The sequence below is a fragment of the Pantoea sp. BS_8 genome (assembly GCF_041954965.1).
GTDB classification, from domain to species: domain Bacteria; phylum Pseudomonadota; class Gammaproteobacteria; order Enterobacterales; family Enterobacteriaceae; genus Pantoea; species Pantoea stewartii.
In genome coordinates, this window is record NZ_JAVAXU010000019.1 from 1 (window position 1) to 46,477 (window position 46,477).

Consider the following 46,477-nt stretch of genomic DNA (forward strand, 5'->3'; position numbering starts at 1 on the left):
GAATAATGCGCAGGCTGACACAACGCAGCGTGTGCTGAAGAGTCGCCAGGATATTACTCAGCCGGCTGTGGTATGGTCGGATAAGCCATGGGTCAATCTCAGACCGATACAGCCTGTGATATCGGCACCTGACGGCGTAAAACTGCCGCCCTGTCCGGTATTTCTGAATAACCCTGAAGGGCTGACGCTGCCGCAGATAGCGAGCCGCATTAATGCCATCTGTGGATTCCGGGTTTACATCTCGCCGGAGGTGTCCGCTGCACTGCTGCAGACGCCGGGTGGCGGCTTCGTCACTTCCCAGATGAATGGCCGCCTTCCTGCGCCGGACGACAATGGTCGCGTTCCGCTGGCACAGATGGGAATGTCAGCGCAGCCAGTGGCCATGTCGTCGTCTGAACCTCTTCTCTTCCAGGGAACACGCTTTCAGGGCGATGCGCAGGAGGCGCTTAACATCGCGGCGAGCACGCTGGGTCTGTCCGTAAGGCGCTCAGCAGGCCGCGTAGATTTTTATATTCAGGACACGCGCACCTTCCAGCTCGCCATCCTCAATACCAAAGTCAACAGCACCGCATCGATAACGTCCGGTGCAGGTACACAACTAGGTTCAGAAGGCGGCACCGGCGGCACTAAAGGCGAGGTGAGTTCGAATCAGAAAACGGACTACGGCATGAACAGTGACCTGTACAACGATATCCGCAAAACTGTTGAGCAGATCCTGACGCCGAAAAGCGGTCGCTACTGGCTGTCCGACGCCACGGGCACGCTCAGCGTGACTGACACTCCGGAGGTGCTGGACCGGGTCGGTCGCTACATCGATTACCAGAATAAAGTTCTGAGCCGGCAGGTCCAGCTTAACGTGCAGATTGTCCGGGTTACCCAAACCAGTAATGTCGACAGAGGCCTGGACTGGGGCCTTATTGTGAAAAGCGTTACCGGCTTTGGCGCAACACTTGGCAGCACATTTGCCGGCGCACCAACCAATGCCGGCAGCGCCGGTATTTCCATCCTGGATACAGCAAGCGGCGGTGCAGCGAAGTTTTCCGGTTCGCAGTTGATGCTGAAGGCACTGGCTCAGCAGGGCACCGTCACCATGGCGCTTAACCAGACCGACCCGACCGCCAACCTGACACCGGTGGCCTACCAGCTTTCAAAAAGCACCGGACTGCTGAACAGTTCTACCTCGACGGCCGTTGCCAACGTGGGCGTCACGTCAACCCAGACCGTCTCAAGTATCACAACCGGCCTCTTTATGACCATGCTTCCGTTCGTTCAGGAGAACGGGGATATTCAGCTGCAGTTCGCCTTCAGCTATACCACCCCGCCTGACGTAACACAATTCATCAGTAAGGACGGCAATACCCGTAACGACGTGGCCAACACGGCAACCGAAGGACTTGCCCGTAAGGTCAACCTGCGAGCCGGCCAGACGCTGGTGCTGACCGGTTCTGAACAGCAGAACGCCTCTTCTAATAAACAGGGAACGTTCACGCCTGACAACTTTATTCTGGGCGGCGGTCAGAGCGGTGCGAAAAGCCGCTCCACGCTCGTCATTATGGTTACGCCGGTTTTGCTGGGGCAATAACGATGAAAATCAAAATGAAAGCATCACTTCATCTCAACAACGGCGTAACTGTCAGGGACAGAAAGAACCGCAGGGAATGGGTTGCCGGTGTGCAATGGGAAAAGGCTTCTTCAGGCATTCAGTGGCTCCGCCACGGCGTCAGGGCAGCGGATACGCATTACCGGATTCAGGGGAGTCGCCCGCATACCCTGGTGGGTAACGTTTCGCCGGGCCGGACCCGCAGTGGCGTGTATTCACTGGCCGTGGCGTTTCAGCTCTGCGAAGGCGGCAATGCCTGGGGTATATACAGGCTGAGCCGTGAGCAGGAATGCTGGGTGTTTTTTGCTGTCAGCAACGGTCACCTGTCCGTTATGGGCGACGTGACCGGCACCCTGGCTGAAGTGGAGGCAGCGGCTGAAAACTTTCTGCTTTTCAATGATTCAGGTGAAATCCGCTGCGCCGCCAGGGCTGAAGACGGCACCGATGCGCTTTCCTTCACGTCGCGCCTGACCAGAACGCAGATCAGACGCTGCCGCCTACACCGCCGCGTGGCCCCGGCCGCGCTCGCGCTTCCTTCTTTACTGCTCATTACACTGTTGGGCGCCGGCTGGTATGCCCGCGACACCCTCAGCGAACGGGCGAGACAGGCCGCCGATGAAGCCGCTTTCCGCGCACGGCTTGCCATGACGCCGGCAAAACCGGCCGCGCCAGCAACTGCGCCGCATCCCTGGGCGCATCAGCTGCCGGTGCCTGTGATGCTCAGCTTCTGCTGGCTGACGCGTGAACCGCTGTACGCCTCTGTTGCCGGCTGGCGCGTTTCAGATGCGGAATGTATTCCGAAGGGCATCCGCCTGCGCTACACAGCCACGCCGGGTGCCACGGTGAGCGATTTTGCCAGACGCGTCAAGGAGTTGTTTGGTCTTGATGCGGTCTTCAACCTTCAGGAAGGCGGCAAAAACGGAGATGTATTTATCCCTGCCAGGGTTACCCCTGAGCTGTTTGAAGACGAAAAGCTGCCTGGTGCTGAGGCGCTTCTGATGCGCTTCATCTCTCACCTGCAGCGGCGAAACATTGATGTGAAGTTTGATGAAGTTAAGCCGCCTGTTCTCGCTCCCGGGCAGGAAATGAAAACAGCACCGCAGGGCTGGCGGGAATTCACCTTCATCATCAACTCCCGCCTGCAACCCGAGCTGCTGTTTCAGGGGCTGGATGCGACGGGGATTCGTCTGACGAGCGTGGCCATCTCTATGAACGAGCAGGCGAAGTTCAATTACACCATTAAGGGGAGCGTTTATGCGCAGAAATAGCCCTGCAGTTATCTGTCTGCTGCTGTCATGGACGCTGATGCATCACGTTCAGGCAGCAGACAGCGGCTCTCTTCCACCCAACGTCACCCTGGGCGAGCTGGAATCTGCTCAGGCACAAAACCTGTTGCTTGAGCAGAGGGTACAGACGGCGCGACTGCAGCAACAGCTGCGTGAGAGCCTGGCGCCTGTTACGTCTGCGCCAGCGCTGTCAGCCGTCGTTCCGCCACTCTCCTCTTACCCACAGGCGAGGCAGATGCCGTCATCATCCTCACAGGTAAAAGAGAGCAGCTTAGCAAGTCCTAAGTCTGCCGGCATCCGGCTGGTCGAGATTTACGGTAAGCCCGGCCAGCTCCGTGCCCGCCTGTTGTTGCCGAGCGGTGGTATCGCTGAAGTGGTCAAAGGCGACCCTGTCCCCGGTACGTCTAAGCGTGTGACGGCCGTAACCGAAACCGTGGTGCGTCTCAGTGACGACACCGAGCTTTCATTCTGAGGTGAAGATGATACCGGCTAAGGAAATCGCAGACTTTGTGTTCGCCGAGCACCACCCTGTTCAGGGAGTGACGCTACTAATCGATAAAAACCGCCGTCAGGACCCGGCCATTCAGCGCTGGGCGATGGACTCGGCGAAACAGTTTCCGGGTGCCAGAACCGAATTTGTTTCGCTCAGTGAGCTGAATCAGCGTCGTGAAAGCGCCGCCGCACTGGGCCTGGGCGTGACAGAGGATGACCTGAGCACAAAGGACGTCAGCCGCTCACAGGATAAAGTGCTTAGCTATTTTCGCCTGGCAAACGAACTGAATGCGTCAGATATTCATATGGAAATCAGCGCCGACCGCAAACTCACCGTCATTCAGCTGCGCATCCACGGCGAGCTTGAGGTGATTGACGAGCTGACCGACGAGGAAGGCACAACGCTGGCATCAACTGTGTATATTTCCATGTGTGATGTGCGCGAACAGTCATTTGTCGCGGGGCGCGAGCAGTCGGGGCGTGTCAGTTCAAAATTTGCACGTCAGGCCGGCCTTTTCGGAGCCCGGTACGAACACCGCCCCACGCCGGACGGCCTCTACCTGGTCAAGCGCATGATCCCCGATGACAGCAAAAACATTCCCACACTGCCGCAGCTGGGTTTTCTGGCTGAGCAGATCAAAATCATCACACAGATACTTCGCCTGCCGTCGGGCATGGTGCTGGTGACCGGTCCGACCGGTGCCGGTAAAAGCGCCACCCTTCGCGTGTTAAGCGATATCTGGCTGAAGATTACCGGCGGTAAAAAACGCCTGCTGACGCTGGAAAACCCGCCGGAAGGCCTTATCCCCGGTGCAATCCAGACGCCGGTCATGCCCGATGACAGTACGCCGGAAGCCATCAGCCGGGCCTGGAACAACGCCAATGCCTCCGCGCTGCGACTCGATCCCGACGCCATCCTGAACGGTGAGATGCGTGATTTCTACTCGATTATGGCGGGCATTTACGGCACCGAAACGGGGCATATTTTCATGTCTACCCAGCATACACTCAGCGCTATCGGCGCCCTGAGTCGCATGGAGCATTTTGGCATCAACCGACAGCTACTGGCCGATTCGTCCCTTATTACAGGCCTGATTGGTCAGCGCCTGGTGCCGGTGCTGTGTGACAGCTGCAAAATCCCCTGGGCTGAGAAAGCGCCTGAACTGGACAGTGATACCCGTGAACGTCTGGAAAAATACTGCACAGTTGAAGGTGTCTGCCACCCCGGGCAGCTTTTTTTCCGCAATCCGGAAGGCTGTGAATGCTGTCGTAAAGTCATTCCGATCACAAATCGCGTGGTCAGCAAAGGCATCACCGGCCGTACTGCCGTGGTGGAAGTCGTCCGTACTGACGCGATGATGATGCAGCTATGGATCAATCATGGGCCGGCCGTAGCCCGCCAGTACTGGGTCGATAAAGGCGGCATCACCCGCGTGATGCACCTGCTGCGCTACCTGGCTGAGGGCCGCGTTGACCCGCTTGAAGGTGACCTGGTTTGCCCACTGGACGAGGATGAGCTGATGCGCTGCGAGGTGCCCAATGTCACGTAATCTCCGCTTTCGCACTGAGCGGGACATGTCCCATTTTGAAAAATGTCGCTATCAGGCCGTAAGGCTGACCTTCACCGGCGCTTACCGCCAGGTGTTTTATGAAAACATGCGTTTTCTGCTGGAAAACCGCAAGCCGCTGGACATTTCCCTGAAAATGATTGGCGATGTGCACACCAGTTTCGGCGAGAAATGGCATCCCTACCTCGAACTCACCGAGGACTGTCTGGAGGGACTCCGTGATAACTCGCCGGGCCGGACTCTGGCGGATGTGCTGGCAGTATGGGTGCCCTACGAAGAGGCTGCGCTTATCAGTGCCGGTATGAAGACGGGCAATATTCCTGTTGCGCTGATGCAGGCAGATAAACTCATCAATGCCCGTGAGCAGATCTTCGCTCAGGTAGCGTTTGCGTCAGTTTACCCGCTGGTCCTGGCTGTTCTGGGCGGTGGCCTGCTTGCCGTCAACAATCAGTCCCTCGTTCCGGTGCTCAGCAATATGTCTGATCCTGCCAGCTGGACCGGGGCACTCGGGTTTATGAAGGGGGTTTCTGACTGGACAGAACGGTGGGGCCTGACATCTGCGGTAACCGGCTCAGTGCTGGTTGCGCTCAGCCTGTGGTCGCTCCCCCGCTGGCGCGGAGGACTGCGGCGTATAGCTGACAGCATTATGCCCTGGTCTCTCTATAAAGACCTGCAGGGTGCAGTCTTTCTGATGAACACCGGCGCCCTTCTGGGGGCCGGCGTCCCTGAGCTTGAAGCCATGCAACTGCTGCACAGCTTCGCGCCGTCCTGGCTGCAGGAACGCCTTGAGGCGGCAATGGATGAGATGAGTGAGGGCAACTCACTCGGCATGGCCCTGCGCAAAAGCGGCTATGACTTCCCCAGCCGTGAAGCCGTGAACTACCTGTCACTGCTTGACGACGGAGACGGTTCCGCCGAACTCATCAGCAATTACGCAGACCGCTGGCTGGCACAGACCCTTAAGCGTGTGGCCCGCAGGGCCACTGTGACCCGCCTTTTATCAATACTCATGATTCTGGGTTTCTTCGCACTCATCATTCTGATGGTCATGCAGATCCAGGACAGCAGTTCACTTAACCTTCACTGAGGACGCACCATGTCTTTTTTTAACAATACCGCAGAAAAACAACCGGACCGGGGCTGGGCATTTTTGGAGCAGGGCGCCGTTGCCCTTGCTTATATGGTTGTCGCCGCACTTATTGTTGCGGGGATCTGGAAACTGTTCGGAGCCAAAGACGCCGCGACGGAGGTGACCAGCCTTCAGACCATGATGAGCAACGGCGTTGCGCTTAAAACCGGGAACGGATACGACTTCAGCAGCGGTGCTTCAATGACCGGCTTCCTGATCCAGAAAGGCGGCGCACCGTCAGGATTTACCGTGCACGGCACGGCTTCATCCGGCACCGCGACGCTGACCAACAGCTATGGTGGGCAGGTGGTCATGGCGCCGGTGGCAAACAGCAATGGTTATAACAATGGATTCTCAGTGACGACCCAGAGCGTGACGCAGGCCGGCTGCATTGACATTGCCACCCGCATGGCTTCTGCAGGCTCCTCCAGCTCAATGGCCATCAACAGTACCGATTTCAGCAGCGGTCAGGTGAGCTCTGAGGCGATCGGTCAGGCCTGTACCGCAGACAGCGGCCGGACCGGCAATAACACACTGGTCTTTACGCACAACGGCTGATGTCATGCCTCGTACTGTGCTGATCGTGTTGATGCTAATGGTTCTGTTCTGCGCCCGCGCGCACGCGTTTTGTTTTGACGCAGCGGGCGCAAAATACCACATCGATCCGCTTCTGATTCAGGCGATAGCAACCGGTGAGAGCAGCCTGCACGCGGGTATTACGCACATTAATCGTGATGCGCGCACCGGGCAGGCACTCAGCACGGATTACGGACTGATGCAGGTGAACTCAACCCATATTCCGTCGCTTATCGCAAAGGGCTTTATCAGCAGCCCGCAGGATCTGCTGACAAAACCCTGCCTCAACGTGCAGATAGGCACCTGGATTCTGGCCACCCATTTTCAGGTCTGTGGCATCAGCTGGAACTGCCTGGGTTCGTACAACGCAGGTTTTCGAAAAGACCGGCACGAAACCCGCGAGTCCTATGCTAACCGCGTGTATGCCATTTATAAAAAACTGCTGTTAAAAGAGCGGGGAATAAAACTGTGACACTGCTGACCCTGAGTATGCCCTGGCAGTTCGCTGTGGGTCTTTTTCCATTGTTTCTTCTGTTACTGTGCCTGATGGCCGCCCGCGTTCGCGCCGGTCTGGAGCTGTCTTTATATCCTTACGTCACCGCGAATCGGGAAGCCACCGAAGCGGCCGTGTGCTGGCTGTTTGCCACGGCCGCGACCCTGGCCATGCTCTCCCCCCTGTCAGCGCGACTGCCGGCTTTCTTCTTTATCCTGTTTCTGTTCAGGCTGACGCTGACCGATGCGCTCACCGGACTGCTGCCGCGTTCCGTGACCGTCAACTGCCTGACGGCCGGCCTGATGGCTTCGCTCTGGCAGCCGCTGACAGATGCCTCTGTATCCGCTCTGTCAGCGCTGCTTTCACATATTGTGGCGGCGTTCGCCATGCTGGTCGTTACCGGCGGTCTGCGCCACCTCAGCCTGCTCAAGGGCGGCAGAGAAAATCCGGCAATGGGTGATGTGTGGATGAGTGGTGCCGTCTGCGCCTGGCTGGGGTTCAGCGGTTTTCATGCCGTCGGCATCGGCGTCATGCTTTTTGCGGTGTGGCAGTTACAGTCTCGCCGCGCTTCTGAGGGCGGACCATTAGGCCCCTGGCTGGCAGCCGGCGCTGTAATGGTAACGCTCTTTCAGCTCTATCAGCCCCTTGTTACCTGGTGAACATCATGCCAACACTAAAAAGTCCTGATCGTGGCTGGGCACTACTCAGTATGGGCGCTGCGCTTATCGTTCTGGTTTATATTACCACCTGGGGGAGTTCACTGATTCAGGACTGGAACGCAAGACAGAACTGGCTCAGGAGCGCCACGCAGGCCTCGCGTTTTACCCAGGCGGTCAAAAGCTATACGGGCCGCTATTACGATACCCTGCTCTCGACCGCGCCGGTCACCGTGACGCCGTCCATGCTGAAAAATACGGGATTTCTGGAGCAGGGATTCACTGAAACCAACGACTATGGGCAGCAGTATCTGGCCACGGTGGTGCGTAATCCGTCCCAGAATAATCAGCTGCAGGCGCTGGTTTACACGCAGAACGGGAATCCACTGCCATTTATGGCCATGGATCAGATTGCTGTCAGCATCAACTCAGGAATGGGCGGCTACATCAATACAGCGGGCACCGTCACCGGTGCCCGTGGAGGCTGGTCAGCCCCCCTCCAGACCTTTAACGCAAACACCACGCCAGGCCATATCGCGGCACTTCTGACAACGGATGACCTCGGCGCCTCACGGGCAGAGAGTGACCGGTTATACCGGTTTGCGGTAAACGGCAAACCGGATCTCAACACCATGCATACCAGCATCGATATGGGCGGAAATGACCTGAATAACACGGGTAATGTGAACGCGGCAAACGGCAATTTCAGCAGCAACGTCACGGCGAACGGCACCGTAACGGGTCAGGATGTGAATGCACGCGGCAACATGAACGCCGGGAATGCTGTTTCAGCAAACGGCACAGTCACCGGGCAGGATGTTAATGCACGCGGCAACATGTCTGCCGGAAATAATATTACAGCGAACGGCGATATCCGCAGCAACAGTGGCTGGCTCATCACCCGCGATGGCAAAGGCTGGCTGGATGAAGCGCACGGCGGCGGTTTTTACATGTCGGATAACGACTGGGTTCGCGCCGTAAACGATAAGAACATCTATACCGGCGGTCAGTTACAGGGCGGAACGGTCAGGTCTAATGGCAGATTGTCTACGGGAGACGTTCTTCAGTTAGACGCAGTTCACGGCGAAGGCGAAGGATGTAGCCCAAATGGGTTCATCACACGAGATGGAGCTGGAAATCCCTTATCTTGTATAAACGGTGTTTTAAAGGGGCCGGGCAAATTGAAAGACTTTCAGGTAGTCAACGGGCCGGATGCTTGCGGTAAATATTCATTTTCACGAGCATATTGTCCTAGTGGGAAAACACTTCTTTCCGGGGGATATGTCTTGTCACGCTGGGGTGGAGATGGTTGGAATTCTCCAGATGCAAACCAGCCGACGGGTGACGGCGGCTGGCAGATTTTTACGGGAGGTGGAGTCGCAGGTGGTTCATGCATACAGGCCGTCGCCTGGTGTGCAACAAATTAGGATAGATTAAATCTTCCGTTTAAACACTGCGGGTGCACCTGCGTATAGACAGTCTGCAGGTACATCCGAGGTGACAACGCTGTTTGCAGCAATGACACTATTGTCACCAATAGTGATGCCTGGAAGCACAACCACTCCAGCTCCTAACCACACGTTGCTGCCAATAAAGATAGCACGAGCTTCAACCTCTGTGTTTCGGGTTATGGGATCAGTGGGATGCCCCGGGGTACTTAACGTGACGTTGGGCCCGATAAGCGAGTTTTCACCTATTGAAATGTTGGCATTATCCAGAAAGGTACAACCCGAATTTATATAGACATTGTTTTTAAGGGTGATTTTTCCAAACTCGAAAAAAAATGGAGGCATGATAATGCTTGCACCCTCAAAGATTATGCCAGCTTTTTTCAGCACCACATTTCTCTTTTTAGTGGGCAGATAAGTGCCGTTGATGATGGCACATGCCCGGGCGCACTTTATGCTTTTTTTAAGTTTAGAAAACAGATAGCTCAACATCGATTTTTCTTTTTATCTGATTATGTTGATTAAATTTTAAAACATTTTGTGATCTATTAGCCAGTAACGAACTGGACAATCTTGTCAGTTTCCAGTCGTTGCAGACTTATACTTTGCTTCTTAAACAAGTTTTTTTTCGATAAATCTTTGAAAGCGGCTGATGAGTTAATCATCGCCAGTGCTGCGTTAATTTTGCACCTTATGGCCGTTCTGCTGTGCAGCCATAAGGAATTCACCGATGTCACTTTCCCATGCCTCACCTGATGAACTGGTTGCGCCCGTTTCGGGGGCCAGCATCACAACAGATGAGCCCGTTGTTTCTTCGCCAGCCCCTGAAAAACGGCCGCCCGATATACGGCGACTGTTGCGTCAGGGTGGTGCGGCCTTTGTGGTTATCGCTCTCCTCTGCACCCTGACGGCTTCTGCGGTCCTGCTTGTACGCGTGTCGAACCTGACTATCCGGGTTAACACCCTGGATGCCGCTTTCCGCAGCGGCGAGATTGGTCAGCTGTCTTCGAACGTTACCATCATGCAGGAAAAGCTGAAAACGCTGGAAAAACAGCTGTCAGCGCTTGCGCCGGTGCAGGACAAAGTCACCTCGCTGTCGACTGAACAGCTTAAACTCAGCACCCGTCTGAATCAGCTCAGCGATGCCAGCCTCTCCGATCAGCAGTCTGTTGAACAACTGCAGCAACAGTTGGGGCAGTTACGTCAGGAGGTTCAGACGTCAGCCTCAGCTGTTGAGGCGCTCAAACAGCAGGCGGTGGCCACGCCAAAAGCCCCTGAGCCGGAAAAGGCTAAGCCGCAGCCGTCTCAGAAGGCGGTTTCCTCGCCAAAAAAGGCTAAACGGTCAGTCCGGCATGCGGTGATGCCGGCTGCACCGTTTGAGCTGACCGGCATCGAGCGTCGCGGCGGCCAGACCTTCGCCGTTGTCATTCCCCGTGGTGTCACCGTGATTTCCTCAATGCGCCTGCTCTCACCGGGGGACGGCTTTATGGGCTGGACCCTGCGTGCGCTTGAGGGCAACGCGGCGCTGTTCAGCGTTAACGGCAGTGCCGTTCGTCTTCAGGTTCAGTAAAAGGACAAATCATGAGAAAAACACTGACTGTAACACTCATATTACTGCCTTTATGGGCGCTGGCCGCTTTGCCGCCGAATTATGAAATGCACAGCACTGTTGCGCCGATTCAGGAAAACAGTTCATCACAGCAGAATACACAGCAGCAGGCCCAGCAGTGGGGCCTTTCTGCCAGTGACTGGAGTCGTTATCAGGCCCTGATGAAAGGCGAGCGCGGGATCATGTCACCGGGGCTGGACCCGCTCACGGCGCTCGGTGTGGAAACCGATAACAGCGCGGAACGTCGCCGGCTGGCTGAGTTGTGGGTTAAACACGAATATCAGCGAACCGAGAAGGAACTGGCTTTTCAGCGTGACGTCAACGCGGCCTGGCTTCGCCTCTATCCGGAAACGTTGGCGGTAAACATGGGCGCCAACGCGGCCGGCATTGCGCACGACACGCAGGGTCGCCTGGCGCTGTTCCTGAAGGAGAACTGCTCACGCTGTGATGCGCGCCTTGCCGCCGTTCTGGCTGATAACCGCCCCGTTGACCTGTATCTGGTCGGCATCGACAGCGATGAAGGCCTGCGTGCGTGGGCTGTTAAGCACAACATCCCGGTGGAAAAAGTCCGTAGCCGTCAGATAACCCTTAATCACGACAATGGCCTGTGGTTCAGGTACGGCATGGGGCAGATGCCGGTCATTCTGCAGCAGGGGGAGACCGGATGGCAGGTCGCGGCGTACTGAAAAAGGCGGCCGTAGTGGTCTGCCTTGTCAGCTGCGCCTGCAGTGCGGCTGACAGCCGCCTGGTCATTCCGGATGCATACCGGCAGATAGCGGCAGCAGAACGCGTGCCGGCGGAGTCGCTGTATTCGCTGGCCATGGCGGAGAGCACCCGCAAAACCGCATGGGGTGCAAAACCCTGGCCGTGGACCATCAACGTAGCCGGCCGGGGTTATCACTATGAAACGCGTGAAGCGGCCTTCACCGCGCTGCTGGGGTTCATGCAGCGCTGGCCACTGAAGAACATCGATGTCGGCGTGGCTCAGGTCAACCTGGGCTGGAACGGGCATTTTTTTCCGACCTACCGCGACGCCTTTGACCCGTATCTCAACCTCCGTGCCGCCGCCCGCATACTTCGCGCCTGTTACGAAGCACGCCCCGGCAGCTGGTTAAACGCGGCAGGCTGTTATCACCATCCTGCCGGCGGTAAAGAGGCGCAGACCTACATTGCCATCGTTCGCCGCAAGCTTGGCCAGATTGCCCCGGTGTCATCCGGTGCACAGTCTGTCACGCCGGTCGAGCTCGCCAGTAACACCCTTACCTGGATCGAACCGAAATGAAGAAACGCAACTGCTTTATCCGGAATGCTCTGTTCAGTGCGTGCCTGCTCTCCGTCGTCACGGGAGCCAGCGCGGCGCTGGTTGTTGTCGGTGACCTGGGTGGTGAGCCCACAGCGCCGTACTTTGATGCCATAAACGCTGATAAAGATGCTGTTGCCGTTGCCCCCTCTGTGCCGGCTGCGCCGCCTGAATCGCTGTCCATATCCGACATGCTGCCCGTCAGCACGCCGGAAATGAGCCCGGGGCCAGTAACCCCTCAGCCGCTTGAGCTTTCAGGCATGCCGCCGGTGTTTGTTGTGGGCGACGACAGCCTTTCAAAACAGTGGCTTTCACAGCATGCGGCAGCGCTCAGTCAGATGCATGCCACGGGCATGGTCGTGAGCGTGAAAGACGCGGCTGCTCTGAGCGCGCTTCGTGCGCTGTCGCCGTCCACTGAAATGATGCCGGTCAGCGGTGGTGACCTTGCCCGCCGCCTGCATCTGGCTCATTACCCCGTGCTCATTACTGAAAAAGGACTGTCGCAGTGATGCCCGTTACTGTTATTGTGGAGCTGCTCTTTGCTCATCCTTATCAGACAGCCACTGTTGTTACTTTTGCCCTGGTTTTTGTCTGCCTTTTCTTCCCTTTATGTTTCAGAAACGCGAGCCAGCGTCGTCACTGGCATTATCAGAAGCGTGCAGCGTCTGCATTGGCGCGCCTGCCGCAGCTGCGCGATGACGCTGCCAGGATGGTGTGGCTGCGCAAAATGAATCCTTATGTGTTTGAAGAGATGTTGCTGACGGCATTATCCCGCCAGGGGTTTCGTATCAAACGCAATGCCAGCTACAGCGGAGACGGCGGCATGGACGGGCAGGTCTGGATAGCCGGCCAGCGCTGGCTGATTCAGGCGAAGCGCTACGGCGCCACCATCAACGCACAACACGTTGTTGCATTCGGAGAGCTGGCCCGTAAGGAAGCGTGCGGTGGGCTCTTCATCCATACCGGGCGCACGGGTGAAGTCAGTCGTGAAGCCTTCAGATGCTGGCCAAATGTCACGCTCATCAGCGGCCAGCATCTGCTTCAGCTGCTTGCCGGCGACCGGCGCTGGCTGGATTTCCCCGACAACGTTCATCATCTGAAGCTGCAGTCTGGTTTCAGCGCCCCTTCATCCCGCCATTGAGGTAGTCTGTTATGCGTATTTTCTTCAGAACCGTCCCGGTCGCTGCCATTAACGTGCTGCAGTCACTGAACGCAGGCCGTGCATTCAAATCCCTGTCCCTCCTTTTACTTAGCCTGCTGAATTATATGTTCCTGCTGTTTATGTACCTGCTGAAGCCCGTGTTCCTCTGGCCATTGATGTTCCTCTCCGCAGTCATGACCCTCCTCACGATGGCGGTTCCGGTTCTTTTGTTTGCCAGTCCGGTGTTTACCCTGGGTAGCGCCTTCAGCGGGCTTCAAAAGATAATCGATCAAATTCCTGAAATGTGGCCGGTGTTAATCCTGCTGAGTCTCCAGTTCGACATGCTGCTGTTTTTGCGTCGCGAATATAACCGCGAATTTACGAGAATGCGCGACCGTTTATTAGGACGGGAAATCGTTCATGCCGGGTCGGGTCGCGGTGGTGATGTTAAAGACAAGCAGAGAGGCTGAGCGATGAGCGAATTTTTGTCGAAAATTGACGCAAATCCGCCGTACTGGGCAGGTGAAAAAATCGGCGTCTGGGACGACAGTCGCCTGCGTCTTCACGGAGGATTTCTTAAACGCCATTACTGGACCGACGCGGGCAGTATTAACGTCTTCTGTATTAAAGGCACGGCACATCCGGATTACCAGGGGCTTAGCTGGCATGAGTTCCTGCACCGGGGCAAACGCATGGACCGTAATATCCCTATGCTTGAGCGAAATCCGGGCTATTACTCTGAGACTTCAGCTAAGAAGCCGTCCATGTTTTACAACAGCTATGACGGTATTGACTGGTATATCGGTGCCGACGGTAATCACCGCAGCGGTCTGGCACGATTCTTGTTCCATGATCAGGAAAAAGCGTATCTCCATAGTGTGCATCTGAATCATTACGAATTTGATGAGCCATTGCTGGCAGTTTACCTCGCGCTGCGTGATGAGCTGGCCCTGCACAGGCCGCTGGGACTGTATGCTGAAACCGGCGTCAGTCATGTCCACCTCAGCAGGGCGGATAATCCCGGCTGGAAAACGGATATCTACTCCTCATCACTTTATTTCCCCTCACTGGACGTGAGCGGGGAGCTGCTCAGTCATCCACTGGTTCACTGGCTTAAAGCCTCAGGGGAGATAAAACAACCTGCTGAAGGCTGGCAACTCCTGCATGAACTCCGTATCTGGCGAAACGCGCCCGCTGTCAAAGGCAGGCGTCAGGGATTTTTCAGCAGGCTGTTCAGATAAACCGACAGGGGTCTTTAGCATGAGCGATCGTTACGTCATGGAGTCGCTGCTCCGTCCCGCCGTCGAGTTGTATTCGGCAACCGTGGCCGGTAGTGCCACTTTCATCTGCCTGACGGCGCCCTGGTCAGTCGCGCTGGCGCCCTCGGTCAGTTGGGTGACCGCTGCCGGTTTCGGCGTGCTGGCGCTGAAGCGCACTTCTCAGGGATTAAAAATACTGCGCTACCGCCGCAATGTACGTCGCCTTTCGCGCTATGCGCTGACCAGTGACCAGATACCGGTCAGCCGCCGGCATCTGTTTCTCGGCAAAGGTTTTCAGTGGTCGCCCCGACACACGCAGCGGCTGATGGAGGCCCGCCGTCCTGAATGCGAAATCTACGTCCAGCCCTCCGTCATGTACCGCTTGGCCCGGGAGCTGGAAAAAAAGATGGAGTACAGCCTCCCGTGGCTGTGCCGGCTGACGTCGGCCGACTCCGCCCTCAATCCGTTCCGGCCGCTGCCCCCGGTCGGCGGCAGTTCCGTTTATCATGGCGTTGAGCCTGATGAGGTCAACGTCATGTCTGACCTTGGCGAGCGCGTGGGTCATATGCTGGTCATGGGCACCACCCGCGTCGGCAAAACCCGCCTGGCAGAGCTGCTGATCACCCAGGATATCCGCAGGCGCAATGCCGCCGGCGAATTTGAGGTGGTTATTGTATTTGACCCCAAAGGTGACGCAGACCTGCTGCGGCGTATGTATGCCGAGTCGCACCGCGCCGGCCGTCAGGATAACTTCTGGGTTTTCCACCTGGGCTGGCCGGACATCAGCGCCCGCTATAACGCCGTGGGTCGCTTCAGCCGTATCTCCGAGGTGGCGTCGCGCGTCGCGGGGCAGCTATCAAATGAAGGTAATGCTGCCGCCTTCCGTGAGTTTGCCTGGCGGTTCGTTAACATTATTACCCGTGCGCTGGTCGCCCTTGGCCAGCGTCCGGATTACAGCCTGATCCTGCGTTACGTCACCAATATCGGCGAGCTGTATGAGACCTATGTCGATAACCTGTTTAGCGGGAAGGCACCGGCGCTGATGGGCAGCCTGGAGGCACTGATGCAGGCCGGTATCAAAGAAAAAGACCTGCCACGCCACCTGCAGGGACGCCCGAACGGCATCAAAATATGGGCGTCTGAGCAGGTGCTCGGCAGTCCTGAGGGTAAAAAGCTCTGGGACCCGGTCCTCGATGGCCTGCGCAGTGCGGTGCAGTATGACCGGACGTACTTTGACAAAATCGTGGCGTCGCTGCTGCCGCTGCTGGAAAAACTCACTACGGGTAAGACGGCCGCGCTTCTGGCACCTGATTACACCGACCTCAGCGACCCACGTCCGATACTCGACTGGCACAACATCATCAAGTCTCGCGGCGTGGTCTATGTTGGCCTTGATGCGCTGTCTGACCCGGTTGTGGCAGCCGCCGTCGGAAACAGCATGTTTGCTGACCTGGTCTCTGAAGGTGGCCATATCTATAAGTTTGGTCTGGGCGATGAGGGTGACAAAAAAGCCGGTAAGGCCGTCATCAACCTGCACTGTGACGAATTTAACGAGCTGATGGGGGACGAATTTATCCCGCTCATCAACAAAGGCGGCGGTGCCGGCTTCCAGGTCACGGCCTATACGCAGACGCTGTCCGACATCGAGGCCCGCATCGGGAATGCGGCCAAAGCCAGCCAGGTCATCGGTAACTTTAACTCACTGGTCATGCTCCGGGTTCGCGAAAAAAACACGGCCATGCTGATGACCGATCAGTTACCTGAAGTGGGGGTCTACCAGAAAACCCTGACGTCAGGTGTAACCGACGTCTCCCGCCCGGGTGAAGGCACGGACTTCAACAGTAACGTTAACGATCAGGTGACGCTGGTTAAGGTGCCGATGATAAGCCCCTCTGACATCATTAATCTGCCGAAAGGTCAGGCCTTTGCCCTGCTGGAAGGCGGAAGACTGTGGAAAATCCGTATGCCGCTGCCGGTCAGCGATGAGAGTGACCGCTTTATGCCGGCGAGTCTGAAACAGCTGGCTGACACGATGGAGAAAAACTATCACAGCGGCGAATCCTGGTGGACAGGTGGTGATGCCGGTATTCCGGGAGGCCTTCATGTCCCAGAATGATGGCGGGAACACACGGCAGAGTACTCCCGCGAAACAAAGACACCCGGGCCCTTTTACGCTGCTGCTGTGGGACATGCCGCTGAGCCTCATCGGCATCCTGATTGGTTCGCTGTTCGTCAGCCTGGGTGTTGAATATGCGTGCATGACGTTCCTCTGGCCGGACGAGGGTGCCATGCACAGCTATCAGGTAATGCTGGCCGAAAGCCACTGGCTGTCTTCGGGGTATACCCGAAGCCTGCTGATGGCCACGCCGGTGGAAACCATCACCCGCTGGGTTCAGGCCGCCTGGCACTGGCTGTTTGTGGACAGCGGATTCAGTCACTGGCTGGACTCTTTCAGGGAAACGAGTCAGAAAGGGAGCGGCCTCATTCCGTCCCTTAACGGCTTCGGCGCATCCCTCATCAGCAGGCTGGGGGAGTACCTGCAGGCAACACTCTGGGTGACGCTGATTTTCTTTATCCGCGTGATGATCCTGTTTCTCAGCATCCCGCTGTTCGGGCTGGTCATCATCACCGGCATCGTTGAGGGACTGGTCAGGCGTGACCTGCGTCGCTACGGGGCAGGCTACGAATCAAGTTTTGTCTATCATCACGCAAAACGCTTCGTTAAGCCAGCGCTCTACGGACCCTGCATGCTGTATCTGGCATGGCCTACCGCAGTCTGGCCAAATCTGTTTTTGCTGCCATCTGCGTTACTGGTTGGTGGCGTACTGGCTGTCGTGACGGCGTCGTTCAAAAAGTATCTGTGAAGTGTGTGCTTGCGGGGGATGTGCCCGGAGGGCCTGCGCTGCTGCAGGCCTTTTTTATGGCTAAAAAGAGGATTCAGAGGTTCATGCCCAGAACGTGCACCGTAACATCCTGAGTTGCAGTGTTATAAAAATTATCTTTGATAAACGTCATACCCTGTCTTTCATAAAATCTGCGCGCACGGGTATTTTCTTTAAGCACCTCAAGCCACAGAAAGTTACTCCCTCTTTCTTTCGCCATCTCAGCCACTTCACCAAATATGAGTTGACCGTAGTTTTTCCCGGTAGAGCCTTCTGAAAGATAAAGTTTTTTAAGAAGAGTGCCGTGTAAAGGCGTCCCAGGAATATTGCATCGCCAGATGACTTTAACAAATCCGATCGGATCCGACGTCTCGACTACATACCAGCCTGCGGAAGGGTCAGCAAGGCTGCTTTCGATGACCTGTGGCGAATACTCCTGATTAAGGAACGCGTCCAGTTCCTCGCTGTGGGTCCAATACTGCTTAAAATGATGGGTGTATGTACTGACACCCAGCTCGCTCAGGAGTGAAACATCACACTGTCTTGCTTCGCGCAGAATTAATGTCATTCATTTATCCCGGACTATAAATGTCATCGCGTTGTTCAGGGGAAAAGCCAGCGTCTGGCCTCAGCAGATTCAATCAGCATTCTGACGGTCAGTGGGACGGGTTCATGATGGTCTGTACGCATGAATTTCGGCAGGATGGCATTAGGCAAAAAGCGTATGCCCTCGTTAGGAAAGTATTTCCTGAACTCAAAATGGGTCATGTCGACGCCAAACTTCTCTGCATACTCTTCGATGAAATCAGCGGCCTCTTCAGGGAGTACCATCTGATCCCCTGTACTCAGTGAGACATCATCTGACATTTCCCAGAAGTATTTTTTAAGCAGGTTTCTGACCTGAACTGAAGTTTCCATGCGCTTAGTCCTTTTCACCCGTTATCAGTCGGTAGCGAAGTATGACGTTATTCGTAATGATGTAGATGTCACGGGCAGTAATAACGGCACCAACCCATGGCACCCAGCGTCCAATGTAGGCGCCCACACTTGTCGTGTAGGCCCATTTGCCCCGCATCATGCTACTGAGCGTCAGTGTTCGGCGGCGTTTAGCGAATCGTTTTTTGATGAGTGTGCGCATTACCATCGAGAGAGGACTGGTGCCGGTCGTGGCCGTTTTCGCATCCAGTTTTCCTGAGACAGGAATAAACGGCAGGCTGGCCAGCATTGAGGCAACGGCCAGAATATCCGTTATGCCGCTGAAGGTTTTAGTGAACTCGTCAAGAATCAGCCACATCAGCAACTCTTCTTTATCCACACTCATGCCGTCAAAGTAATACTTCCCGTCCAGCTGTTCGGTCGTGTCCATGTGACATCAGCTCCGTCTGTAAATGCATTGTGTATTTAATCATCGCCCAGCCGGTGCGGTTTTCGCCAGAAACAATCTGCTTTTATTTTCAGAAATCCATAAAGATTTTACTGCTGTCAGGCGGGCGCGGTTGCGTCACTCTCACCCTCATCTGTTACCCGGGAGAGCCTTACATGCGCCGTTTACCCCCTTTCATTGCACTCCTTGCCTGTGTCATGCCGGCAATTGTGTGCCATGCCTCCGAAAAGGATGAGCTCGCGCTGGTGATGCGCCAGCTGGATCAGGTTCAGGCGGGCCTTGACCGCGCCCGCGTGGTGGCGAACCAGAATCAGGATGCCCGTTTTTACTTCGACTATCAGCAGGCAACCCGAGATATCGCCACCATGAAACAGGGTATTTCCACCTATCTGGAGCCGTCACGCGCGCAGCCTAACACCGGCTCAGCGTCGGTGACCGGACAGTACCGGGCACAGGAGCCGGCGTGGCGATGAACGGCGCACAGACCTCCGGCTGGGCGGCAGGCTCCGGCGGCAGCCTCACGCCTTCCCAACTGAACATTCTGATCCTGAGCGCGCTCGCTATCGTCATCCTGCTCTTCTCGGCCTGGGCCATCGTGCAGGGCTACCGGGGATGGGCGTCAAGAGCCATCACACTCAGGCAGTTCAATGAGCTGGTTATCCGTCTGGTTCTTCTGTACCTGCTGACCCTGTTTTTCTTCTTTAACTGAAAGGACACCACCATGAAATTTCGTTTTAACAGGCTCTGTCGTGCCGCACGGGGACGCGTCACGCTGCTGACTCTTACACTGGCTGCCGGTCATGCCCGCGCAGGCCTGCCACCCGTTGTGCAGCCGACCGGTGGCGGTGGCGGTGGCGGAACCTATAACGTTGTCATGGCCTACTTAAAGATGGCGGCGCTTGGTCTGGGGCTTCTGGTGTGTGTGGGCGCCTTTCTGGCTGTCGCACACGCCGTCATTACCGCGTTTCACGACATTCGTAAGGGCAAAAACACCTGGACCGAACTCATTCTTTACAGCGTCGTCGGCATCATCCTCATCCTCGTGGTGATTTACCTTGCAACCCAGGCTGCTGACATTCTCTGAGGAGCAACGATGGCCGTTATCGACTTTCTCCCTGACCGGCTCAATTACCCGCCCGTGGTGTACCGGGGATTTACCGCCGGCGAGTTTCTGCTGGCGGCAGGTACGGGCAGCCTGGTGGGCATTCCACTGGGCGTACCGCTTTGCCTGGTGCCCCACGTCGGCTGGCTGGCATTCCCGACCTGCATGTTGCTGATGCCGATTCTTACTGTGTTTTTCGGCGGGAACTGGATTGCTGCCTACAAGCGCGGCAAGCCTGAGAACTACATCTGGCAGCGGCTGGAACAAATCCGCTGCCGCCTGGGCCTGTCGCGTTCAATGATTCTGGCCAGCCGCGCCTGGGAGTTGCAGCGCACGTCCGCGCGGGCAATGAGGAGGGGGTTATGAGCCGGTTTCGTAACGGTATCACGGCGCGTGATAACCACATCTTTTCCCTGCGGATTGCCTGCGTGCTGCTGTTCGCCGGCATGCTGGTCACCTCAGTTGGCTGGATGCGTGCGCCCTCGGACATGACCATCCACATTCCCCCCGACCTGCGCTCCGGCAGCACGCAGAAATGGTGGGTTATTCCGCCCTCAACGGTTTATGCCTTCGCGTTTTATATCTTCCAGCAGCTTAACGCCTGGCCGACCAACGGTGAGGTGGACTATTCGGCGAAGATTGCCCAGCTCAGTCCTTACCTGACGCCGTCCTGCCAGGATTTCCTGAACAGGGACTATGAGTTTCGGAAAAACAGCGGCGAACTCAAGGACCGCGTGCGCGTGGTGTATGAAATCCCCCGTCGCGGCTACAGCGACAGCAGTGTTGACATCCTGAGTGACGATCGCTGGGTGGTGCGGCTCGACCTGGTAGCTGACGAGTATTACCACGCCGAGAAGGTCAAGCGGGCGCTTGTTCGCTACCCCCTCAAAGTCGTGCGCTGGGAAGGTGATCCGGCCCGCAACCCATTTGGTCTGGCGCTTGACTGTTATGACTCCACGCCGCAGCAGCTCGAAGCCATGCCGCAGCCGGAGCCGGAGAAAAAATCAGGAGTCTTCCAGTGATTAAACGTCCTCTGATACTGCTGTGCCTGCTGCTGGTCTCTGGCCTCACGCAGGCGGTTGAGCTCATGAAGTGGGAGCGCATTCCGCTGCAGATACCGCTAACCGTCGGCCAGGAGCGCATCGTGTTTGTGAATAAAAACGTGCGCGTGGGGTTCCCGCCGTCCCTCAACGGCAAAGTGCGCATTCAGAGCACCGGCGGCGCGGTTTATTTCGATGCCAGAGAAGCCTTTCCGGTAACGCGCATTGAGCTGCAGAACAAGGAAAACGGCGAAGTCATCCTGCTTGACGTCAGCGCCGTGCCCGGCAAGTTGACCCGCGAACCGGTAAAACTGGTGTATGACGGTGAAGTGGCCACTGCAACGGCCAGTGACAGACAGTCGGTGAGTAGTGATGCAGGCAGCAGCAGTAAAAACACTTCTTCGGCGTCGGGTACTGACACTGCGCCGGCACGCAAAGCACCAAAACTCAGCGCGCCGCTGCCGGTGGTACTGACCCGCTATGCCGCGCAGAGCCTCTACGGGCCGGTCCGAACCGTGGAGCCGGTGCCGGGCATCAGCCCAGTGTCACTGAAGCTGCCATCGTCCATTACCACGCTGATGCCTGGCGAGCCCGTGTCGGTCACGCCGATGGCGGCCTGGAGCCTGATGGGCGACAGCGTGGTGGCGCTGCAGGTGCGTAACCGCTCGGCCGACAAGGTGGTCCTCGACCCGCGAGAGCTGCAGGGCCAGTTCGAGACGGCGACCTTTCAGCACCGCTGGCTGGGTCGTGCCGGCACGCCTGAAGACACAACGGTCGTATACCTGGTCATTCAGGGACGCCCTGAAGGCGCGTTTATTGCTGAACCCGTCACGGTCATGCCTAAAACGGCACGGAGGGCGAAGAAATGAGCCAGCCCGGCACAAACCTGATAGTGAAAATTGCAGTGCCGGTGGTGCTGACCGTCGCCATCGTCGTGGGCGTCAAATCCTGCTCGGATTCAAAGGAAAAAACGGCGTTGACGCAAAAAACCACCAATGCAGCGCTTAAAGACCTGTCGCCTGATGATCTCAAGGCGCTGGGCGTTGAAGGCGACACGCCGCAGGACACCCTGCGCACGATAGTGGGCAATTTTCGCCGCGTTCAGGACCGCCTCGATACGCTCGCCAGTGACAACAAAAAGCTGAACGAAGAAAACGCGGATCTGAAAAAGACCAACAGCAACGTGGATGCACAAATTAACGAGGCCGTGGCCAACGCCCGTGCTGACGAGGCTGACAAGCGGGCAAAGCTCAGCGCACAGGTTTCCGATCTCAGTTCGCAGGTCGGTCAGATGCTTGAGCAACTGAAAAACAAAAATGCCGCAACGCCTGACAAAAGTAGCGGACCCGGCAGCGACATTCCGATCGGTCTGGGCTATGACAACGGCACCAGTGGTAGCGTCGCGATGTCAGCCCCTGTCTCAGATGGCCTGCTGTGGGTCGAACCTAAAGACGGACTCCCGGTGGATGCCAGCGGCAAACCCGTGAATGACAGCAATAAAAACAGCGCGACCGGCTTCTCGTTTGCCTCGTCATTCGGTGAAGCGGGTGACGCCGGTAAGCAGGCCGGCGCAGCGGTTTCCACAGCCGTCAGTCAGGCTGTGCCGGATGCGGTGAAACCCGTCGATCCGGTGTTTACGCTGCCGGAGAACTCCACGCTGGTCGGCAGTCGCGCCATGACGGCACTGCTTGGCCGCGTTCCCATTGACGGTAAAGTAACTGATCCGTACCCGTTCAAGGTTATGTTAGGCAAAGACAACCTGACGGCCAACGGCATCGAGCTGCCGGACGTTCAGGGTGCCATCGTATCCGGTACGGCGACCGGTGACTGGACGCTGTCCTGCGTGCGCGGGTCCATTACCAGCATAACGTTTGTATTCGCGGACGGCACGGTGCGCACGCTCCCCGCGCCGGACAGCCAGAACGGCGGCAGTAACAACCAGAATTCACAGAACAGCAGCGGAAACGCCAATAACAGTATCGGCTGGCTGTCGGATGACAACGGCATTCCCTGCATCTCCGGCACACGTAAAAGCAACGCCTCTACCTATCTGCCGACTATCAGCCTGCTGGCCGGCGCTGCCGCTGCCGGCGATGCCCTTTCACAGAACCAGATGACGGGCCAGACCAACGCCATGGGCGGCGTGACGCAGACGCTGACCGGTGATGCGGGACAGGCCGTGCTGGGTAAATCGCTGTCCGGGAGCATGAAAGAAACCGTGGACTGGGTAAAGCAGCGTTATGGCCAGACGTTTGACGCGATATACGTGCCGCCGGGTCAGACCGTGGCGCTGCACATTACCCGCCAGCTGGCGATCGACTACGAAGAGAAAGGCCGCAGGGTGAAGTATGACTTCAGCCTGGCAGGCTCAGGTACGGGGATGGACTGATGAACAGCCAAAGTAAAGACAGCAGTGAGCTTGAGTACCGCGTGGGTTATACCCCGCTAAGTGGCCGACTGTATGCCGGCTTCGTCCGGCGAGATACAGGCAAGTGGGAAGCTGAACCGCAGGACGTGACGGACTGGGCCATGCTGGCCGTCGCGCAGAAGCTGGTTCGTGAAAATACTGATGTTCTGCTCAGGCAGGCGGATGGCCGCATCCTGCGCCTTTCAGCAGTCATTTCTGAGATGCACACGCTGGAGGCTGATGATGAAGAATAATGCCTTAATTTTGCTCATTCTGGGCGGGACAGTTGCTCTGATGCTGAGCGGCTGCAGCACCTCCAAAGATGAAATGCTGCCGCCTGGTGACAGCACCATGCTGGAGCTCTGGAACAACGGCGCCTCAACAACCCACGCCACCGCTGAAAGCCGCACCACGCTGCGCCGGCCGGTCTCCGACAGCGAACGTACGATCGGACAACAGACCCGGGACAGCTACAGCCGCACCCAGGAAAATGAAATTCAGCAGACGTTTCCGCGACTGCCTAACCCCGACATGGTGATGTATGTGTTCCCGCATCTGGCCGACGGCAACACGCCGGTGCCGGGCTACAGTACCGTTTTCCCGTTTTACAGCCAGGTGCAGTACGCGCTGCCCGGCGAACGCACGGAGGCGCTGTAAATGGCCTTTCGTCTTTTTCGCCGCAGCCGTGAAGCCCAGACTGAACATCAGCACGGTCACGGGCCGTTCTCGGTTGAGGGCCATGAGCCGATCACCCGTGACGGCCGGCTGACGCACGCCGATGAATCAGGTCTTTATGCCACCGGTCCCTCCATTATCGACCACGTTCCCTGGGGAGAATACCTTCCCGAACACCAGTGCATCCTGCTCGATGACGGCGTTTCTGTGGGAGCAGTTTATGAGATCAATCCGGTCGGCACTGAAGGCCGTCCCGAATCGCGCCTGGAGGAAATCCGTGACGTGGTTGAAAATGCGCTGCAGGACAGCATTCCCGAGCTGGACTCACACCAGTGGGTTGTACAGTTTTTCTGTCAGGACGATTCAGATCTGTCGGCGTATATGGATTCCATCCGGGGCTACGTCAGACCCCGGGCACAGGGAACGGCTTTCACCGAGGCCTGGCTGAACGAACAGGAGCGGCATCTGAAGAACGTGGCCGCTGAAAAAGGCCTGTTTGTGGATGAAACCGTGACAGGTGCGCCCTGGCGCGGGCAGATCCGTCGCACGCGCATGGTGGTTTACCGCTGGGTGGAAAAACCTTACCGTGACCCGATGGCGCCGGAAGTTTTACTGAATCAGGTCTGCGACCGTCTGACCTCGGCAATGAGCGGCGCCGGCATTCGTTCCGTGCGCCAGAACGGCGAGCAGATACACAGCTGGCTGCTGCGATGGTTCAACCCGGCCCCCCAGTGGACAGACAAGGCCACACTTTACCGCTGTGCCCGTCATCGCGATGACGCGCACAGCGATCTTCCTCTGCTCAATGACTTCAGCGAAAGCCTGTGGTTCACCCGCCCCCGCAGCGATGCGGACAAGGGCATATGGTGGTTTGATAACGTCGCGCACAAAGCGGTGCCTGTCGCCCGACTTCGTACCCGCCCGCAGACAGGACACCTCACCGGCGAGGTAAAGCGCGGTGACAACATCAACGCCATTATGGATCTGCTGCCGGAAGGCACCGTGCTGGCCATGACGCTGGTTGTGCAGCCTCAGGACAAACTGGAGGCGAATTTTGCCAGCCTGAGCCGCAACTCGATGGGAGAGAACGTCGATTCGCTGCGTGCGCGTGAAGATGCCGCCACTGCCCGCACGTTCCTGGGTAACAAGCACAAGCTTTACCGGGCGGCCATTACCCTGCTCATAAAGGGTAAGGACGAGGACGCCCTGAGCAAACGCTACCTTGACCTCAGCAGTAAGCTGCTGAACTGCGGGCTGGAGCCGGTTAATCCGGAACACGATATCGGTCCGCTCAGCACCTACATGCGGGCGCTGCCGATGTGCTTTAACCCGCAGCTTGACCGCCACAACTGGTACACGCGCCTGATGTTTGTTCAGCACTTTGCCTGCCTGTCACCGGTTTACGGGCGTGACACCGGCACCGGCCATCACGGTCTCACCTTTTTTAACCGGGGCGGCGGTCCGCTGTCTGTCGACCCGCTGAATAAAGAGGATCGCACCCAGAACGCGCACCTGTTGCTGTTTGGCCCGACCGGTGCCGGCAAGTCAGCCACGGCGGTCGACAAGCTGTCTCAGATGGTGGCCATCTATCGATCGCGTATTTTCCTGATTGAGGCGGGGAACAGCTTTGGCCTCTATGGTGACTACTGTGCGTCGCTGGGCCTCAGCGTTCATCGCGTCAGCATCAAGCCCGGCAAGGTCGTGTCGCTGGCACCCTTTGGTGACTCGCACCTTTTGCTGGATGTGAAGCCCGAAGCGTTGATCATCAGTGAGGAAGACCTGCCGGATACTGACGCAGACGATGAGGATGATGAAGACGGTGAGCGTGACGTTCTGGGGGAAATGGAGATTGCTGCCCGCCTGATGATTACCGGTGGAGAAGCCTCTGAAGAGTCCAGAATGACGCGTGCCGACCGTGGCATGATCCGCGAAGCCATCATGAATGCCGCCCGTAAGGCTTATGCTGAGTCCCGCCAGATGCTGCCCGAGGACCTGATGTTTGCGCTGCAGGACATTGCTCATGACATCAGCCTGGGCGACGACGGCCGCGAGAAACGCACGCCAGCCCGCCGCGCACGCGCCGAGGAGATGTCAGAGGCGCTGCGCATGTTCACGGAAGGTTTTGAGGGCGAACTGTTCAACCGCCCGGGTACCCCCTGGCCTGAGGCCGACGTCACGATCGTGGACCTGGGGCAACTGGCCCGCGAAGGGTACGAGGCTCAGATGGCCGTGGCGGTTATCTCCCTCCTGAATACCATCAACAACATCGCCGAACGCGATCAGTATCTTGACCGTGACATCATCGTGCCCATTGATGAGGGACATATTGTCACCACCAACCCACTGCTGGGACCCTATGCCACCAAAATTGCCAAAATGTGGCGTAAGTTAGGCACCTGGCTCTGGATTTTTACCCAGAACCTTGCCGACTTCCCTGATACGTCGAAAAAGATGCTGAACATGGCCGAGTGGTGGATATGTCTGGTTATGCCGCCTGAAGAGGTTGAGCAGATTGCCCGCTTCAAGACGCTTAATGATGAGCAAAAAGCAATGCTGCTCTCTGCCACCAAACTGCCGCGCAAATACACTGAGGGGGTCATTCTCTCGCGTAAGGTGCAGGCGCTGTTCAGGGCCGTACCGCCGAGCCTCTACCTGGCGCTGGGCATGACGGAAAAAGAAGAGAAAGCAGAACGCCGGGCCATCATGAATGAATTTAAATGTTCGGAACTTGAGGCCGTTTACCATGTTGCACGTCGCCTTGACGAGAGCCGTGGTCTTATTCACTGACAGGGGATTTTATGAAAAAACTGACCATGGCGCCGCCACTGGTTGTCGGGGACAAGGCTTTAATCGCCACTGTCATTTTTACCGTCCCGCCGCAGGGGCAGGCATCGGTGGGTGAGACGGATAACCGTGCCATCGTGAAGCTCCGGGAGGAGATAGGTCAGCGCCTTGAGCATCCCTTGCTGGTATCGGTCTATCCGCATCGCGTCGGGCGACGCAGTTGCACGGCCGTGCATCTCTCCGGTGCCAACAACAGGGCTCTGGATATTCTCATCACTGTCACTGGTAATACGCTATGGCCAACCGAGGAGGATTACAGGACCGGCATCCGCTGGAATATCTGTGTGCCGGATGCGACAGATATGCTGTGGGTGCTGAAGGAGATAGACCGCGCAACAGAGGCTGAGATGTGCCATTAAACAGACCCTCCGTTATCGCCCGGCACCGGTGTGTGGTGTCGGGCGGGAACGGAGGCTGCGGGTGCGGGCGGCATAGAGCCCGCGATTATTACCATTTGTCAGCCCCTGATGAGGATCGACTACCGCATTTCAGGTTTTAGCATTCCCTTTTTAATTCAGCAGTTGATACCTGCGGATTAAATCATAGATAGACTTGATTGTTACTACTGCATTTTTTTAACAGTCACTGAGTTTCACTACCATTAACAACCCTCTGGCGGGTTAAGGGCAGATATGAAGATATCCTATTAAAATCATATTTATAGTGACATTTCTGTTGCTCTTACAATGCTGCCTCCTTCTCATGTTTCAAATAGTTGTTGTGAATTAAAAAACAAAAATGTTAATGTAATTTAACTATTCGTAGGGGGTTACATGGCTTTTAATTACAGAAATGACCTTGATCGAATGCTAAATGCGACGATAAGTTATTGGCAGCGTAAGGTTTCTACGGTCGTTTATAAAGAAAAAGAAATATCTGATAAAAATGCAGAGAAAATAAAACCATCAAACGACAGGAATTGTGCTGCTGTGGTAGATACGGGTACTTTCAACCACAAACCCGCAGTGGCTATGAATGACTGGAATAAGCCCAGTGTAGAAAATGTTTTTTCAGCAAATACTTACACAAAAGTCAGCGATACTACTGTACAAAAGCATGCAGAAATGAAACTGCTTGATTATCATAAGTTGCATAATGGTACATTCCCAGAATACATAGGAATATCCAAACCAGCGTGCTTACGCTGCGCTGTTGTACTTGTTATAGCAGGCGTCAAATTTCAATCCTCATCCGGCGGGATTTGGAATGCCGGATGGGCATACCCTAGATTTTTATCCTCAAGTCCTGAAACCGATGAAACTCGTAGAGCGTTTAGGGCTTTTATTGGTGATGAACTTACAAATTTTATTGCAAATGATGGCCAGAAATATAATGTGCTCGAAATTTATGACACTACTTTGAGTCAATCTCAACGGGATGACTACAAATCAAGATTGAAAACGGTTCAGTTTTAATTCTTTCGGCTTCTTTGCAGGCTAAAATTAATTACTATCACTCACTACTTTCAAAGAGAGGGTTTCATGGACAGGAATACACTTAGCAACTTACGGGTAAAAATGCATTATGACAAATCCAGGGAACTGACAAACAACCTTCTTTTTATGCATGCTGCCACGGTTGAGGACAACGATAAGACCTTTGTTTTCAATTCGGATGTAGCTAACTCGTTAAAATGGCCTTCAAATGTCAAAACAATGCATGACTACAGGATGATGTATTCGGGGATCTATGACCGCCTTTACCAGATCTGCGTAATATCGCTTTGCTCTGATATCGAGTTTTTTTTCAAAGATATTTTTGATGAGTATGGATATTCAAAGGGAAGCGGAAATGGTTTTTTTCAACGATTCGATGATGTTATTGCAAGCCTGTCCGATAAAATAGATTTTTCAGGCATTACTACAAGCCTTGAGAAACTTCGACTTGCATTTCAGATAAGACATATTTGCATTCACAACATGGGATTTGTAGATGAAAACTTCAAAAGTAAAACCAACCTTGGTACGGTTGGTAGCTCATTTAATGTGAATCAATCGGAATTTAGATGTTTTTTTGATGCATACGAAATATTATTAAAGCATCTGGACGAAAACCTGCCTGCACCGCAAGTTTAACGCTCAAATATCACTAAATATACGTTGCGCATTCGGGATTCAGTAACCCTATTTACATAGCTGCTCTGCTTTATGTATTTGTCTTGAATGCGCTCGCCACCTGTCAGGTGGTATATCTGCCGATATGTTAAGGCAGTGTTCAGGTCGCCTGGCAATTTATTCTGTTTCTGCATCTTCTTTGGTGCCATTCATCACCTTCAGTCAGCGTCGCGCGGCATAGTGCCAGGGTCAGCGATGTTCCAGAAATTCCGCCGTTCTTTCTTCCAGTTTCATTGTACCTTTCTGCCTTTCATGTCTGTCCTGAACGTACCCGTTATTCTTTCAGACCCGCATTATGACTTCTTCATTTAACCCTTAATCTTCATCGGGAAAATGGCCCTGAATTCATAACAGGAGCATTCTTATGCGACATCCCTTCGAGCTCGACCCCGAAATCATTCATCACATCATCTACAGCCAGGCCGGCTCTGTGGCCAAAGCCCTTATCGAACTCATCATGAACAGCGTCGATGCTGGCGCGGTTGCGGTCATTCTGGAGATTACCCCGGAGGGCTTCACCTGCCGTGACGACGGTCGCGGTTTTGCGTCATATGAAGATGTGAAACGCTATTTTGGCCGCTTCGGCACGCCACACCCTGAAGGCGATGCCACCTACGGTCGTTTTCGCCTCGGCCGTGGCCAGATTATGGCGCATGCCCGGACCGTCTGGCGCTCGCAGCGCTGGCAGATGGAGGTCGACACGCGGGTAATGGGTTATGAATATGAACTGACAGAGCCCGGTGAGATTCAGGAGGGGTGTGTCATTAGCGGTGACTGGTATGAGCCGATGTCCACTCAGGAGCGTATGTCATGCATGCAGGAAATTCGTGACCTGGTGCGCTACACGCCCGTCTCGGTCTGCCTCAACGGCAACGTGATTACGCGTAAACCGGAACTGGAAAAATGGGACGCTGAGGATGACGCAGCCTGGTATCGGTTGCGGGAAGACGGCGCTGTATCCATTTATAACCAGGGCGTGCTTGTCAGGCATGACCCGGGGCATAACTGGGGAGTGGGTGGCCTTATCGTGAGTAAAAAAGCCATTGCTTTAAATGTGTCGCGCACTGAGATTCTGCGCAAGAGCTGCATGGTCTGGAAGCAGATAGCAGCAAAATTCAGCGGGCTGGCGCAGGCCTTTTCTGACAACACCGGCAGTCACCGCAAAACCGAGGCCCGGCGTGAGAAAACCGCCCGGGCGCTGCTTGCCGGCGAGGGAGACCTGCAGAAGCTGGTTAACGGTGAAGAGGTGATTACGCTTCTCCCGGGCAAACAGCACGTTACCCTGGAGCACTTCCTGCGCAAATGCCGCTACTATCCCTCTGCTGTCGATAAAAACTGTTTTACTGTGGTTGAGTATGCGCGCGACGTCCCGCGTGGGGAGCTCATTGCGCGTGCCGGCATCGCCCCGGTCATTCACCCGGTGACGCTGACGCGCTTTGACTGCGATAACACGGATGATTTTCTGGAATGCATGAGTCGGGTGCGTGACAACCTCACCGCGTACCGCGAACAGCAACCGTCTTCTGGTCGCTGGGGAATGCCGTTCAGCTCAGAGCTGCAGCTCATCGATTTTGACACGCTCAGCGCGAACTTTGTCGACCGCACGCAGATGGTGAGTGAAAAGACGCTGGATAAGGAAACCCGCAGGGCCTGGACCGCGCTGCGCTACTGCCTGGCCCAGTATGCACGGGTGTGCTCGGGCGGCGAACGCCATAGCACCTCCCGGGCTCACGGAGGTGTGCGGTTCCAGATACTGCTGGGCGAGTCGACATCGGCCGAAGCCTGGACGGATGGTGAGACTTACATCGCCTACAACATTGACATCGTACGCCAGCTTAAGACCGATGCGCTCAGGACGGCCAGTCGACTCTTCAGCCTGACAGAACACGAGGTGGCACACGAAGGTGACAGCATGGACTGCGGCCACGATGAGGGTTTTTATCAGCGGTTTCACGATATCAGCACCGAGTGTGCGGCTGAACGTCAGCATTTTATGCACGTCTGGCTGATGAAATACACAACCAGCCTTGAAGGGGCCGGTAAACGCGCTAAAGGCCTGGCGTGGAGTGAGCGTTACCTGGCTGAGCGTGCAAGTACCGGTCGTGAAAGGAACGGCCTGCCCGGGATTATCAGTGCTGACAGCCTGGCTGATGACGTCGGTGCAGCAGTCGAACCGGAGGACGGGGACCGTCTGGCATTCCTTAATCAGCAGCTTGGGGTAGCCGGCACACTTAAACCCGAATCCGTCAACTGGGCTGACGTTGTGGCTGAGGGGATCGAGGAGGCCAGAGTCGCCCGCGAACGCAGGGCTGAGGAGAGAAGAATTCAGGATGAAGAGTGGGAAGCTTACAAGGTATCACCGGAGTTTCTGCAGCTTATAAAAGATCAAAACGAGTCTCTTGAAGCGTCTGAGCAGGAAGAGCGTGAGCACATGGAGTCCAGTCGTCTTCGTTTACTTGAGTCCCTTCCCGGTGCAACCCCTGAAAACCTCACGCAGGAAATTTTAGAATATCTTGTCTACGCCACAGACACAGGTGAAGAGGAACTGGATGCCTGGCAGCGAAAAACATGGGAACAGCCCGGCGGATACCGGCCTCTGCCCACAGCAGACGACACTGCTTCAGCTGTTCAAAAGTCCGAGACCCGACCAAAAGACAGCCTCCCGGAATCATGGCTGCCGTACGTTAATGAGGGTGAGACACGCGAAACGATTGAGCGCAATGCGGCCGCTGCAGGATTTTACTGGGAACTTGATTATCTTGAATGGCGACATTCAAACGAGACTGACTGTCAGGAATGACAGATAAAAAGGGGGGCCTGGAGGCCCCAAACGGAATTAGCTAATGATTTTATTCACGATGCTTACCACCACCTGGCAGTTCGCTTACTACTTGTATCGGCCGGCTTTTCCGGTTCTTAAGGAGCAGTCTGTGAATCTTTTATGAATCAGCGTGCCGCACAGCTGACCGCCGTGAGAATTATGATTTCTGAGTTAAGAGTTAACGGCTGACCCTCCCACACTAAAAACGCACCCTGACTGCACTATCCACTCCGGGAGTGTTATTCATGAAAATCCCCCTCTGCTGCCTTACCACGCTGTTCCTCACAGCAGGTGCCCACGCCGGCACCGTGATTTATACCGATCATGCGCACCCCGTTACCGGTGAGCTGAGCCCAGACATCACCGTCACCGAGCTGGACGCGCCCGATCGCCTTTTGGCGCAGCAATTCGGCCCGCTCTCCGCTGCCCCCGCGCAGGCTGAGCAGCAGGCCCGGGCGGTCATCACCTCGCCGGCGTTCCGTCAGAATCAGCAGGCGTTAGCGGCGAGCTATGCCGGCGTCGCACACGCCTGGTCACTCGGGCTGGAAAAGTACCCTGCCGTGGTGTTCGACGATAAATGGGTGGTGTACGGCACCACCGACGTCGCCGCAGCCCGGGCGAAACTCAATGCCTGGCGGGAGAAACAGCCGTGAACATGCACCTGTCCCGTCCGCGCCGGCTGATGCTGGCCACGCTGTTTACCTGCACCGGCACGCTTGCCAGCGTGAACACCGCGAGCCTGGTTTCCAGCGCCATGAGCCCGGACTGTATCAGCTGGCGCATCAGCGGCATCTGCTACTGGCTGCTCTGCACCCCCTTTGGCTGCACGGTGAAAACCTCGGTCAAAGTTACCCACTATATTCCGGAAGCCGTGGTCTCTGCCTACCTTAACCCGGGCGACAACCCGTGGACCGAAATGTCAGCCGTGAGCGCCACGGCGGGCGGCGCTGAAAGCCTGGTATCCGGCGGTCTCACCGGCGTGCCAGCTGGCGGCGGCCGTCAGGAGATGAAGGCCCCGGGGATGCGCAAACAGAACCTGCATTTCTACTACGGCGATGCGTATGGCCACCCGGCGACGTCGATTATCGGCGGGATGGTGCCGGGCTATTCCTGCCGCTCAGCGGCCACGCCGTTCGTGCCGTATTTTGTCAGCGCCATGGACTCGCTGGCCTGGCGAACGGGCATTCCTGAATCGTTCTATCCGGAAGCGCTGATACCCGGAAAGCGTGAAATCGGGAATACGTTTGCCGGCGAGATGTGGGGCAACGTTTATCCCCGCAGCGGCTTCGTGACGCAGACCGACAGCTACAAATCGGCGGCCGTCGTGGTTCAGCGTGTCGCCGATATCATCACCCGCGAGGGACAGCTGCACGTCTACAACCCACTGGTTGGCCAGCGGTCTCCGGGTTACTGGCCACCTGACCCCGTTACCGAAAACACCGGCACAAAAAACCACAAGTGGCAGCGGCTTTCGCCGCAGCTGTCGCAGAGCTGCGCGGTCTTTCCGGATACGGGTGGCCAGAAGGCGGAAAGCGGCGATTACGCCTGGGCGCTCTGGCAGCCTTACAGCTGTTGTAAGCGACGTGGCCAGACCTTCCTGTACAGCACCGATTTTTAATAAGGACACACTGCATGAAGAATTTAAGAGTTAAAAAACTGAGCGTGGCCACAAGCGCATTATTCCTTTCCCTGGCGATGCCGGCACTGGCCATCGATACCACGCTTTCCTCTCAGGGCGCCGGTGTCAGCGGCGCCATCAACGACGGCCTGTTCTACTCCATCGGCGGCGGCTCGGTCATTTCGCCGCCCTCAACCCGCAGCAACATGTCGCGGCTCGGCCTGGACGGCGGCTGGAGCAGTGACTTGATGTGCGGCAACTTTGACCTGAAAACCACCGTCGGTAACCAGCTCAACGGTATCACCAGCGGATTTAAGGACCTTATGGGCAACGTCATACAGGGCGCGACCGGCGCGGTGATGAGCATGCCGGCGATGGCCATTCAGCGTGCCAACCCGGGTCTGTATGAAATGCTGACCAACGGCGTGCTGCAGGCGGGCCTGAACTTCGACAAGGCCCAGCTCAACTGCCAGAACATGTCGAAAAAGCTGGCCGACTACACCCTGGGCAGCAAGTGGCAGCAGGCGGCGGTGTCTGAGGAGTATAAAGACATCGTGGCATCGAGCGGTGGTGACGCGGTATCAAGCGACCAGAAGCTGCAGAAGGCCACGGGCGAAGAAGGCGTGACCTGGGTCGGTGGCCAGAAACGCGGCGGCAAGGGACAGCCGGCCATTCAGCCCACGCGTGACCTGGCAAAAGCCGGCTACAACATGATGAACAGCCTGCCGGTGACCAGCAACAGCAGCGTCGGGTCAGCCAGCTGTAACGGTACGGTCTGCCAGCGCTACAAATCCTCCGATGAAGCCGCTGCGGCAGTTGTTAAGGTCCTCGGCGACCGCTCTATCCGCACCTGCCGTGAAACCAGCGAATGCACCAGCGGCGGCGCGGATAACCAGCCGGGCAGCACCGTTGCCGGCACCGGCTTCTCGCCGGTACTGGAAGACGCCACTAAAACCAACCTGGAGCAGCTCAGCAAACTGGTTAGCGGTCAGCTGCAGCCCACGGCCGATAATCTGGCCGCGCTCAAAACCGGCAGCCTTGTCGTCACGCGCGGCGTGATTCAGGCGCTGCGTGATGACCCGGACAAGGCCGCACTGGTGCAGCGACTGGCGGGTGAGCTGGCCATGGCTGACACGGTTGAGGCGGCACTCACCATGCGCCGCATGCTGACGACCGGTGAGTCTGAACCGAATGCGGCCGAACAGCCTGAGGCTATCGCCGAGGGTGATCGTCGAGTGGATGCGCTCGACCGTGAGCTGAACGCGCTGCGTAACGAGATGGAGCTGCGCAAATCCATCAGCAGTAACAGCCTGCTGACCACGCTTGAGCGTCAGGGCGAACGTAATCAGGATAACCAGCTGCAGCAGAAAGCCGGCAATCAGGACCAGGGCTTCAGTCAGATGAGTCAGCCTCAGCCGGGAGGTAACTGACATGAAGCGCAGATTTCTGAGCGGCCTCACCGGCCGCATTTTGCTGATATTCCTGAGCACCATCGTGGCCATGGCCGCGATTTTTGGCCTGGCTTCGGTGTTCATGGCGTACGACCCCGATGGCCACCTTATTCAGAAGTGGCTCTACGACAGCCGCTGGGCCATGTTTGCCTGGCGACTGTGCATGTACGTCTTCATCGGGTGCATCTGGATTATGAAGCTGCGGCCGCGCCTGCTTAAGCGCTGGCCGGACGCTGCCGGAGGCCTGCCGCGCCTGGAGCGCCTTGCCATCATTTATCTTCTGGCCACGGAGTATGTGGCCTGGTCAAATGCGGTTCAGGGAGGCTGACATGACGGCGAACAGTTACCTGGAATACTTCCTCATCCTGTTTGGCTGGGTCCTCAATAACTCGATGTGGGGCATCCTCAGCAGCACAGGCCTCTTCGCGCTGCCGCTGGTTTTTAAGGTACTCGGCGTGTGGCTGAAGGTGCGGGAGGAAGGTGCCGACGAGGGAAACAAAGGCGTTCTGGCGCTGCCGCGCATCGAGCACGCCATCTATGTCTCGTTTGTGGTCATGCTGGTCTGCTGCATTCCGCTGCTGCCGGTGGATATCAGCACGATCAAGTTTGACGACGCGCGGGCAAAACAGTGTGGCTTCAGCGTACCGACGCCGCAGAACTCCGGCTATAAAGGGCTCGTAAATGACTTCGACGGCCGCACGGCTGAGGTGCCGGTGTGGTGGTATCTGCTGCATGCGATGTCGAAAGGCACCACGCAGGCGATGATAGCGTCCATTCCCTGCGGCACGCAGCTGCGGCAGCTGCGCTTTGACGTGCAGAACACAAAACTGCGTGACCCGGTGGTGCTGCAGGAGGTCCAGGACTTCGCAAACCAGTGTTACTCCCGGGCCTATTTTAAGCTGAAGAACAGCAACAGCCAGCTGAGCGACGCCACCATCAACTCAGTCGGCTGGATTGGCAGTGACTATTTCCTTAACACCTCAGGTTATTACGACTATTACACTGCCATGACGCCACGAAGCCAGTGGCCATACAACAGCAGTCGTGACAGCGGTTATCCGGATACGGGCCAGGGAGGATATCCGACGTGCAAAACCTGGTGGTCAGACGGGAGCAACGGACTGCGCAAGCGTGTACTGGCCAGCTTCAGCGAATCTACCCGAAAAGAGCTTCAGCGACAGTTCCCGGGTACTCAGTGGGAAGAGCCGGCGCTACGCTGGCTGGTCAGCCCCAGCAACGCAGAAATTTCAGGCAGTGGTGTCACTTATATGTCCGGTAGTTCTGACACAACAAGCGGTATCGGAGGAAGCCTTTCTCGGTTTGCTTCTACTGTCGGGCTGGGCATGAAGCAGGTTGAGGCCTTGCCGGGTTTTGATGCGCTCAAGCAGGCACTGCCGATGATCCAGGCGCTGCTTCAGATGATGATCATCATCGTCATTCCCGTGCTGATGATGTTCAGTGCCTATGAACCTAAAACGGTAGTGACGATTTCGTTTGCGCTGTTTGCGCTGCAGTTCATCACGTTCTGGTGGGCACTGGCGGGCTGGCTGGATGACCGGCTTATCACCATTCTCTACTCAAACCTGGCTGAAGGGGGGCTGGCTTCGGGGCAGCCTATCGCAGATTTCCTCAGCTCACCGCGTGACGGATGGATCATGAACTTGGTGCTGGGGATGATGTATGTGGTGTTTCCGGCGTTCTGGGTAGGTATGTTAGGTTGGGTGGGTGTGCAATTAGGGGCTGCTATATCTTCAGCCCTGGAAAAAGGGTCTGTACAGTCTAAACAGGCAGGAGAACAAGCAGGAAAAGCAGTGCAAGACGCAGCAACATCACAAATCAAAAAGATTTAGAACTGCCTAACTAGTACTGGATTTGAGTGAACATTTTCCAGTACTAGTCATCCTCACTGTAATACATTTTCTCACTATTTACATAATTGCCCCAGCCTTGACTACCCAAAGTGTAGCCATTCTCTTTAGAAACAGAATGGTGCTTCTTGCGAGCCCCTTTCATATGCCCAAGTACAGAAAAGGTAGCCCGAATTGAATCTTTCAAATCCTCACCAAATTTCCGACCATTCTCGTACTTATCTAGCTCTTCATTCCAGTCGCTGGCCATGAAATTTGCCTCCGATACTATAGGAAATGCCCTGCTTCAGATTACTTTAAAGACAGCTGGATTGGCAAGTTTTTGTACAACTCTCAGCGCTATGGTTTTCAGGGCTGATCCTGTGAAAATCATCTTTCTCAGAGCCAGGACAGTTTCGCAATCGATTACAAAATTTATCTCACTGCAAGTAAGATGAATAAGATATATATAATCGGACTCGTTATATAAACCAGAATGGAATGGAAATGAACTCATTTAAAACCTTTGAACTGGATAGAAGCCTGACCAACTCAAAAATCCGCATAAAAAACGAAATTCTTGCTGCTTGCATTGGCTATGGGAGTAAAGTTCAGCAATATAAATTCATCACAGGCTTTTGTGAACAAAAAAGAAACGGATATGCAATTTTACTTGAGTTTATTTCAATTTTATTTAAAGATTCTAAACTACCCATAAAAAATGACAGGATATATTCATGGTATAGGAATGATAGCGACGTTAAAGGTTTGATAGAATCTCTCAGTAAGTCACAATTAAGCGAAATCATTACCGAGCTAGATGAAGTTTACGGAAACACACAGAAACTTTTAAACTCTGCAGGAGTTACTCATGTTAATTTAAGGCGCGAGATCCCCCCCAAAGGAATACCACACCGTATAAGTAAAAGAGTCAGAATATCGCAATTCGGAATTGACAGAATGAGCTATGATAGCTTACTGATGCTTTATAAAACATCAGCGAATATTCTTGGTTGCGAAACAATACCTTTATACATGGATGTTGCAAACTCTTTCACCGACACTAACAAGAAAGGCGGTTACGGCTCTATTTCTCTGAGTTTCAATATGCCAATAGAAGATGTATTGTATTCTTACCTCACTCTCCCAAGCAATCAGATGGAAGGCGAGGAATGGGTTGCAATAAATCGCTCTTCTACTGGCATTATTGAATTTCCTGTTTCAAACATTACCATTGATGACAAAACAGTTGAATCCATTTATGAAGATGCCTGTAGTCATCTAAGCACTGAATTTGCAAAGCAATTATTCGATTTAGATTACTCAAAAACATGGGGGAACGTGCCACATTTTCGCTCACGCTTTCTATCTTAAAATCTAAAGACCTGAAGTCAGTAGTGTAAGGGATCTTTTAACAGTTTGCCTTCAGGGCTGTTCCCGTATTTTTCCCACATTCATCTATAACATTTAGCTTGTAAATGGATCTCATAACGATCTAACATTCCGATCGTTGTACCGTTGCTTTTGCAACACGCCAATGTCCCGGCAATCTGAGAGGGACGCCTTAGGGTGATTGCACTGCCAAAACCGTCATGACCTGAGAGACGGTGCCTTCGGGCGGTAAACCCGTCAGCCTTTGAAAATGGGGATCGCGATAAGCGCGATAAAGGATCTACTTTCACCTTCGTCTGATTCGTCAGCACTTCTTTCAGGCCCTTCTGCCTGTTTTATTACGTTTCCTCACGTCTGATGACGTCTGCATCCGTTGCGAACTTTGCGTTGTGGGTATGACCATTTGGAACATTTGGGCATCTTCCACAACCGCATTGAAAGCAGAGGAGCGCGGCGTCACTTGCGTTCGAGTGAAACGAGTACCAAGTGACGCCGCAAAGCGGCATACGTCAACACCACGTAATACGTGGCTTCACGAACGATTTTAAAGGTGTTTTCACGGGAATCACCAAATCGTATTTCTTAATACGTCTTTATTTTGCGTCCGTTCACACGGACGGCCGCAAAACGTAAATCGCAACCAATGGCTTCTTGAAGTCTTAACTATATGAAATAAGGAGAAAATCGTCAGAGTACTGAGGCGTTCACCCTGACCGGGTGAACGGGGAGCATCAAACCGCCGCACAGAGTGCCAAGCGGGCTCCTGCAACAACTCAACTCAGTCTCGCCATGCTACACAGTACCTGACGGCCAGGATGGCACATTTACCGACACGCATGGACGTCTGACCAACGAACTGGTCACTGTAAGGTTATTCAGTCAGGAGCTGCCTGAGGGTTGCTCACAGCGGAATTATCCGGAATTTCATGTCGGGGAGATTTCATGAAGCAGAAAAGTGCGCGTTCGAAAATTGAAGAGTTCAGAAAAGAATTCATATCTCTGGCCAGAAAAGGCGCGGGAGGCTATGCCACTATTGCTGATCGTGATCGGATAAGCCGGTATTTTCTCGAACATCTCAGGAGTACGGGTATAAAACTTCGCAGCATGGAGAGTCTGAAAGTACGTTACGTCGAGACTTATATCTCGCAGAGGAAAGCTCAAAACATCAGCCACAGAACACTACAAAATGAAATGTCTGTTCTCAGAGGAATATTTTCTGCTGCCGGAAAACACCGCCTTGCAGATCCTGATAACGAACGTCTCAGTAATAAAGCACTCGGCATTTCGGGTGTTAACCGGGATGGTACAAAAACAGCGCTGAGCCGTGAAGAATTTTCAAAGGCATTCAGTGAAATAGAAAAACAGGACAGAGGAGTGGCCGCGACGATGCGACTGGCCTATGTTTTTGGACTAAGAACAAAAGAGGCTGTCGAGGCATGTAAGTCATTATCCACCTGGAAACGTGCGGTGGAAAATGGCGATAAATCAGTACGGGTTATCTTCGGAACTAAAGGCGGACGTCCGAGGGACACAACCATTATTGATCGTGATGAGGCCCGTCGTGCGATTTTATATGCTGAAAAAGAAGCGGCCGAAAGAAATGGTAAGTTTATTGATAAACCTGGAATTCATCAGGCAATAAACCGTTATCGATATTTTGTCCGTAAGGCAGGATTAGTCGGTGAAAAAGCACCACACAGCATGCGCTATAACTTTGCAAGGGAACTTTCGGCTTTTCACAAAAAACAGGGATTTAATGAAAATGAAGTAATGGCAATGATTTCCATGGATTTGGGGCATGGTGATGGTCGGGGGCGTTATATAAAACAGGTTTATTACCGGAACAGTCAGGAGGCAGAATGAACAACTCTGTTAAGTGTGACCTTGGGGTGCTTGTTTATCTGGCGCAATTTCCTGATCTATATTTTTTCATTCACTATATTTCCAACTTAGAAGGCGAACTCCAGGCGGCAGTCGCAAAATTACCGATATTTGATAATGCTTTTTATTACAAGGAGCGTATTGACTGGCGGGCTTACTTGGTTATCAGGATGATTTCAAATGCATCTGAGCTTGGTCTTATTCCCGATGAGAGGATAACGTATCTTGAGGACCTGTTAATGCTTTGCAGAAAAATTTTAAATGATAAGCAGTGGGCTTCAGCCTGGCGTAACGGCTCAAACTTTGCAAAAACTGCTTTGTCTGAATACAAAACTTACTGTGAAACTCATCCTGAATGCGGCGTGTTAGAATGGTTCTACCAGAGTGAAGATTTTTTCTTCATTAAGTCTTCCCTCAATCGTTCAGGAATTCCTAGGGTTTACCTCTTGAAGAAGTTTTTAGCCTGAAGTACGATGTTTTTGCTAACTGTTGTCATTACGACAACTGCCAATGTTCCGGTGATTTGAGAGGAACGCCTTCGGGTAATCACATGCCAATGTCATCATTACCTGAGAGATGACGCTTTCGGGCGGTAACAAATCTGTTAACCTTTGAAAACAGAGACCCCTGCGGTTAAGGTCCTTTTCTACTTCGCAACACACTCCCATACACCTGTTTTACTCATCCGGCATTCTGTGCCTGATTCTCACTCCTGAGGGATACTTTCCCTCCGGGACGGTTCCCTTTTTATTAAGGGATCGTACCCATGCATTACACCAGAATGATCAACCCTCTCACGTTACTGAACTGTGATTCGCCGGCTTCTGCAAAAATCATGGTGGATTACGTAAAAACTCAGCTTCACGTGCGTCTGGATTACAGACTCATGGTCGATGCAGATCCCCAGGTTCCTGCTGACGGCCTTCCGGACTACCTGACTTTTCTGAGACATGTCGCGCGCGCAGTTGGTTTTGCAACTGAGCATGGTTACATCAGACATGCGTTTACCGAAGAGGCTGTGAACGAGCTTACTCTCCTGGGGACAAGTGTTCACAGTCTTCACTGGAATGCGGCTTTTCATGAGGGCGCTACACGGTCCCGAGAGGACAAAGCGCTGGACAACGCTACAGAGCAACTGCGTGCAATGTTTTATCAGAGCGCTGATGCTTCTGACATCGTCTGACCGCCTTATTAACCGAACCGTTTCTCACCCTAACGGGACTTCTGTCCCCGTCAGGGGCAGGGTTCCCCAATGATTTAAGGAATCCTTTATGAACGCATTAACTCTTAACGAAGATTTTCAAATCAGTGCCGCCGAACGTGACGCTTACAAAGCTGCACTGGCCAAAGCAGAAGGTGACCTGCTGATTATTGCAGCGCATCGTCGCCTTGGTCTTAACACCGATACCGATGAAGACGGTTTTCCATACTATGTCTGGGAAATGGCTGACGTTGCCCGGGACCTGGCCGAGCTGTCTGTACGCGAACTCGTGCCGGCATCATGGCAGTCTTTTTTTGAAAACCTCTGCCACATGGCCAGAAACATTGATGAAGCAGCCTGGACGTTTTTTTTCAAAAGCGCCGTTAGAGACGAAGAGGGCTTCATGTATGACTTACGTGAGCAAGAGCGCTACGGTTGCAACTGAGGTGCTTGATTATGGAGCTATTTAACAATACTGAATTGTGTCTAATCGCTGAATGGTGCGTTGAACGTGACATCATCCCTGATCGTGTTACAGAAAGCGAAGTCCGCGCTGCGTGCCGCTCTTTGGGTATTAAGCATCGCGATTATTATGACCTTTATCAGGTTAAAGAAATCAGCGAACTGATGAAGTCTTTAATACATCAAAGAGCTGACTGATATGACCCACTCACCCTTGCGGGGATTTATCTCCCTGCGGAGACAAATCCTCCTTTTATCTGAAGGGGATTTTTCGATGAACACACTGGAATCTGAATACTGTTTATACGTTAAACGTGACAGCAGTGAATGGCACCGCATGTGGAAAAAACTGGCGCGCCATAAGCTGAACCGCTCACTTTCAGAGCCTACCGTCGCTGATAATGACGGCGAAATCTGGCAGTACATGTCGACCTGGGAAACCACGTCAGGCCTGTTGCCCGGTAAACGCTTTGAGCATCATTTCAGACATCGTGCGCACCCTCGTTGCGGGCGCACATATATAACCGTTTCTGCGAGCTGGGGTTTTAATCCGGACGATGCAGATAACGTCGGTTACCGTCATTTAGGTTAACTGTTAACCACCGGCCTGCGTCAGTTTCTGACAAAGGCTTTTACCCGCGCGGGGACAACCTTCCCGCAACAGCGGCGATGGTTTTCTCCGCACTTAATCAGGAGAAAACCATGAGCAGTATAATGCTTTCACTTATCACCCGCCTTTCAGGCGCACTCAACCGGCTTGCCGGCAACCTGCAGCAACAGCAGGCAGAGTGGTTTACCAACCGCAGCGGCCGCTGCAGCTTTAAGGCAGACGTCGTGCCGACAGAAAACGGGTTTACGCCCGTCATCTCCCGTCGCACCGGCTTCACTCAGCGTGACTGGCGTATAGACCAGTTGCCTGGAGTCGGTACGTACGCAACAGCCCGCAAGGCCCTCAGGGCCGGGCGGCTGATGGCGCAGCAGATGGCGGAACTTCGCTACCGCTTTGACTGATGTTAACTGAATGACACTTCCCGGAGGGACTTTCCCTCCCGGGGAGGTCACCTCCTTTTTTAAGGAGCCACTATGATACGTTTCACCTCAACTGAACTTCGCCCGCTGCTGACACAGAATCAGGGCAAAGGGCGTCCACTGATTCTTGAAAAGAATCTGGGAATTTATGTCCGTGTACCCGATGACAATGGCTGTGCGGAATGGCTGAAAGGCTGGGCTGCCGGCTGCAACCCCTCCAGGGATGCTGACTGGTCAGCACTGAGTGATGCCTTAATAGCCGAGCCGGAGTTTTCTTTCAGCACCTTCCTGGACCAGAAAGTTTACGATGCCGTGCTGAATGACCATCACGATTTATACATGCAACCTGGCATCAATCAGTTTGCTAAATCGCTGACCATTTATACAGAGACACAGCCGCCTCTGAAGGAATATTTACCGGTTGCGGATTACCGCGATCAGATTCAGTGGCTTTATGACCAGTCCCGCCAGCATCTTCGCGCCTGCGTGAGCAATGCTGAGCGTCTAAGCTGGCGTTCGGAGACGCTTCATGTGCTCGACAGGGTTATACGCGTTGATTCTAAGCGGGCTAAACCTGAAGACCGTAAGAGGTTTGAAAGCGCCGTAAGTCGCGTCAAATCCGATATCGAATCGCTGAAGTCAGACGGCTCTTACCGCCGTTACTGATGTCACTCCGGGTTTAACACGGAGCATGGCGGAGAGAAATTACACCCGGCGACGTCAGTCGCCATCATCCCCCTGAGGGCATTCTCCTCAGGGAGATGCCCTCTTTTTTAAACGTAAAAGAGGAGTACAACTATGTTTTCATGGTGCAAAAACCGTCTGGAAATCACCGGTAAATCTGACTGCATCAATGTCATGCAGTCGTGGATAACCGGGACAGAAATACCGCTTTACCGCCACGCCATACGGCAGGCCATAAAGCTGTTTCTCGCCGGCTGTGCCGGTATGCTCAAACCCGTCAAGGCAACGAAATACCGTGCTTATCCGGAGCTGGTTTCATCAGGCACCGGAGGCAGCACGTCACCAAACCTGGCGTTTCAGCATTTCCTGGAGCTGCTTGACAGGGATGCCTTGCTTGACGATGCAACGATCTCGAAAATGGACAAAATCTGGCTCCAGTCCGGCATCGGTGACGTGAAATGGGAGAGTATCCCTCATGCAGCCCGCCAGACCATCACACGCCTTATGTCTGTTCACTACGCCGACTGGTTTGGCGTCGCCTCGGCAGGCGGTCAGTTTGACCCGCAGGAGCGCTGGGAATGGCTCAGTATAATGCCGGACTCGACCTGTGCGTGTGACATGCTGATGGTGATGCCGTCATGTCTGGCCACCGAGCTCAACGGGGAAAGTGGTCTCTTCTGTGGCCTCAGCACAACGTCAGGACTCTATACCCAGCTTTACGGGACGGAGTTTCCGGCGGGGCACAGGATGGAGTGGAGTCGTGACGATATCGGTTCACTGAAGCTGACGTTTTCTTCTGCCTGGTATCCGCCGTCGGCGGAAGTCATGGGGCAGATGTCGCAGAAGTTTGACTGTGAAATCCGTCATTACTGGCTGTCTCCGGATGCCGGCACGTCGGGTTACAACTGTTTTGACCGCGGTGACCACGTCGACAGCGGCCCTTATCCGGAGGAGGACGTGCAGTATCCGGTGAGTGAAGGGGCCCGTCTGTATCAGTTCAGTGAAGCAGGCGCACCGGCCACTCCGGCTACTGCACATTACGCCGGCGTTCGCGCATGACGTTACCAACCGACAGACCGGTATCTCAGGTCTGTCAGACAATGGCCACAGCATCTGCTGTGGCCGCTTTTTCACCCGATGGGGGAACATCGTTTCCCTTACGGGGCGTGTTCCCCCTTTTTAATGAGGAAACACGCATGAGCGTCCGCATCGACAATGAGAAGGAATTCATCTCCCTGTTCAACTCCATCGCCCGGGGCACCCGGCGTCTTCAGGTGTTTACCGACTTCATCAGCTGCAGCGTTATTGCGATTCAGAATGGGCTGCAGTTCTGTGAGAAACGTGAAAAGAAATACATGGCCATCGTGGCCAGATACAAAAAAGAGGACGTTTCATCAATGGCCAGACTGCTGGCATACGTGGTGAACGGCCTGGAAGAAAAGCCCTGTGACTTTCTCGGGCGCATTTACATGCTGCTGGAGCTGGGAGACAAAGGTAAAGACCAGTATTTCACGCCCTGGAGCGTGGCGCTGATGATGGCGCAGATGCAGCTCAGCAGACCCGAAGAGCTGTTCAGGGACAAGCCGTTTATCACGTTTGCTGAGCCTGCCTGCGGTGCCGGTGCCATGACGCTCGCATTTGCCTGTGTGCTCCGGCAGGCCGGTTATTCTCCGCACCGCCATATGTGGGTATCGGTGACTGACATTGATCCGCTGGCGGCGGGCATGGCCTATATCCAGCTCTCACTCTGCGGCATACCCGGTGAAGTTGTTATCGGGAATGCCTTATGTGACGAACGGCGACGGGTTCTGCTTACCCCGGTACATTACTGGGAGGGATGGTCAGGACGACTGCAGAAGCATGTTAAAAAACCCGAAGAGCGAAGTGAAGAGGCTGCTTGAGCAGAAACAAACGGCAGTCTGGTAATTAACTGAGAGGCTTTTATATACAGACAAAAGGGGGCATTTGCCCCCTTTTTACTACTTAATAAAACGCTCCAGAAGCCACTTAAACAGCGAGCTTAAGGCGATTTTGCTGATCCAAATTAGCGGGATAAGATAGGGTTTTGGGTTTCCATTCCTATCAAAAATCAGGCTTTGCAGAGTCATATTGATTCCTCATGACTGCTTTACAGTGAGCCGAATCAGCCTCTACAATGAAGGTGTTCAGACTTCAGTTGTGCAGTTCGGCAATGAATTTCACTTCTGTCAAAAACACCTTCTGGTGTGCGAAAGGCTGAGAGCATTGGCGTGCTTTCGGCCTTTTTTATTTCCATTCTTACACTCCTCGCTTTCATGGACACCCCACATATAGCCCCTGCTCAACTACTCTCATACAGTATGTAGTAGTATTTTAGGTAGTTACCGGCGGTTAACAAGAGGTAAAAATGATGTCTGCGGGGGTTGTATTTTCTGCGGTTTTTCTTAGGCCGCGCCTTACAAGGCCGCAAGACTTGTCAACCTTTCTTAAAAATATTGCGATTTATGATCGACCGCTGATTTTAAAGGTGTTTAAAAGTCGTTCTGTCACTTTTGTCACCGTCTCGCTATTTTTTTTCGCATATCAGAGGCATACAAAAATCCTACCTGAGCTTCGTTGACTGTCGAGTAGTTACTCGATAATACTGTATGTATAAACAGTAAAAACAGGAGGTGCCATGACATGCTCACTTTATACAAATACCCGCTATCCCCGATCTCGATAGCTGCACCACTTTTCCTTGAAACCTGTCAGGCAGGTTTTCCCAGCCCTGCTCAGGATTACGTTGAGCGCGAGTTAGACCTCAACGAATATTGTGTCATGCGTCCTGCAGCCACGTTTTTTGTCCGCGCCTCCGGGCAGTCTATGACAGACATTGGTCTCAACAGCGGTGATTTAATGGTGGTCGACAAGGCCGAATCTCCCCGGCACGGCGACATTGTCATTGCTGAGATTGAGGGCGAGTTTACCGTTAAACGCCTGCTGCTCCGCCCCAGGCTGACGCTTCAGCCCATGAACCCTTCTTTTCCTCCCATATACCCCGATCCGGAAACGCTCCAGATTTTCGGGGTGGTTACCTCGTTTATTCATAAGACCCGGGGTGAGTG

General features: G+C 54.6%; 54 protein-coding genes. 49 read left to right on the forward strand and 5 right to left on the reverse strand.

Features of this window, described 5'->3' with window-relative positions; translation table 11 throughout:
* From RAC65_RS21415 to pilV, 9 genes are all read left to right on the forward strand, one after another.
* Positions 1 to 1,582 (forward strand): PilN family type IVB pilus formation outer membrane protein (locus tag RAC65_RS21415; RefSeq protein WP_375097233.1); only part of this gene is annotated, 1,582 nt, incomplete at its 5' end.
* 2 nt (positions 1,583 to 1,584) lie between these two features.
* A complete protein-coding gene (gene pilO2 / locus RAC65_RS21420; protein WP_375097234.1) occupies positions 1,585 to 2,868 on the forward strand; it encodes a type 4b pilus protein PilO2 in 1,284 nt (427 codons plus the stop codon).
* Positions 2,855 to 3,358, forward strand: a complete 504-nt coding sequence (pilP, locus tag RAC65_RS21425; protein ID WP_375097235.1) for a type IV pilus biogenesis protein PilP — start codon at positions 2,855 to 2,857, stop codon at positions 3,356 to 3,358. Before pilO2 ends, pilP begins: the two co-directional genes overlap by 14 nt.
* A 7-nt stretch (positions 3,359 to 3,365) precedes the next feature.
* Complete coding sequence (locus RAC65_RS21430) at positions 3,366 to 4,928, forward strand: GspE/PulE family protein (RefSeq protein WP_375097236.1); 1,563 nt, start codon at positions 3,366 to 3,368, stop codon at positions 4,926 to 4,928.
* Entirely contained in the window at positions 4,918 to 6,033 is a 1,116-nt protein-coding gene (locus tag RAC65_RS21435) for a type II secretion system F family protein (protein WP_325992178.1), read from the forward strand. Before RAC65_RS21430 ends, RAC65_RS21435 begins: the two co-directional genes overlap by 11 nt.
* A 9-nt stretch (positions 6,034 to 6,042) precedes the next feature.
* Entirely contained in the window at positions 6,043 to 6,633 is a 591-nt protein-coding gene (locus tag RAC65_RS21440) for a type 4 pilus major pilin (RefSeq protein ID WP_205951043.1), read from the forward strand.
* 4 nt (positions 6,634 to 6,637) lie between these two features.
* Positions 6,638 to 7,123 (forward strand): lytic transglycosylase domain-containing protein, encoded by a 486-nt coding sequence (locus tag RAC65_RS21445; protein WP_375097237.1) that lies wholly within the window; start codon positions 6,638 to 6,640, stop codon positions 7,121 to 7,123.
* Complete coding sequence (locus RAC65_RS21450; protein WP_375097238.1) at positions 7,120 to 7,803, forward strand: potassium transporter TrkH; 684 nt, start codon at positions 7,120 to 7,122, stop codon at positions 7,801 to 7,803. Before RAC65_RS21445 ends, RAC65_RS21450 begins: the two co-directional genes overlap by 4 nt.
* A gap of 5 nt (positions 7,804 to 7,808) precedes the next feature.
* Positions 7,809 to 9,227, forward strand: a complete 1,419-nt coding sequence (pilV, locus tag RAC65_RS21455) for a shufflon system plasmid conjugative transfer pilus tip adhesin PilV (RefSeq protein WP_325992185.1) — start codon at positions 7,809 to 7,811, stop codon at positions 9,225 to 9,227.
* A gap of 6 nt (positions 9,228 to 9,233) precedes the next feature.
* Here the strand turns inward: pilV and RAC65_RS21460 are convergent, their stop codons facing one another.
* A complete protein-coding gene (locus RAC65_RS21460; RefSeq protein WP_325992187.1) occupies positions 9,234 to 9,740 on the reverse strand; it encodes a sugar O-acetyltransferase in 507 nt (168 codons plus the stop codon).
* Between the two features lie 238 nt (positions 9,741 to 9,978).
* Here RAC65_RS21460 and RAC65_RS21465 point away from each other — a divergent pair, with 238 nt between their 5' ends.
* The 9 genes from RAC65_RS21465 to RAC65_RS21505 are packed head-to-tail and all read left to right on the forward strand — an operon-like array spanning position 9,979 to position 17,421.
* A complete protein-coding gene (locus RAC65_RS21465; protein ID WP_375097239.1) occupies positions 9,979 to 10,818 on the forward strand; it encodes a plasmid transfer protein in 840 nt (279 codons plus the stop codon).
* Between the two features lie 11 nt (positions 10,819 to 10,829).
* Positions 10,830 to 11,543: a TIGR03759 family integrating conjugative element protein gene (locus RAC65_RS21470; RefSeq protein ID WP_375097240.1), complete on the forward strand. Its 714-nt coding sequence runs from the start codon at positions 10,830 to 10,832 to the stop codon at positions 11,541 to 11,543.
* Positions 11,522 to 12,139: a lytic transglycosylase domain-containing protein gene (locus RAC65_RS21475; protein WP_375097241.1), complete on the forward strand. Its 618-nt coding sequence runs from the start codon at positions 11,522 to 11,524 to the stop codon at positions 12,137 to 12,139. Before RAC65_RS21470 ends, RAC65_RS21475 begins: the two co-directional genes overlap by 22 nt.
* Positions 12,136 to 12,666 carry an integrating conjugative element protein gene (locus RAC65_RS21480; protein WP_375097242.1) on the forward strand — a complete coding sequence of 177 codons (531 nt, stop codon included), beginning with the start codon at positions 12,136 to 12,138 and terminating at the stop codon, positions 12,664 to 12,666. Before RAC65_RS21475 ends, RAC65_RS21480 begins: the two co-directional genes overlap by 4 nt.
* A complete protein-coding gene (locus tag RAC65_RS21485; RefSeq protein WP_375097272.1) occupies positions 12,666 to 13,298 on the forward strand; it encodes a restriction endonuclease in 633 nt (210 codons plus the stop codon). Before RAC65_RS21480 ends, RAC65_RS21485 begins: the two co-directional genes overlap by 1 nt.
* Positions 13,299 to 13,351: 53 nt before the next feature.
* Positions 13,352 to 13,768, forward strand: coding sequence for a hypothetical protein (locus tag RAC65_RS21490; RefSeq protein WP_375097243.1), 417 nt, complete (start codon positions 13,352 to 13,354; stop codon positions 13,766 to 13,768).
* 3 nt (positions 13,769 to 13,771) lie between these two features.
* A complete protein-coding gene (locus tag RAC65_RS21495; RefSeq protein WP_375097244.1) occupies positions 13,772 to 14,539 on the forward strand; it encodes a hypothetical protein in 768 nt (255 codons plus the stop codon).
* A 19-nt stretch (positions 14,540 to 14,558) separates the two neighbouring features.
* Positions 14,559 to 16,673, forward strand: a complete 2,115-nt coding sequence (gene traD, locus RAC65_RS21500; protein WP_375097245.1) for a type IV conjugative transfer system coupling protein TraD — start codon at positions 14,559 to 14,561, stop codon at positions 16,671 to 16,673.
* Complete coding sequence (locus RAC65_RS21505; protein WP_375097246.1) at positions 16,660 to 17,421, forward strand: TIGR03747 family integrating conjugative element membrane protein; 762 nt, start codon at positions 16,660 to 16,662, stop codon at positions 17,419 to 17,421. Before traD ends, RAC65_RS21505 begins: the two co-directional genes overlap by 14 nt.
* Positions 17,422 to 17,494: 73 nt before the next feature.
* Here RAC65_RS21505 and RAC65_RS21510 read toward each other — a convergent pair whose 3' ends face one another.
* Genes RAC65_RS21510 through RAC65_RS21520 form a run of 3 tightly spaced genes read right to left on the reverse strand, consistent with a single transcriptional unit; the run spans position 17,495 to position 18,805 of the window.
* Positions 17,495 to 18,007 (reverse strand): GNAT family N-acetyltransferase, encoded by a 513-nt coding sequence (locus RAC65_RS21510; RefSeq protein WP_375097247.1) that lies wholly within the window; start codon positions 18,005 to 18,007, stop codon positions 17,495 to 17,497.
* Positions 18,008 to 18,042: 35 nt separating this feature from the next.
* Entirely contained in the window at positions 18,043 to 18,357 is a 315-nt protein-coding gene (locus tag RAC65_RS21515; protein WP_375097248.1) for a DUF1493 family protein, read from the reverse strand.
* A 4-nt stretch (positions 18,358 to 18,361) separates the two neighbouring features.
* A complete protein-coding gene (locus tag RAC65_RS21520) occupies positions 18,362 to 18,805 on the reverse strand; it encodes an STM2901 family protein (protein WP_375097249.1) in 444 nt (147 codons plus the stop codon).
* Between the two features lie 173 nt (positions 18,806 to 18,978).
* Here RAC65_RS21520 and RAC65_RS21525 point away from each other — a divergent pair, with 173 nt between their 5' ends.
* The 19 genes from RAC65_RS21525 to RAC65_RS21615 all read left to right on the forward strand — a co-directional run bounded on the left by RAC65_RS21525 (position 18,979) and on the right by RAC65_RS21615 (position 36,745).
* Positions 18,979 to 19,296, forward strand: coding sequence for an RAQPRD family integrative conjugative element protein (locus tag RAC65_RS21525; RefSeq protein ID WP_325992209.1), 318 nt, complete (start codon positions 18,979 to 18,981; stop codon positions 19,294 to 19,296).
* Positions 19,293 to 19,532 (forward strand): TIGR03758 family integrating conjugative element protein, encoded by a 240-nt coding sequence (locus RAC65_RS21530; protein ID WP_375097273.1) that lies wholly within the window; start codon positions 19,293 to 19,295, stop codon positions 19,530 to 19,532. The genes RAC65_RS21525 and RAC65_RS21530 overlap by 4 nt, the downstream gene beginning before the upstream one ends.
* Before the next feature lie 12 nt (positions 19,533 to 19,544).
* Positions 19,545 to 19,907 carry a TIGR03745 family integrating conjugative element membrane protein gene (locus RAC65_RS21535; RefSeq protein WP_375097250.1) on the forward strand — a complete coding sequence of 121 codons (363 nt, stop codon included), beginning with the start codon at positions 19,545 to 19,547 and terminating at the stop codon, positions 19,905 to 19,907.
* Positions 19,908 to 19,916: 9 nt separating this feature from the next.
* The gene (locus RAC65_RS21540; protein WP_019105573.1) at positions 19,917 to 20,291 is read left to right on the forward strand and encodes a TIGR03750 family conjugal transfer protein; all 375 of its coding nucleotides are present in this window, start codon (positions 19,917 to 19,919) and stop codon (positions 20,289 to 20,291) included.
* The gene (locus RAC65_RS21545) at positions 20,288 to 20,947 is read left to right on the forward strand and encodes a PFL_4703 family integrating conjugative element protein (protein ID WP_019105572.1); all 660 of its coding nucleotides are present in this window, start codon (positions 20,288 to 20,290) and stop codon (positions 20,945 to 20,947) included. The genes RAC65_RS21540 and RAC65_RS21545 overlap by 4 nt, the downstream gene beginning before the upstream one ends.
* On the forward strand, positions 20,947 to 21,834 hold the full coding sequence (locus tag RAC65_RS21550; protein ID WP_375097274.1) for a TIGR03749 family integrating conjugative element protein: 888 nt from the start codon (positions 20,947 to 20,949) through the stop codon (positions 21,832 to 21,834). The genes RAC65_RS21545 and RAC65_RS21550 overlap by 1 nt, the downstream gene beginning before the upstream one ends.
* Positions 21,831 to 23,354, forward strand: a complete 1,524-nt coding sequence (locus tag RAC65_RS21555; RefSeq protein WP_375097251.1) for a TIGR03752 family integrating conjugative element protein — start codon at positions 21,831 to 21,833, stop codon at positions 23,352 to 23,354. The genes RAC65_RS21550 and RAC65_RS21555 overlap by 4 nt, the downstream gene beginning before the upstream one ends.
* On the forward strand, positions 23,354 to 23,626 hold the full coding sequence (locus tag RAC65_RS21560; RefSeq protein ID WP_019105569.1) for a hypothetical protein: 273 nt from the start codon (positions 23,354 to 23,356) through the stop codon (positions 23,624 to 23,626). The genes RAC65_RS21555 and RAC65_RS21560 overlap by 1 nt, the downstream gene beginning before the upstream one ends.
* Positions 23,616 to 24,029, forward strand: a complete 414-nt coding sequence (locus RAC65_RS21565; protein WP_019105568.1) for a TIGR03751 family conjugal transfer lipoprotein — start codon at positions 23,616 to 23,618, stop codon at positions 24,027 to 24,029. Before RAC65_RS21560 ends, RAC65_RS21565 begins: the two co-directional genes overlap by 11 nt.
* A complete protein-coding gene (locus RAC65_RS21570) occupies positions 24,030 to 26,834 on the forward strand; it encodes a conjugative transfer ATPase (protein WP_375097252.1) in 2,805 nt (934 codons plus the stop codon). It begins immediately after the preceding gene.
* Positions 26,835 to 26,845: 11 nt separating this feature from the next.
* Positions 26,846 to 27,250, forward strand: coding sequence for a hypothetical protein (locus RAC65_RS21575; protein WP_375097253.1), 405 nt, complete (start codon positions 26,846 to 26,848; stop codon positions 27,248 to 27,250).
* 414 nt (positions 27,251 to 27,664) lie between these two features.
* Entirely contained in the window at positions 27,665 to 28,306 is a 642-nt protein-coding gene (locus RAC65_RS21580; protein WP_375097254.1) for a nucleic acid/nucleotide deaminase domain-containing protein, read from the forward strand.
* 66 nt (positions 28,307 to 28,372) lie between these two features.
* Positions 28,373 to 28,966, forward strand: coding sequence for a hypothetical protein (locus RAC65_RS21585; protein ID WP_375097255.1), 594 nt, complete (start codon positions 28,373 to 28,375; stop codon positions 28,964 to 28,966).
* Positions 28,967 to 29,369: 403 nt separating this feature from the next.
* A complete protein-coding gene (locus RAC65_RS21590; RefSeq protein WP_375097256.1) occupies positions 29,370 to 31,805 on the forward strand; it encodes an ATP-binding protein in 2,436 nt (811 codons plus the stop codon).
* Between the two features lie 266 nt (positions 31,806 to 32,071).
* A complete protein-coding gene (locus RAC65_RS21595; RefSeq protein ID WP_375097257.1) occupies positions 32,072 to 32,479 on the forward strand; it encodes a TIGR03757 family integrating conjugative element protein in 408 nt (135 codons plus the stop codon).
* A gap of 2 nt (positions 32,480 to 32,481) precedes the next feature.
* Positions 32,482 to 33,444, forward strand: coding sequence for a TIGR03756 family integrating conjugative element protein (locus RAC65_RS21600; RefSeq protein ID WP_375097275.1), 963 nt, complete (start codon positions 32,482 to 32,484; stop codon positions 33,442 to 33,444).
* A 14-nt stretch (positions 33,445 to 33,458) separates the two neighbouring features.
* Positions 33,459 to 34,874, forward strand: coding sequence for an integrating conjugative element protein (locus RAC65_RS21605; RefSeq protein WP_375097258.1), 1,416 nt, complete (start codon positions 33,459 to 33,461; stop codon positions 34,872 to 34,874).
* A gap of 1 nt (position 34,875) precedes the next feature.
* Positions 34,876 to 35,223, forward strand: a complete 348-nt coding sequence (locus tag RAC65_RS21610; RefSeq protein ID WP_375097259.1) for a hypothetical protein — start codon at positions 34,876 to 34,878, stop codon at positions 35,221 to 35,223.
* A gap of 1 nt (position 35,224) precedes the next feature.
* Positions 35,225 to 36,745, forward strand: a complete 1,521-nt coding sequence (locus RAC65_RS21615; RefSeq protein ID WP_375097260.1) for a conjugal transfer protein TraG N-terminal domain-containing protein — start codon at positions 35,225 to 35,227, stop codon at positions 36,743 to 36,745.
* 43 nt (positions 36,746 to 36,788) lie between these two features.
* Here RAC65_RS21615 and RAC65_RS21620 read toward each other — a convergent pair whose 3' ends face one another.
* Entirely contained in the window at positions 36,789 to 37,013 is a 225-nt protein-coding gene (locus RAC65_RS21620; protein ID WP_375097261.1) for a hypothetical protein, read from the reverse strand.
* A gap of 236 nt (positions 37,014 to 37,249) precedes the next feature.
* On the opposite strand from RAC65_RS21620, the gene RAC65_RS21625 reads away from it, so the two are divergent.
* From RAC65_RS21625 to umuD, 12 genes are all read left to right on the forward strand, one after another.
* Complete coding sequence (locus tag RAC65_RS21625; protein ID WP_375097262.1) at positions 37,250 to 38,116, forward strand: hypothetical protein; 867 nt, start codon at positions 37,250 to 37,252, stop codon at positions 38,114 to 38,116.
* Positions 38,117 to 39,076: 960 nt separating this feature from the next.
* Positions 39,077 to 39,997, forward strand: coding sequence for an integrase domain-containing protein (locus RAC65_RS21630; RefSeq protein ID WP_375097263.1), 921 nt, complete (start codon positions 39,077 to 39,079; stop codon positions 39,995 to 39,997).
* A complete protein-coding gene (locus RAC65_RS21635; protein ID WP_375097264.1) occupies positions 39,994 to 40,482 on the forward strand; it encodes a hypothetical protein in 489 nt (162 codons plus the stop codon). The genes RAC65_RS21630 and RAC65_RS21635 overlap by 4 nt, the downstream gene beginning before the upstream one ends.
* 299 nt (positions 40,483 to 40,781) lie before the next feature.
* Complete coding sequence (locus RAC65_RS21640; protein WP_375097265.1) at positions 40,782 to 41,198, forward strand: hypothetical protein; 417 nt, start codon at positions 40,782 to 40,784, stop codon at positions 41,196 to 41,198.
* Between the two features lie 88 nt (positions 41,199 to 41,286).
* A complete protein-coding gene (locus RAC65_RS21645) occupies positions 41,287 to 41,661 on the forward strand; it encodes a hypothetical protein (RefSeq protein ID WP_375097266.1) in 375 nt (124 codons plus the stop codon).
* 11 nt (positions 41,662 to 41,672) lie between these two features.
* Entirely contained in the window at positions 41,673 to 41,876 is a 204-nt protein-coding gene (locus RAC65_RS21650; protein ID WP_375097267.1) for a hypothetical protein, read from the forward strand.
* 76 nt (positions 41,877 to 41,952) lie between these two features.
* Positions 41,953 to 42,270, forward strand: coding sequence for a hypothetical protein (locus RAC65_RS21655; RefSeq protein WP_375097268.1), 318 nt, complete (start codon positions 41,953 to 41,955; stop codon positions 42,268 to 42,270).
* Positions 42,271 to 42,380: 110 nt separating this feature from the next.
* The gene (locus RAC65_RS21660) at positions 42,381 to 42,689 is read left to right on the forward strand and encodes a hypothetical protein (RefSeq protein WP_105077217.1); all 309 of its coding nucleotides are present in this window, start codon (positions 42,381 to 42,383) and stop codon (positions 42,687 to 42,689) included.
* Between the two features lie 72 nt (positions 42,690 to 42,761).
* Positions 42,762 to 43,373: a hypothetical protein gene (locus RAC65_RS21665; protein ID WP_375097269.1), complete on the forward strand. Its 612-nt coding sequence runs from the start codon at positions 42,762 to 42,764 to the stop codon at positions 43,371 to 43,373.
* 132 nt (positions 43,374 to 43,505) lie between these two features.
* The gene (locus tag RAC65_RS21670) at positions 43,506 to 44,450 is read left to right on the forward strand and encodes a DUF1281 domain-containing protein (protein ID WP_375097270.1); all 945 of its coding nucleotides are present in this window, start codon (positions 43,506 to 43,508) and stop codon (positions 44,448 to 44,450) included.
* A gap of 137 nt (positions 44,451 to 44,587) precedes the next feature.
* Positions 44,588 to 45,292, forward strand: coding sequence for an SAM-dependent DNA methyltransferase (locus RAC65_RS21675; protein ID WP_375097271.1), 705 nt, complete (start codon positions 44,588 to 44,590; stop codon positions 45,290 to 45,292).
* Between the two features lie 760 nt (positions 45,293 to 46,052).
* The coding region (gene umuD / locus RAC65_RS21680; RefSeq protein ID WP_022622231.1) for a translesion error-prone DNA polymerase V autoproteolytic subunit at positions 46,053 to 46,477 on the forward strand (425 nt) is incomplete at its 3' end.

Coding starts and splice junctions, on each gene's coding strand:
- pilO2 (WP_375097234.1), top strand. CDS start 1,585: ATGAAAATCAAAATGAAAGCATCACTTCATCTCAACAACGGCGTAACT.
- pilP (WP_375097235.1), top strand. CDS start 2,855: ATGCGCAGAAATAGCCCTGCAGTTATCTGTCTGCTGCTGTCATGGACG.
- RAC65_RS21430 (WP_375097236.1), top strand. CDS start 3,366: ATGATACCGGCTAAGGAAATCGCAGACTTTGTGTTCGCCGAGCACCAC.
- RAC65_RS21435 (WP_325992178.1), top strand. CDS start 4,918: ATGTCACGTAATCTCCGCTTTCGCACTGAGCGGGACATGTCCCATTTT.
- RAC65_RS21440 (WP_205951043.1), top strand. CDS start 6,043: ATGTCTTTTTTTAACAATACCGCAGAAAAACAACCGGACCGGGGCTGG.
- RAC65_RS21445 (WP_375097237.1), top strand. CDS start 6,638: ATGCCTCGTACTGTGCTGATCGTGTTGATGCTAATGGTTCTGTTCTGC.
- pilV (WP_325992185.1), top strand. CDS start 7,809: ATGCCAACACTAAAAAGTCCTGATCGTGGCTGGGCACTACTCAGTATG.
- RAC65_RS21460 (WP_325992187.1), bottom strand. CDS start 9,740: ATGTTGAGCTATCTGTTTTCTAAACTTAAAAAAAGCATAAAGTGCGCC.
- RAC65_RS21465 (WP_375097239.1), top strand. CDS start 9,979: ATGTCACTTTCCCATGCCTCACCTGATGAACTGGTTGCGCCCGTTTCG.
- RAC65_RS21470 (WP_375097240.1), top strand. CDS start 10,830: ATGAGAAAAACACTGACTGTAACACTCATATTACTGCCTTTATGGGCG.
- RAC65_RS21475 (WP_375097241.1), top strand. CDS start 11,522: ATGGCAGGTCGCGGCGTACTGAAAAAGGCGGCCGTAGTGGTCTGCCTT.
- RAC65_RS21480 (WP_375097242.1), top strand. CDS start 12,136: ATGAAGAAACGCAACTGCTTTATCCGGAATGCTCTGTTCAGTGCGTGC.
- RAC65_RS21485 (WP_375097272.1), top strand. CDS start 12,666: ATGCCCGTTACTGTTATTGTGGAGCTGCTCTTTGCTCATCCTTATCAG.
- RAC65_RS21495 (WP_375097244.1), top strand. CDS start 13,772: ATGAGCGAATTTTTGTCGAAAATTGACGCAAATCCGCCGTACTGGGCA.
- traD (WP_375097245.1), top strand. CDS start 14,559: ATGAGCGATCGTTACGTCATGGAGTCGCTGCTCCGTCCCGCCGTCGAG.
- RAC65_RS21505 (WP_375097246.1), top strand. CDS start 16,660: ATGTCCCAGAATGATGGCGGGAACACACGGCAGAGTACTCCCGCGAAA.
- RAC65_RS21510 (WP_375097247.1), bottom strand. CDS start 18,007: ATGACATTAATTCTGCGCGAAGCAAGACAGTGTGATGTTTCACTCCTG.
- RAC65_RS21515 (WP_375097248.1), bottom strand. CDS start 18,357: ATGGAAACTTCAGTTCAGGTCAGAAACCTGCTTAAAAAATACTTCTGG.
- RAC65_RS21520 (WP_375097249.1), bottom strand. CDS start 18,805: ATGGACACGACCGAACAGCTGGACGGGAAGTATTACTTTGACGGCATG.
- RAC65_RS21525 (WP_325992209.1), top strand. CDS start 18,979: ATGCGCCGTTTACCCCCTTTCATTGCACTCCTTGCCTGTGTCATGCCG.
- RAC65_RS21530 (WP_375097273.1), top strand. CDS start 19,293: ATGAACGGCGCACAGACCTCCGGCTGGGCGGCAGGCTCCGGCGGCAGC.
- RAC65_RS21535 (WP_375097250.1), top strand. CDS start 19,545: ATGAAATTTCGTTTTAACAGGCTCTGTCGTGCCGCACGGGGACGCGTC.
- RAC65_RS21540 (WP_019105573.1), top strand. CDS start 19,917: ATGGCCGTTATCGACTTTCTCCCTGACCGGCTCAATTACCCGCCCGTG.
- RAC65_RS21545 (WP_019105572.1), top strand. CDS start 20,288: ATGAGCCGGTTTCGTAACGGTATCACGGCGCGTGATAACCACATCTTT.
- RAC65_RS21555 (WP_375097251.1), top strand. CDS start 21,831: ATGAGCCAGCCCGGCACAAACCTGATAGTGAAAATTGCAGTGCCGGTG.
- RAC65_RS21560 (WP_019105569.1), top strand. CDS start 23,354: ATGAACAGCCAAAGTAAAGACAGCAGTGAGCTTGAGTACCGCGTGGGT.
- RAC65_RS21565 (WP_019105568.1), top strand. CDS start 23,616: ATGAAGAATAATGCCTTAATTTTGCTCATTCTGGGCGGGACAGTTGCT.
- RAC65_RS21570 (WP_375097252.1), top strand. CDS start 24,030: ATGGCCTTTCGTCTTTTTCGCCGCAGCCGTGAAGCCCAGACTGAACAT.
- RAC65_RS21575 (WP_375097253.1), top strand. CDS start 26,846: ATGAAAAAACTGACCATGGCGCCGCCACTGGTTGTCGGGGACAAGGCT.
- RAC65_RS21580 (WP_375097254.1), top strand. CDS start 27,665: ATGGCTTTTAATTACAGAAATGACCTTGATCGAATGCTAAATGCGACG.
- RAC65_RS21585 (WP_375097255.1), top strand. CDS start 28,373: ATGGACAGGAATACACTTAGCAACTTACGGGTAAAAATGCATTATGAC.
- RAC65_RS21590 (WP_375097256.1), top strand. CDS start 29,370: ATGCGACATCCCTTCGAGCTCGACCCCGAAATCATTCATCACATCATC.
- RAC65_RS21595 (WP_375097257.1), top strand. CDS start 32,072: ATGAAAATCCCCCTCTGCTGCCTTACCACGCTGTTCCTCACAGCAGGT.
- RAC65_RS21600 (WP_375097275.1), top strand. CDS start 32,482: ATGCACCTGTCCCGTCCGCGCCGGCTGATGCTGGCCACGCTGTTTACC.
- RAC65_RS21605 (WP_375097258.1), top strand. CDS start 33,459: ATGAAGAATTTAAGAGTTAAAAAACTGAGCGTGGCCACAAGCGCATTA.
- RAC65_RS21610 (WP_375097259.1), top strand. CDS start 34,876: ATGAAGCGCAGATTTCTGAGCGGCCTCACCGGCCGCATTTTGCTGATA.
- RAC65_RS21615 (WP_375097260.1), top strand. CDS start 35,225: ATGACGGCGAACAGTTACCTGGAATACTTCCTCATCCTGTTTGGCTGG.
- RAC65_RS21620 (WP_375097261.1), bottom strand. CDS start 37,013: ATGGCCAGCGACTGGAATGAAGAGCTAGATAAGTACGAGAATGGTCGG.
- RAC65_RS21625 (WP_375097262.1), top strand. CDS start 37,250: ATGAACTCATTTAAAACCTTTGAACTGGATAGAAGCCTGACCAACTCA.
- RAC65_RS21630 (WP_375097263.1), top strand. CDS start 39,077: ATGAAGCAGAAAAGTGCGCGTTCGAAAATTGAAGAGTTCAGAAAAGAA.
- RAC65_RS21635 (WP_375097264.1), top strand. CDS start 39,994: ATGAACAACTCTGTTAAGTGTGACCTTGGGGTGCTTGTTTATCTGGCG.
- RAC65_RS21640 (WP_375097265.1), top strand. CDS start 40,782: ATGCATTACACCAGAATGATCAACCCTCTCACGTTACTGAACTGTGAT.
- RAC65_RS21645 (WP_375097266.1), top strand. CDS start 41,287: ATGAACGCATTAACTCTTAACGAAGATTTTCAAATCAGTGCCGCCGAA.
- RAC65_RS21650 (WP_375097267.1), top strand. CDS start 41,673: ATGGAGCTATTTAACAATACTGAATTGTGTCTAATCGCTGAATGGTGC.
- RAC65_RS21655 (WP_375097268.1), top strand. CDS start 41,953: ATGAACACACTGGAATCTGAATACTGTTTATACGTTAAACGTGACAGC.
- RAC65_RS21660 (WP_105077217.1), top strand. CDS start 42,381: ATGAGCAGTATAATGCTTTCACTTATCACCCGCCTTTCAGGCGCACTC.
- RAC65_RS21665 (WP_375097269.1), top strand. CDS start 42,762: ATGATACGTTTCACCTCAACTGAACTTCGCCCGCTGCTGACACAGAAT.
- RAC65_RS21670 (WP_375097270.1), top strand. CDS start 43,506: ATGTTTTCATGGTGCAAAAACCGTCTGGAAATCACCGGTAAATCTGAC.
- RAC65_RS21675 (WP_375097271.1), top strand. CDS start 44,588: ATGAGCGTCCGCATCGACAATGAGAAGGAATTCATCTCCCTGTTCAAC.